Genomic DNA, 53,591 nt, shown 5'->3' with positions numbered 1-53,591 from the left:
GCCCTTCATCACCGCGGACCAGAACGGGCCGAAGCACCTGGTCAAGTCGATCACGCGCGCCGACCTCGAGCGGCTGGTGGACGACCTGATCCAGCGCACGCTCGAGCCGTGCCGCAAGGCGCTGGCCGATGCCGGCCTCAAGGCCAATGCGATCGACGAGGTCGTGCTGGTCGGCGGCATGACGCGCATGCCCAAGGTGCGCGAAGTGGTGAAGCAGTTCTTCGGCAAGGATCCGCACACCGGCGTGAACCCCGACGAAGTCGTGGCGATCGGCGCTGCGATCCAGGCGGGCGTGCTCCAGGGCGACGTCAAGGACGTGCTGCTGCTCGACGTGACTCCGCTGAGCCTCGGCATCGAGACGCTGGGCGGCGTGTTCACGCGCATGATCGATCGCAACACCACGATCCCGACCAAGAAGTCGCAGACCTATTCGACTGCCGATGACAATCAGCAGGCAGTGACGATCCGCGTCTTCCAGGGCGAGCGCGAAATGGCCGCGGACAACAAGCTGCTCGGCCAGTTCGACCTGGTCGGCATCCCGCCGGCGCCGCGCGGCGTGCCGCAGATCGAAGTCACTTTCGACATCGACGCCAACGGCATCGTCAACGTCTCGGCCAAGGACAAGGGCACCGGCAAGGAGCAGCAGATCCGCATCCAGGCCTCGGGCGGCCTCAGCGACAACGACATCGAGCAGATGGTCCGCGACGCCGAGCAGTTCGCCGAAGAGGACAAGAAGCGGCGCGCCGCGGCGGAAGCCAAGAACAACGCCGAGAGCCTGATCCACACCACCGAGCGCCAGCTCCAGGAGAATGGCGACAAGGTCGACGCTTCGCTCAAGGGCGAGATCGAGGCTGCCGTCGCCGAGGCCAAGGCCGCGGTCGAGAGCGGCGACGCCGACGCGATGACCGCCAAGTCGCAGGAGCTCGCCCAGGTGGCGATGAAGCTCGGCCAGGCGATCTACGAGAAGCAGGCCGCCGAGAACGCGTCGCCGAGCGCCGACGGCGCGGCTGCGGGGAGCGAGGCCGGCGGCGACGAAGTCGTCGACGCCGAATTCTCCGAAGTGGACGACAACAAGGCGTAAAAGGCCATGCACATCCCCCGTCATTCCCGCGCATGCGGGAATCCAGGTCCGGGCAGCGTATCGCTCGCGTTCCTGGATTCTCGCTTCGGCGGGGATGACGGCGGGGGTCGCGGGGACAGGGCATGACCACCGAAGTCGATTATTACGAACTGCTCGGATGCGAGCGCGGGGCGGACGACGCCACGATCAAGTCCGCCTATCGCAAGCTCGCGATGAAGTACCACCCCGACAAGAACGGGGGGTGCAAGGACAGCGAGGCCAAGTTCAAGGCCGTCAGCGAAGCCTATGACTGCCTGAAGGACCCGCAGAAGCGCGCGGCATACGACCGGTTCGGCCACGCCGCGTTCAAGAACGGCGGCATGGGCGGTGGCGGAGCCGGCGCGGCCGACTTCGGCGCGTTCAGCGACATCTTCGAGAGCGTCTTCGGCGAGTTCATGGGCGGCCGCGGCGGCGGGCGTCCCAATCTGCGCGGCGCCGATCTCCGCTACGACATGGAGATCAGCCTGGAAGAGGCCTTCCACGGCAAGACCACCGAGATCACCGTCGACGTCTCCGGCACCTGCGACAGCTGCGGCGGCACCGGCGCGACGCCGGGCACCCAGGCCAAGGGCTGCGGCCATTGCCACGGCCACGGCAAGGTCCGCGCGCAGCAGGGCTTCTTCATGGTCGAGCGGACCTGCCCGATGTGCCACGGCGCGGGCGAAGTCATCGCCGATCCGTGCCGCGACTGCCGCGGCGAGGGACGTACCGACAAGACCAAGACGCTCAAGATCAACGTTCCGCCGGGCGTCGACGAAGGCACCCGCATCCGCCTCCAGGGCGAAGGCGAGGCCGGGGCGCGCGGCGCACCCGCGGGCGATCTCTACATCTTCCTCCACGTCTCCAAGCACCCGATCTTCGAACGCCAGGGCACGACCTTGTTCGCGCGCGCGCCGATCAGCTTCACCACTGCGGCGCTGGGCGGCGAGATCGAGCTGCCGGGCCTCGACGGCGACATGATTCCGATCAAGATCGCGCCGGGCACCCAGCCGGGCCGCGAGCTCCGCCAGCGCGGGAGCGGCATGCCCGTGCTCCAGGGCCGCGGGCGCGGTGACCTGGTGGTGCGCCTGGAGGTCGAGATGCCGAGCAAGCTCACTGCGCGTCAGCGCGAGCTGCTCGAGGAATTCCGCGCGACCGAGACCGGCGAGGAATGCCCCGAGGCGACCGGCTTCTTCGCCAAGATCAAGGCCGCGCTGGGCTGACGCGGCCTCCGCAATAACGAGAATTGAGGAAGCCTCTCCCGATGCGGAGGGGCTTTCCTTTTGTCTCATGCGGTCGCCGGCACCCGCGCCAGGTGCCGCCACTCCAGCACCGCAAGCAGCATCACCACGGCCGCCTGCGCGCCGAGAAAGGCGATGCCGAATGCATTGCCGCTCCACGGGCTCGCGATCAGCGCGACGCTGCCCGCGATCCAGGCGATGTTGGCGGCGACCACGGCCTGCGCCGGCCAGCCGCTCCGCCCCGCTGCCCAGAGCACGAACGCCGCGAAGGGAAGGAGGAGCAACCCGGCTTCGCGCAGCAGCGGAACGGGAAGCGCCGTGATTCGCGCAATCGCATCGGCGCCGATCGCGAGCAGCAGGCCCATCGCCGCGCAGGTCGCAGCGTCGAAGCGGAGGATGGGGCGGAGCATCGGATTTGCAGTCATGGTCCAGGTCTCCCTTGCTTGAGGACCTGCCAAGCATGGCGGCCGCGCCGGCCAAGTCGATTACTCCGGAGGTAATTGGATCGATGCAGGCCGGCCGGTAATCAGGGGGCGAAGGAGACGGTGATGCAGCCTCAGGTCCGGCCACTCGGCGAACAGATCAAGCATTGGCGGCAGCAGCGGCGGCTCAGCCAGATGGACTTGGCTCTGGAAGCGGAGATTTCGACCCGGCACCTGAGCTTCATCGAGACCGGGCGCGCGCAGCCCAGCCGTGAGATGGTGCTGCTGCTCGCCGAGCATCTGGAAGTGCCGCTGCGCGAGCGCAATGCCATGCTGCTGGGCGCAGGCCATGCGCCGATCTATGCCGAACGTCCGCTCGACGATCCCGAACTCGCCGCGGCGCGGCGCGCGATCGAGCTGGTGCTGAAGGGCCATGAGCCCTTTCCGGCGCTCGCGATCGACCGGCACTGGAACATGGTGACTGCGAACGCCGCGGTCGCGCCGCTGCTCGAAGGCGTGGCGGCGCATCTCCTTCAAGGCCCGGTCAACGTGCTGCGGCTGAGCCTTCACCCCGACGGACTCGCGCCCCGCATCCGCAACCTGGGCGAGTGGCGCGCGCATCTGCTCGAGCGGCTGCGGCGGCAGGCGTGGCTGACCAGCGACCCCGCGCTCGCCGCGCTGCTGGCCGAACTCTCCGCCTATCCCTCCGCCGAAGGGACGGGCGATCGCGACACGCTCGACAGCGTCGCCGTGCCGCTCCGGCTGGATACGCCGCTGGGCGAGCTCAGCTTCCTCAGCACCACCACCATCTTCGGGACGCCGCGCGACGTCACGCTCGACGAGCTCGCGATCGAAGCCTTCTTCCCCGCCGACGAAGCGACGATGGCGCGTCTCGGCGTGCGCTGATCAATGCCCGTCGTCGCTCCAGTGCGGCGGGTCGCTCAGCAGCTTGAACACGCCGTAGCCGGCGCCGATGCCGTGCAGGGTGCGGTTGTCGGCCCCGCTCCGCGGCGTGCCGATGGCCACCTTGTGGCCCGAGCGATCCTCGACGCGGACCGTGCCGGTCCAGGCGATCGTCATGTCGACCGCGCGGCCCTCGATATGCCGTGAGGTGAGCGACGGCTCATAGGCGATGCCGAACAGGTCGACCATCTGCTGGGCGGCGCGGCGTGAGCTGGCCGTGTCGCCATGGTCCCAGCGGATCGGCGCGCCGGCAATGGCGGGGACGTCGGCCGGAGCGACCACGCCTTTGGCGACCTGCCAGCTATAGTGCATCAGCGCCGCGCGCGCCGGATTGCGGCGGGTGGCGCTGATCGTCACGCTGGCTCCGGCGGCGCGGAGCGCTTCGACGAATGCCGTGGCGCGACCCCGGAAAGGCTGGACGAGGTCGGCGAGCGATGCGCTGTTCGGGAAGCGCGCCTGATTGGCGTGCCACCAGTCGGCGCCGCTGAGCGGGGGAGTCGCGCCCTCTCCGGCGGCCAGCGCGCGCCAGCTGCGGCCGTCCGGATCGATCCGGCCATCCGGCCGCGCCGCGCCGAGCACGCGCGCCTGATAGGCTTCGATCGCCGCGACGGTTCGCGGACCCGCGCCGCCGTCTGTCGGGATCGTCGCCTGGCCGGTGGCGGCCAGCCATGCGTTGAGCAGTTCCTGGACCTGGCGCACGTCCGCGCGCACATTGACTCCGCCTCTGCCGACCGATGCGGTGATCGCCATGCTCGTCCCCCCCTGAACAGCGATGGGTAACCGGCGAAATCCTACAAAGGAAGGGCCCGCTCGGGCTCGACGGTCACGAGCCCGTCGAGCATCGGCTGGATCGCCGCGCGCACCGCTTCGACTTCGCTCGCCAGCCAGTCGCGGAAGGAGCGGATCTTGGCGCTGTGCTGGCGCGCGACCGGCCAGACCAGCCAGAAGCTGCGCCCGTCGCTCGCCACCAGATCGTCGATCGCGACGAGCCGCCCGGCCTCGATCTCGCGCGCGAACAGGATCGGGGAGCCGATGGTGACGCCGTGCCCCGCGGCGGCGGCTGCCGCGTCGAGATGCTCCTCGGCGAGATGGATGCCGAACTGGTCGGGCCGCGGCGTGCGCGATCCGCCGCGCGCAGTGAACCAGAGCCGCCACCAGTCCTGCCGCCCGAGCAGCGGCAGGTCGAGCGGGGCATCCGGATCGGCGAGCATCGCCGCGGCACGCGCGCGCAGCTCGGGCGCGCACAGCGGCGTGAAGCAGCTCGGGAACAGCGCCAGGCTGCGCAGCCCGGGCCACCGGCCGTGGCCGTTGCGGATCGCGGCGTCGAAGCCGCCGCCCGCCAGATCGCGCGGTTCGGGCGAGAGGTCGAGGTCGAGCTGGATGCCCGCATGCGCCGCGCGGAAGCTGCCCAGGCGCGGGATCAGCCAGCTCGTGCCGAGGGTAGGCAGCGTCGTGATCGCGATGCGCGTCTCGTCGATCTCCACTGCGCGCGCGAAGCTGGCGCGCAGCGCCGCGAAGGCGCGGATCGCTTCCTCGGCCACGGCTTCGCCCGCCGGAGTCAGCACGACGAAATGGGGATGGCGCACGAATAGCGCGACGCCGGTCTGCCGCTCGAGCCGGCGGACATGATAGCTCACCGATGCTGCCGAAGTGCCCAGCTCGCGCGCCGCGCCCGCAAAGCTGCCGGTGCGCGCGGCGGCTTCGAACGCGCGTATCGCCGGGAGCGACGGGAGCGGCGAATCGAGCATAAATATCGCTTACCCTCTACCCCGCTTTGCCGCGTCCTCAAAGCGGGCGCCGGCTGTCATCCTCGGCGGCGACAGGAGGGAGAGAGCGCATGTGGACGAGCCTTGCCGCCTTGCTGCTGCTGGCGCCGCTGTACGGGCAGAACACGTCCGCGGCCCCGGCGTCCCCCGCCGCCGGGCAGCGCGACGGCAGCCACGATTTCGATTTCCTGATCGGCGACTGGAAGGCGCATGTCCGGCGGCTTCCCGAGCGGCTCGTCGGCTCGAACGTCTGGGTGGAGTATGACGGCATCTCCAACCACCACAAGCTGCTCGACAGCAACGCCAATTTCGAGGAGTTCGACGTTCGGAGCAGGGACGGCGCGCGGATCAAGGCGCAGACGCTGCGCCTCTACAATCCCGAGAGTCGCCAATGGTCGATCTACCTCGTCGACCTCGACAAGGGCACGCTCGATCTGCCGCCGGTGATCGGCGGCTTCACCGGCAATCGCGGCGAGTTCTACAGCCAGGAACCCTGGAAGGGCCGCGCGATCCTGGTGCGCTACATGTGGCTCAACGAATCGCCGCGTTCGGCCCGCATGGAGCAGGCCTTTTCGGACGATGGCGGCAAGAGCTGGGAAGTGAACTGGATCTGCGAGCTCAGCCGCTGATCGGCCGAGCCCGCGCGATCGCCGCCGGGCTCAGCCGAAAACGCGATCGAAGATCGTGTCGACGTGCTTGTAGTGATAGCCGAGGTCGAACTTGTCCTCGAGCTCCTGAACCGAGAGCGCGGCGGTGACTTCGGGATCGGCCTTGAGCAGCTCGAGCAGGCTCAGCTGGCCATCCGACTCCCACACCTTCATCGCGTTGCGCTGGACGAGGCGATAGCTGTCCTCGCGGCTGACTCCGGCCTGGGTGAGCGCCAGCAGCACGCGCTGCGAATGGACGAGCCCGCCCATGCGATCGAGGTTCTTCTGCATGCGCTCGGGATAGACGAGCAGCTTGTCGATCACCCCGGTCAGGCGGGCGAGCGCGAAGTCGAGCGTGATCGTCGCGTCGGGGCCGATATAGCGCTCGACCGACGAATGCGAGATGTCGCGCTCGTGCCACAGCGCGACATTCTCCATCGCGGGGATGGCGGCGCTGCGCACCATGCGCGCAAGGCCGGTGAGGTTCTCGGTCAGCACCGGGTTGCGCTTGTGCGGCATCGCCGACGAGCCCTTCTGGCCGGGCGAGAAATATTCCTCGGCTTCCAGAACCTCGGTGCGCTGGAGATGGCGAATCTCCACCGCGAGCCGCTCGATCGAGCTGGCGATCACGCCGAGCGTCGCGAAGAACATCGCATGGCGATCGCGTGGGATCACCTGGGTCGAGACCGGCTCGACCGCCAGGCCGAGCTTCTCGGCGACATGCGCTTCGACGCGCGGATCGATATTGGCGAAGGTGCCGACCGCGCCCGAGATGGCGCAGGTGGCTACGTCCTCGCGTGCGGCGAGCAGGCGCTTCTTGGCGCGGGCGAACTCGGCATAGGCTTCGGCGAGCTTGAGCCCGAAGGTCACCGGCTCGGCGTGGATGCCGTGGCTGCGCCCGATCGTCGGAGTGAGCTTGTGCTCCTTGGCGCGACGCTCGAGCACTTCGAGCAGCTTGTCGATATCGGCGAGCAGGATGTCGCTGGCGCGGGCGAGCTGGACCGCCAGGCAGGTGTCGAGCACGTCGGAGCTGGTCATGCCCTGGTGCATGAAGCGGGCTTCCTCGCCCACCTGCTCGGCGACCCAGGTGAGGAAGGCGATGACGTCGTGCTTGGTGACGGCTTCGATCGCGTCGATCGCGGCGACGTCGATCACGGGCTTGGTCGCCCACCAGTCCCACAGCGCCTTGGCCGCGGCCTTGGGCACCACGCCCAGCTCGGCGAGCGCCTCGGTCGCATGCGCCTCGATCTCGAACCAGATGGCGAAGCGGGTTTCGGGCGACCAGATCGCGGTCATCTCCGGACGCGCGTAGCGGGGGACCATGGCTTTCCTTTCGAGAGCGGGGCTGCCCGCCTGGCAGGAGGCGGACGCGACGCCGCGGGCCCTAGCAAGGGCAGGCCGGTGCTGCAACGCCGCCGCGGGCAGGAGTCAGATCAGCCCCATCGCGCGCAGGCTCGAATGGCCCTGGGTGCCGATGACGACATGGTCGTGGAGCGCGATGCCCAGCCTTTTGCCTGCCTCGGCGATGTTGCGCGTGATGTCGATGTCGGCGCGGCTGGGGCTGGGATCGCCCGAGGGATGGTTGTGAACCAGGATGATCGCCGCCGAGCCGAGATCGATCGCGCGGCGGATCACTTCGCGGACATGGACCGCGGCCTCGTCGGTCGAGCCGGTCCACATCAGCTCGTCGCGGATCAGCATGTTCTTCGAATTGAGATGGAGCACGCGCACGCGCTCGATCGCGTGATGCGCCATGTCGGCGCGCAGATAGTCGAGCAGCGCCTGCCAGTTGGCGAGCACCGGACGCTCGGCGACTTGCCCGCGCAGCAGCCGGAGCGCGGCGGCGTGCGCGGTCTTGAGCGCCGCGGCGCTGGTCTCGCCCATGCCGTCGACGCGCGCCAGCGCCTCGGCGTCTGCAGTGAGGAGTCCGGCGATCCCGCCGAACTCGGCGAGCAGCGCCTTGGCCAGCGGCTTGGTGTCGCGCCTTGGAATCGCCAGCGCGAGCAGATACTCGATCAGCTCGTGATCGAGCAGCGCGTCGGGTCCGCCCTCGAAAAGCCGCTGGCGCAGGCGCGCGCGGTGGCCGCTGTTGTCGGGCGTGTCGGCGGACATGCGCGAGATATGCGCGGGCCAAGGAGCGGACGCAATCGTGGCGCATGTCCCAAAAAGCCACTGGTGTTGACTCGCCCCGCCACCCTTCCTAAAGCGCCCCTGCCTTGGCGGGCTCGACCTCGGCACATGGCGCCTTGCCATGCCGGAAACGGCTGATAGGAGAGGCGAAATGGCCGAAAATGAGCCCGGACCGGACCCCTTGCCCGAGGATCCCCGCATCGCTTCGCTCAACGCGCGGCTGAAGCGGGCAAAATCGGAAGAGGCGATCAGGACGCGAGAGGCGGAAGCACCGGGCGATCAGAATTATCGCATGGGCAACCGCGTTCTGGCCGAGCTGATCGGAGGGATGGTTGGAGGAGCGGTCATCGGGGGCACCCTCGATTGGCTGCTCGGTACCTCTCCGTGGCTCCTGCTTGCTCTCCTTTTCCTCGGAATCGTGAGCGCGTTCAGGAACATCATCAGGATTTCGAATCAGCGCTCGAAGTGATCCTTCGGGCGCTTTGGCTAATACGGGACCCAGGGCACAGCGTGGCGGCGGAATCAGGCAAGATCGACCCGATGCACCAGTTCGAGGTGCAGACGATTTGGGACGGCTTCAACGTGGCCGGCCATCAGATCGCCTTCACCAACTCGGCGCTCTGGATGTGCGCGGCTGCGGTCGTGCTGTGGGTGTTCATGCTCGGCGGCATGAAGCGGCAGGTCGTTCCCGGCCGCTGGCAGATGATGGTCGAGACCTTCACCGGCTTCATCGATCACCTGCTCAAGGCGAACATCGGCAAGGACGGGCGCAAGTACGTCCCCTATGTCTTCTCGCTGTTCATGTTCATCCTGTTCGCCAACGTGCTGGGGCTGATGCCCTTCGGCGTGTTCGGCGTGCATCCCTTCACGGTCACCAGCCACTTCACCGTCACCGGCGTGCTGGCGATCCTCAGCTTCTCGATCGTGCTGATCGTCGGCTTCGCCAAGCACGGGCTGCGCTTCTTCTCGCTGTTCGCGCCCAAGGGGACTCCGATCCCCGTGCTGCTGCTCGTCGCGCCGATCGAGTTCGTCTCGTTCATGGTGCGCCCGTTCAGCCTGGCGCTGCGACTGTTCGTCGCGATGACCGCGGGGCACATCCTGCTCAAGGTCCTCGCCGGCTTCATCATCAATGCCGGCAACGCCGGTGCGGTGGTGGGCGTGGGCGTCGGCGTGCCGAGCTTCCTGCTGATGGTGGGCGTGTCGGCGCTGGAGATGCTGGTGGCGGGCGTGCAGGCCTATGTCTTCGCGCTGCTTACCTCGCTGTACATCAATGATGCCGTGCACCTGCACGACCATCACTGATCCCGTTTTCCCGTTAAACTGAAATTCGACCAAGGAGTTATTCAAATGGAAGGTGAAGCGATCAAGCTGCTCGGCGCGGGCCTGGCTGCCATCGGTGCCGGTCTGGCCGCGCTCGGCGTGGGCAACGTCTTCGCGTCGTACCTGCAGGGTGCGCTGCGCAACCCGGGCGCCGCTGCGAGCCAGCAGGGCAACATGTTCATCGGCTTCGCGGCCGCCGAGCTTCTCGGCCTGCTCGCGTTCGTCGTGGCGGTGCTGCTGATCTTCGTCGCCTAACATTCCGAGTCCGGGCCGGCACCCAGGCCGGCCCGCATCCGGACAGGATCAAAATGCCTCAGATAGAACAGATCGCCGCGACCTATGCGTCCCAGATCTTCTGGACGCTGCTGACGTTCGGCTTCGTTTTCCTGGTCGTGGGCCTGGGCATGCTGCCCAAGGTGCTCTCGACCGTCGACGAGCGCGACAAGACGGTTTCGGACGACCTGGCTGCGGCGGAAGCCGCCCGGGCTGCCGCCGATGCCGCCGAGGAGCGGTGGCGCACGCAGGACAATGACGCGCGCGCCGCGGTGCAGAAGCGCATCGCCGACGCGCGTGCCAAGGGTACGGCCAAGGCCGAGAAGACCCTTGCCGCCGCGGGCGCCAAGATCGACGCGAAGATCGCCGAGGCCGAGGCACGCATCGCCGCGGCGAGCGAGGCGGCCAGCGCCGAGATCGAGGCAGTGGCAACCGATGCGGCGCGCGACATCGTCGATCGCCTGTCGGGCGCCAAGGTTACGGCCGCGGAGGCCAAGAAGGCAGTGAAGGCGGCGCTCAATGGCTGAGGCAGCACATGCGGCAACGGCACCCGCCACGGGCGGCGCGGCCGAGCAGAATCTGAGCGCGACCGTCCACGACATGGGCGTGCCCGAGACCGGCACCAAGGCCGTGACGATCGAGCACAGCGGCCCCAGCGAAGCGCATTCCGATCCCGCCATCTTCGGGCTCGACGCGACCGTCTGGGTGTCGATCGCGATGCTCGTCTTCCTCCTGACGCTGATCTGGAAGAAGGTGCCGGGCGTGATCGCGCGCGGGCTCGACGCCAAGATCGCCGAAATCCGCAACCGGCTCGAGGAAGCCAAGCAGCTTCGCGCCGAGGCCGAGGCGCTGCGCGAGGAATATGCGCGCAAGATCGCGGGCCTCGAGGCCGAGACCCAGGCGATGCTCGCGCATGCCGACGAGGAGGCCAAGGCCGTCCTCGCCCGTGCCGAGGCCGACGCCAAGGAGCTGACCAAGCGTCGCACCAAGATGGCCGAGGACAAGATCGCGGCGGCCGAGCTCGCCGCCGTCCAGGCGATCCGCGCCAAGGCCGCCGAGGCCGCCACGCGCGCCGCCGCGGCGATCATCGCCGACAAGCACGGCGCCGAAGCCGACAAGTCGCTGATCGACCAGACGATCGCGGGGCTGGGCCGGCTCAACTGAGCCGATCCGCCACGGAATTCCGATGCCGCTCCCGGGATGCCGGGGGCGGCATTTTTCTTTGCCCGCCGCGCGGCGCTGGCCTTAAGGGTGGCGCATGGCACCCGCTCCCCAATATCGCTGGCTCCAGATCGCCGGCGTCGCGACGCTGCTCCTCGCCGTGCTGATGGTCGTGCTCGCGCTGCAGCGCCACGCCGAGGACCGCCGCAAGCAAGAGGACATCGGCGCGCGTGCCGAGGAAATGATGAACCGGATCGAGGCCGAGGCGCAGCGGATGGAGCGCGAGGCCGCGAAGCCCTGAACCTCAGCCCGGCTTGCGGAAGCGATAGACGAACTGGTCGGTCTTGCCGCGGATCGCCGGGTCGAACACCTTGGCCGTGTGCGGATCGGCGGCGTTGCGGAGCAGCGGCAGCTCGCCGTCGAACCTGAACCCCGCAGCCTCGATCTCCGCCCGCGCCGCAGCCGGATCGATGCGGTGGAGGCTGTCGGGCGCAGCGAACCCCGGGTCGGCGTTGGCGACATGGTCGACCACCAGCAGCACGCCCCCGGGCTTGAGCGAATCATAGAGCTTCTTCGCCACCGTCCCGGCAAAGCCGGCGGGCGCGGCCTTCAGGTGCAGGTCGTGCCAGTTCTGCACCGTCACGATTGCGTCGAGCGGCTCGGCGAAGGAAAAGCTCCCCAGGCTGTCGCTCAGCGGCACGACATTGGCCCGGCCCGCCACTGCGGCCTTCTGCTCGTCGGCATAGGCGGCGCGGAACTTGATGAACTCGGCGGGCTGATAGGCATAGACCTTGCCCGTCGAGCCCACGAGCGGCGCGAGGATGCGCGTCCAATAGCCGCCGCCCATCACGAAATCGGCGACCTTGTCCCCCGGCTTGACGCCGGCGAAGGCAAGGATCTCGCCCGGGTGCCGCGCGGCGTCGCGCTCCTTGTCCGCCGGCGGGCGGCCGGTGTCGGCGAGCGCAGTGGCGACGGGAGCGGGGACGCTCTGGGCGGCGGCGGGAACGGCGGCGCAGGCAAGCAGCAGCGCGGCGGAAACGGCGATCGGCTTCATGGCGACGACTCCTCTCCGGAACGCCGTGACTATGCCGCAACGATGTGACTGTTCAAGTTGCCGCGAAACCGCCGCGCGCCTAAATCGGCACCGACGATGTCCGATCCCAATTCCCCCAGCCGGTTCAACGAGGAAAAGGCCACCTATGCGGTGCGCGGCACCGAGGCCCCCGACCTCGAGGCCGGCGTGGCCGCGATCCGCAACGTGCTCAAGACGCTGCCCGTGCGCCCCGGCGTCTATCGGATGCAGGATGCCCGCGGCGACGTGCTCTACGTCGGCAAGGCGCGCGCGCTCCGCAATCGGGTCAACAACTATACCCAGGTGACGCGCCTCTCGAAGCGGCTCCAGCGGATGGTGGCGCAGACGAGATCGATGACGATCGTCACCACCAACAACGAGGCCGAGGCGCTGCTGCTCGAGGCGCAGCTGATCAAGCGCTTCCGCCCGCCGTACAACGTGCTGCTGCGCGACGATAAGTCCTTCCCCTTCATCCTGCTGCGCCAGGACCACGAGTTCGCCCGCGTCCAGCTCCATCGCGGCGCGCGGCGCTACAAGGGCGATTATTTCGGGCCCTTCGCGGGCGCAGGGCAGGTCCGACAGACGCTCAACGCGCTGCAGAAGCTGTTCCTGCTCCGAAGCTGCACCGACGGCTTCTTCGCCACGCGCGACCGGCCGTGTCTCCTGTACCAAATCCGCCGCTGCTCGGCGCCGTGCGTGGGGCGGATCGACGCGCCCGCCTATGCCGAGCTGGTCACCGACGCACGCGACTTCCTCCAGGGCAAGTCGACCAAGGTGCAGGAGAAGCTCGGGCTCCAGATGCAGGCCGCGGCCGAGAATCTCGATTTCGAGCTGGCGGCGATCCTGCGCGACCGGCTGAAGGCGCTCACCTTCATCCAGGGCAGCCAGGCGATCAACGCCGAAGGGGTGGGCGACGCCGACATCTTCGCGCTGGCGTGCAAGGCCGGGGTGATCGGGATCGAGGCCTTCTTCATTCGCGGCGGGCAGAATTGGGGGCACCGCAGCTTCTTCCCCGCGCACACCCAGGACGTGCCCGAGGATGAAGTGCTCGGCGCCTTCCTGATGCAGTTCTACGAGGAAGTCCCGCCCGCGCGGAACGTCTTCGTCGACCGCGAGCTGCCCGAGGCCGAGCTGCTCGCCGAGGCGATGAGCGAGCGCGCCGGACACCGCGTCGCGCTCTCCGTGCCGCAGCGCGGCGCGCGCCGGCGGCTGCTCGACCAGGCCAAGCGCAACGCCGTCGAGGCCCTCGACCGCCGCCTCGCCGAGAGCACCACGCAGGCCAAGCTGCTCGCCGAGATCGCCGACATCTTCGAGCTGCCCGAGCCGCCCGACCGCATCGAAGTCTATGACAACAGCCATATTCAGGGCACCAATGCGCTGGGCGCGATGGTCGTCGCGGGGCCCGAGGGTTTCCGCAAGAACCAGTACCGCAAGTTCAACATCAAGCGCGCCGAGACCGTGCCGGGCGACGATTTCGCGATGATGCGCGAAGTCTTCGGCCGCCGCTTCGCCCGGGCGCAGGACGAGGACCCCGATCGCCAGGGCGGCACCTGGCCCGATCTGGTGCTCATCGACGGCGGCCGCGGCCAGCTCAACGCGGCCAAGGGCGTGCTCGAGGATCTCGGCATCGAGGACGTCTGCCTCGTCGGCGTCGCCAAGGGCCCGCACCACGGCCGCGACGGGCGCGAGGTCTTCCACCTGATGGACGGACGCGAGCTGACCCTGCCGGTCAATTCGCCTGTGCTCTTCTATCTCCAGCGGCTGCGCGACGAGGTCCACCGCTTCGCGATCGGCGCGCACCGGCAGAAGCGCGCCAAGGCGATCGGCGCGAGCCCGCTCGACGAAGTCCCCGGCATCGGCCCCGCGCGCAAGAAGGCGCTGCTGATGCACTTCGGCACCGCGCGGGCGGTGCGCAGCGCGAGCCTGGAGGATCTGGCGAAGGCGCCGGGGGTGTCGGCCGCGGTCGCGCGGCAGGTCTACGACTATTACCACAGCCGCTGAGCGCATTTCCTCGACGTTTAAGCACGTTCTGCCGCTTGTTTGGCGCTGCCGAACCGCTAATCTACCCCCGAACTGGGGGTATTATGTTTCGCAGATCGATTGTCGTGATGGCCGCGCTCGCCTCGGGCGCGGGAGTGGCGCATGCCGGGGACAAGCCGCTTTACCAGCCCGCGCCCGCCTGGGTGAAGCCGGCGCCGCCGATCGACATGTCGAAGCTGAGCGACGGCGATCCGATCATGCTGATGTTCGATCAGCAGCAGCGGCTCGCCGACGGGCAGGAGTGGGTCTATACCGACATGGCGATGCGCATCGCGTCGCCGCAGGTGCTCACCCAGGCGGGCACGATCCCGCTTCCCTGGCAGCCCGACAAGGGCGATCTGACCATCCACCGCGTCGAGATCATCCGCGGCGGCGAGCGGATCGACGTGCTCGCCGGCGACAAGCGCTTCCAGGTGATCCAGCGCGAGCAGCGGCTGGAGCGCGCTTGGCTCGACGGCATGCTCACTGCGACGCTTCCGGTCGAGGGGCTGCGCGTTGGTGACGTGCTACGCGTCGCCTTCTCGATCAGCGCCAAGGATCCCGCGCTCAATGGCCATGTCCAGGCGGCGGCGGTGCTGATTCCCGAGCCGACGCGGATGCAGTTCGGCCGCGTGCGGCTGACCTGGCCCAAGGCGATGAAGCTGCGCTGGCTCGCGCACACCAAGGTGCCCGACCTGCAGCCGACGCCGACTGCCGATGGGTTCGAGGAGCTCACGATTCCGCTCCCGATCGCCAAGGCTGCCGAGGTGCCCGGCGACGCGCCGCTGCGCTTCAAGCCGCTGCCGATCCTCGAGGCCACCGACTATGCCGACTGGGCCGATCTGTCGCGCGACATGGCCCGGCTCTACAAGACCGAGGGCGCCGTCGTGGCGGGCGGACCGATCGCGGCCGAAGTCGCCCGGATCGCCGCGGCGACCAGCGATCCGCGCCAGCGTGCGGCGATGGCGATCCAGTCGGTCCAGGACAAGATCCGCTACCTGTTCAAGGGCATGGACAACGGAAGCTACGTGCCTCAGGCGCCCGCGGAGACCTGGACCGTCCGCTACGGCGACTGCAAGGCCAAGACGCTGCTGCTGCTCTCGATGCTGCGCGCGCTGGGCATCGAGGCCGAGGCGACGCTGGTCAATTCGGAGCTGGGCGACCTGACGCCCAAGCGGCTGCCGATTCCCGGCGCCTTCGATCATGTGATCGTGCGCGCCACGGTCGGCGGCGAGACTTTGTGGCTCGACGGCACCGGCGGCGGCACCCGGCTCGAGGATCTGGGCGACGTTCCGCCGTTCCGCTGGGCGCTGCCGCTGCGCGAGGCCGGGGCGGGGCTGATCGAGATGCCGATGCGTGCCAACGCCCGTCCGGTCACCGACGCCGCGATCGACCTCGACGGGCGCGCCGGCGTGCTCTTCCCGATGCCCTACAGCGCCCGGATCACGCTGCGCGGCGCGTCGGCGGAGATGCTGCGGGTGGTCGCGGCCCAATCGGGCAAGGACGAGCTCGACAAGCGCATCGACAACATCCTCGAGGCGTTTCTCAACGAAAGCGAGACGGTCACTCGCAGCTTCAAATATGACGAGGCGACAGCGAGTGCGGTGCTGACCGCGTCGGGCGTGACCTATCCCGATTGGGAGAAGAAGGACGAGCGCTACCGCGTGACGCTCGACAACGCCGTGTCGCGCGTCAGCTTCTCGCCCGACCGCGCGCGGCCGGCGTGGCGCGACATCCCGGTGAGCAGCGGCGATTATGGCGATGTCCGCCTGCGCACGCGCATCCAGCTGCCCGGCGGGGGCGCGGGCTTCGAGCTGGAGGGCGACAAGGCCCTGCCGGCGACGCTCGCGGGCGTCGCGCTCAAGCGCAGCGTGACGCTGGAGGGCGGGGTGCTCACCGTCGAGGATCGTTCGGTGTCGGGCATCGGCGAAATCGCGCCTGCGGACATTCCCGCGACGCGCGCGCAAGTCGCCCAGGCCAAGGGTCGCCTGCTCAAGGCGGTGGCGCCCAAGGACACGCCGCCGCTCTTCCGCCAGGTCGAGGCGGCACGGCGCGCCAAGGCGCTCGACCCCATCCTGGCGGTCTATGCCAAGCAGATCGCCCAGGCTCCCACCGAAGCGTCGAGCTATGCCGATCGCGCCTGGTTCCTCGACCGGATCTACGATCGCAAGGGCGCCATCGCGGATCTCGGCAAGGCGATCGAGCTAGAGCCCACGATCGACCGCTATCTGTGGCGCTCGCGGCTCTATTCGGCGTTGAAGGACGACGTGCATGCGATGGCCGACGCCCGCGCGGCACTCGCGATCGATCCCAGCTCGGCCGCGGCGGTGAACCGCGTCGCCACGCTGCTCGCCGATACGGGCAAGCGTGACGAGGCGCTGGCGATGCTCGCCGAGCATGCCGATCAGGGTGGCGACGACAAGAACAGCTATGTCAGCGCGCAGGCGACGCTGCTCAGCGAAGGCGGGCGCGTCAACGAGGGCATCGCGCTGCTCGACACGCTGATCGCGGCGACGCCGGGCAAGGCCGATCTGCTCAACTCGCGCTGCTGGCTCAAGGGCACCGGCAACGTCGCGCTCGACACGGCGCTCAAGGACTGCACCAAGGCGATCGAACTCGCCGAATATCCGGCGAGCGTGCTCGACAGCCGCGCCATGGTCTATTTCCGGATGAACCGGATGGACGACGCGCTGGCCGACCTCAACGCCGCGCTCGAGCAAAGCCCCGAGCAGGCCGCGAGCCTCTATCTGCGCGGGGTGGTGCGCAAGCGCACCGGCGCGAAGGATGCCGACGTCGATCTGGCCGACGCCCGGCTGCTCGCGCCGCGCATCGACGAGGATTATGCGAAGTACGGGATCAAGCCCTAGGCTCGCTTGCCTCCTCCCCTCCGGGGGAGGAGGCAAGCCAATCCCGTCGCCCTTCGCGGCGCTTGCAAAATAGGATTTCGCATGATGTGCTCCGGGCTGGCGGCCATGCCGTTCCCGCTCTTTGAAGCCGTGAAGCCGCTCCCTTCTCCCCGCAATAAAATATCCTGGACGCGCAATTTAGTGCTACGATTCGCGGGAAAAGTGGGAAGCCAGGCCCCGGAATTCCTATTTTTGGGCCCGCCTCCTGCTTCGTAGTTTCTTCACTGCGCCGTGCTAGAACCCCGGCATGGCGACGCGCGTTTTCCTGACTGTCGATACCGAGCTGATGTGGCGGCACCACGCCGCCGGGCTCGACGCGGCCGAGATTGCGCAGCGCTCGTTCGAGCCCGCGGGCGTCGGCGTGGGCTGGCAGCTTGCGATGCTCGCGCGCCACGGGCTCAAGGCGTGCTTCTTCGTCGATCCGATGCCGGCGCTCGTCTACGGCCTCGATCCGATCAAGCGCGTGGTGGGCGCGATCCTGGAGGCAGGGCAGGAAGTCCAGCTCCACCTCCACGCCAACTGGACCGGCGCCAAGGCCGCCGACGGCGGCGCCGCGCACGCCGCCTTCGAGCTGATCGACTATGCTCTCGCCGAGCAGGTCGAGCTGATCGGCGGCGCGGCGGACATGCTGGTCGCCGCGGGCGCGCCCGAGCCGATCGCCTTCCGCGCCGGCTCCTATTCGGCGAGCGACGACACGCTCGCGGCGCTGGCCGAGCTCGGCTTCGTCTATGATTCGAGCCACAATGGATCGGAGCACCCTTGGCCGAGCGCGATCGGGCTCGATCCGCGCCAGATCGCCCCGGTGGCGCATCGCGGCGTGATCGAAGTGCCGGTGACGCTGATCGAGGATCGGCCCGGCCATCTGCGCCATTTCCAGATCTGCGCGCTCTCGGCCGCCGAGATGCGCGCCGCGCTCGACCATGCCGCGCGCCGGGGCCATTCGGCGGTGACGATCGTCAGCCACGGCTTCGAGCTTGCCAACCGGGCGGGCACGCGGCCAAACGCGGTGCATGTCGGAAGGTTCGAGGCGCTGTGCGCAATGCTGGATGAACGCCGGGAGGCACTGGTGACGACGCATTTCGCCGAGCACCCGCGCTTGCCGCTGGGGCAGGAGGATCGGCCGCTGGGGCCGAGCCTGATCCGCACGCGCCTGCGCCAGGCGGCGCAGCTCTGGTCGAACCTCGTCGAGGAGCGCGCGGCATGAATGCGCTCGCCGAAGTGAAGGCCGAAGCCGCGCGGCCGACCGCGCTCAAGTTCGAGGTGGGCGCGCGCACACTGGTGGCGGTGCAGCGCTCGCTCCAGCGCGTGCCGCTGAGCCTGGCCGATGCGCGCAGCGGCGCGCTTCCCGAGCTTCCGCCGCTCGCGCGCGAGGCGCACGGCTATTCGATCACGTCGCTGCCCGAGCCCCTGGTGGCCGACGCGATCAAGGCCTCGGGCGGCATGCTGCCCTTCGTTCGCCAGCGCTACACGCGGCACTACATCGATTTCACAACCGGCTTCGAGGCATGGTTCGCCGGCCTCTCGTCGAGCGCCCGGCAGGGGCTGCGGCGCAAGGCGCGCAAGATCGCAGCCGAATGCGGCGGCGAGCTCGACGTGCGTGCCTTTCGCACTCCGGCCGAGCTCGAGACCTTCCACGACGTTGCCCGGCGCATCTCGCTGCGCACCTATCAGGAACGGCTGCTGGGCTCGGGCCTGCCCGACACGCCCGAGTTCATCGCCGAAATGCTGACGCTCGCCTCCGCCGGCGGCGTGCGGGCGTGGCTGCTCTACATAGCTGGCGAGCCGGCGGCGTATCTCTATTGCCCGGCCGAGGGTGACACCCTGCTCTATGCCTATGTCGGGCACGATCCTGCCTTCGACGACTGGTCGCCCGGCGCGGTGCTCCAGCTCCAGGCGCTGCAGGAGCTGTTCGACGAGGGTCGGTTCGCGCATTTCGACTTCACCGAGGGCGAGGGGCAGCACAAGCGCCAGCTCGCGAGCGGCGGCGTGGCGTGCGTCGACCTGCTGCTGCTCCGTCCCAGCCTCGCCAACCGCGTGACCATGGCGGCGCTTGCCGGCTTCAACCGCCTGGTGGCCGAGGCCAAGCGCGCAGTGCAGGGCGCCGGGCTGGGCGGGTGGGCGAAGAAGCTGCGGCGGGGCTGATCTGCCCCATGCACCTGCGCGCCGAAGCCATCATCCTCTCGGCCCGTCCGCACGGCGAGCACGGCGCGGTGGTGCGGGCGCTGACCGAGAGCGACGGCGTGCAGCCGGGCTATGTCCGCGGCGGGCACGGGCGGCAGCTCCGGCCGGTGCTCCAGCCGTCGAACCTAGTGCTCGGCGAATGGCGCTCGCGAACCGAGGAGCAGCTGGCGGCGCTGACGGTCGAGCTGATCCACAGCCGCGCGCCCCTGTTCGGCGAGCCGCTGCCCGCCGCGGCGCTGCAATGGGCGACCGCGCTCACCGCCGCGACCTTGCCCGACGCCCAGCCCTATCCGCATCTCCACGCCGCGCTCGACGGGCTGCTCGCCGCGATCGAGGCAGCCCCCGCGGCGCGCGGCTGGGCGGTGGCGCTGGTCCGCTACGAGCTGCTGCTGCTCGCCGAGCTGGGCTTCGGGCTCGACCTCGAACGCTGCGCCGCGACCGGAAGCAGCGAGGATCTTGCCTTCGTCAGCCCCAAGAGCGGCATCGCGGTCAGCCGCGCGGGCGCCGCGGGCTATGAGGCGCGGCTGCTGCCCCTGCCGCGATTCCTCACCGAGGGTGGGCCGGCCGAATGGGACGATATCCTCGGCGGGTTGCGGCTCACTGCGCATTTCCTCGAGCGCGACTTGCTGATCGGCAAGGGGGCCGAGCTGCTCGCGGCGCGTGCCCGCCTGGTCGATCGCCTCAAGCGGGCAGTTGCGTGATTCGCGCCGGGGCGGCAAAGGCGGAGCAAACAAGGAGCTTCAATGCCGCTGATCGCAGTTCTGCCCGGTGACGGGATCGGGCCCGAAGTAACCACCCAGGCGCGGCGTGTGCTCGAAGCGCTCGGCCTCGACCTCCAGTTCGAGGAAGCCCCCGTCGGCGGCGCGGGCTATCTCGCGCATGGCCGCCCGCTTCCCGAGCCGACGCTGGCGCTGGCCAAGCGCGCCAACGCGGTGCTGTTCGGCGCGATCGGCGATCCGCGTTTCGACGCGCTCGAGCGGCGGCTGCGCCCCGAAGCGGCGCTGCTCGGTATCCGTCGCGAGCTGGGGCTGTTCGCAAACATCCGCCCCGCGACGCTTCTCCCTGGCATGGAAGGCGCCTCCTCGCTCAAGCCCGAAGTGGTGCAGGGCCTCGACATCGTCATCGTCCGCGAGCTGACCGGCGACGTCTATTTCGGCGAGAAGGGCCGGCGCACCAACGTCGAGGGGCTGCGCCAGGGCTTCGACCTGATGAGCTACAACGAGGCCGAGGTCGAGCGCATCGTCCGCGTCGGCTTCGAGATGGCGCGGCGGCGCAAGCACAAGCTCTGCTCGGTCGATAAGGCCAATGTGCTCGAGACCTCGCAGCTGTGGCGCGACGTGGTCAACGACGTCGCCACCGAATATCCCGACGTGCACCTGACGCACATGTACGTCGACAATGCCGCGATGCAGCTCGTCCGCGCGCCGAAGGAATTCGACGTGATCGTGACGGGCAATCTGTTCGGCGACATCCTCTCCGACCAGGCGAGCATGTGCGCGGGTTCGATCGGGCTGCTGCCCTCGGCGTCGCTCCGCGCCTGGAGCGGCGACAACGGCATGTACGAGCCGATCCACGGCAGCGCGCCCGACATCGCCGGCCAGGGTAAGGCCAACCCCTGCGCCGCGATCCTCTCGGCGGCGATGCTGCTGCGCCATTCGCTCGAGAACGAGGAAGCGGCGCGGCGCGTGGAGCACGCCGTCGCGACGGCCCTGGCCAACGGCGCGCGCACCGCCGACCTGGGCGGCAGCCTGTCCACCGACGAGATGGGCGACGCGGTGCTGCGGGAGCTTCGGTGAACCCCGGCCTGCTCGAGCTAGCGGTCGTCATCCCGACCTTCAACGAGCGCGGCAATGTGCCCGTGCTCGTGGCGAAGCTCGATCAGGCGCTCCGGGGCCGCAACTGGGAAGCGATCTTCGTCGACGACGACAGCCCCGACGGCACCGCGCAGGCGGCGCGCGAGCTGGCGCGGGTCGACTTCCGGGTAAGGGTGATCCAGCGGATCGGTCGGCGCGGGCTTTCCTCGGCCTGCATCGAGGGTATGTGCGCCACCGCCGCGCCGCTGGTCGCCGTGATCGACGGCGACCTGCAGCACGACGAGACGCTGCTCCCCAAGATGATGACCGCGCTCGAGGCCGATCCAAAGCTCGACCTGGTGGTCGGCTCGCGCTTCGTCGAGGGCGGCGGCACCGGGGACTGGGACCGCGACCGCGTCGCCAAATCCGCCTTCGCCACCCGGCTCGCCCGCCACGTGCTCAAGGCCGAGCTCAGCGATCCGATGAGCGGCTTCTTCATGATCCGCACCGAGATCGTGCGCAGCCTCGTGCCGCGGCTCTCGGCGATCGGCTTCAAGATCCTGCTCGACATCATGACCGCGGCACAGCGCCCGCTGGTCTTTGCCGAGCTGCCCTATGTCTTCCGGCTGCGGACCGAGGGCGAGAGCAAGCTCGATCACGTCGTCGCGATGGAATATCTGATCGCGCTCTACGATCGCATGTTCGGCAAGGTCGTGCCGGTGCGCTTCGCGATGTTCTCGGCGATCGGCGCGCTGGGCGCAGGCGTGCATTTCGCGGTGCTCGCACTGCTCTTCCGCCTGGGCAGCATGGCCTTCGTCAGCGCGACGATCGTCGCGACTCTGGTGGCGATGACCTTCAACTTCTTCCTCAACAACGCGCTCACTTATCGCGAGCGGCGGCTGAAGGGCTGGCGCCAGCTGCTCGACGGCTGGGTGAGCTTCTGCGTCGTCTGCTCGGTAGGCGCGGTGGCGAATGTCGGCGTCGCCGCCTTCCTCCACGACGCGCGCCAGGGCGACTGGCGCGTCTCGGCGATGGCGGGGATCGTCGTGGCGGCAGTGTGGAACTTCGCTTTGTCCTCGCGCTTCACCTGGGGCCGCTACAAATAGCGGACTGCTTCACCGCCAGCTGTCGAACCACATCCAATGCGTGAAGCCCTGCGGGTCCTGCAGCGGCGATGCGGCGAGGATCGGGTAGAAATAGACGAACGCCACCAGCGCTAGCGCGATGAACCATTCCTCCCACCCCTTGTTGCGCCCGCGGTCGAAGTGATCGAACGCCACCGCCAGCACCGCGCACAGGAAGATCCCCGAGAGGTGATAGTAATAATAGAAGCCCAGTGACTTGGGGATGACGATGTAGATGGCGACCGATGCCGTCCACAGCAGCGCCATCGCCAGCGGGCGGATCGCTTTGGTGCGGAACCAGGCCCAGAAGCAGGCGAGCACGCCGACCAGCCCTGCCCACATGATCACGGGATTACCGATCAGCAGCACGCCGCGCTGCGCGCCATTGTCCCATTCGTAGAAATACCAAATCGGCCGGATCATCAGCGGCCAGCTCCACCAGTCGGACTGGTAGGTGTGCCGCGCGAGTACCTGCGTCTGCGCTGCGTACATCTCGCCCTGGAGGCGGAACAGGCCGGGCAGGTCGATCGGGCCGACCGCGTAGAAGAAGGCGGGCCAGAAGGTCAGGAAATAAGTGACGATGCTCACCGCGCCCATCAGCAGCAGCGCCGGAATGGTGGCGAGGCCCGGCCAGTGCGGCTGGTCCTTGCCCGCCAGCGCAAAGGACAGCGGCTTCTTCGCCCGCCGCGCGTCGCCAATGCGGATGACGAGGAAGGCGAGCCCGGCGAGCGCGACATAGGGCACCGCCGCCCATTTGGTGCCCACCGCAAGTCCCAGCAGCACGCTCGCGCCGATCCACCGCCACAGCACCTGGCGTGGCGAGCCGTGCGCCGCCCACAGCATCAGCACCATCGCCCAGATCAGGAAGGCACCCAGGAAGATGTCGAGCATTGCCGTGCGCGCCTGGACGAAGATCGTCTGGTTGAGCATGGCGAGCGCAGCGCCGACCAGAGCCGGGCGCATCCGGCCGCCCATCAGCAGCCACAGCAAGGCGAAGACGCCGAGCACGGTCGCAGTGCCCGCCAGCGTCGGAAAGGCGCGCCAGCCGAAGGGATTGTCGCCGAAGATCGCCATGCCCGCCGCGATCAGCTGCTTGGCGACGAGCGGATGCTCGATGTTGCGCGGTGCCGAAAGGTCGAGCAGCGCCTGCGCCGCAGGGACGTAATGGACCTCGTCGAACATGATCCGGCTGGGCTGGTCCAGATGGATCGTGAAGAGCAGCTGGGCGGCGATTCCCACCAGCAGCGCGACGAGATAGGGGCGGGTGCGGAGGGCCTTGAGGCGATCGAGCATGGCTTTCCGATAAACGATCATTTCGCCCACGTCATGCCGGACTTGGTTGACGTAAGGGCGCCCACCCCTGCAAAGCAGTTTCGCTATGAAACGTCGCACCGGACAGGACCCCAACGTCACTCGCAACTGGAAGCCCGCTACCCAGGCGGTGCGCGGTGGTACCGCGCGCTCCGAATGGGGCGAGACCAGCGAAGCGATCTTCCTCAGCTCGGGCTATGCCTATGACACTGCCGGCGACGCCGCCGCGCGGTTCGCGGGCGAGCAGGTGGGGATGACCTATTCGCGCCTGCAGAACCCGACCGTGGAGATGCTCGAGCAGCGCATCGCCTTGCTCGAAGGCGCCGAGGCCTGCCGTACCATGGCGACCGGCATGGCGGCGATGACCGCGGTGATGCTGAGCACGCTGAGCCAGGGCGACCACGTCGTCGCCGGCCGCGCGGCGTTCGGATCGGTGCGCTGGCTCACCGACACGCTGCTGCCGCGCTTCGGGATCGAGGCGACCACCGTGGATGCGCGCGACCCGCAGCAGTTCCGCGACGCGGTGCGGCCGAATACCAAGCTGTTCTTCTTCGAGACGCCGGCCAATCCGACGATGGACGTGGTCGACATCGCTGCGGTCACGGCGATCGCGCGCGAGCACGGCATCCTGACCGCGGTCGACAACGCCTTCGCCACCGCCGCGCTCCAGCGCCCGATGGACTTCGGCGCCGACGTGGTCGCCTATTCCGCCACCAAGATGATGGACGGTCAGGGCCGCGTGCTCGCCGGCGCGGTGTGCGGGACCAGGGACTTCATCGACAACACGTTGCTGCCCTTCACGCGCAACACCGGGCCGACGCTGAGCGCGTTCAACGCCTGGGTGGTGCTCAAGGGGATGGAGACGCTCGACCTGCGCATCCACCGCCAGAGCGAGAATGCGCTCAAGGTCGGCGCCTTCCTCGAGAAGCGCGTGGCGCGGGTGAACTTCCCCGCGCTGCCCAGCCATCCGCAGCACGAGCTCGCGATGCGCCAGATGAAGGCGGCGGGGCCGATCTTCTCGTTCGAAGTCGAGGGCGGCCGCGCCCAGGCGCACGGGCTGCTCGACGCGCTCGAGCTGATCGACATCTCGAACAACATCGGCGACTCGCGCTCGCTGATGACGCACCCCGCGTCCACCACCCATGCGGGCGTGAGCGAGGAGACGCGGCTGGGGATGGGCGTGACCGAGGGGATGCTGCGGCTCAACGTCGGGCTCGAGGATGCCGACGACGTGATCGCCGATCTCGACCAGGCGCTGCGGAGAATCGGCCTGTGATCATGAAGGGACTGTTCACCGACGAAGCCGAAACTCGCGGCATCGTGGTGCGCGTCTCGGTTTCCTATCTGCCCGAACAGTCCGAGCCGCAGCGCGGCCGGTGGTTCTGGGCCTATCATATCCGCATCGAGAATGAATCGCCGGTGATGGTGCAGCTGCTCACGCGCCATTGGATCATCACCGACGGCCGCGGTGCGCGCCATTCGGTGGAGGGCGAGGGCGTGGTCGGCGAGCAGCCGATGATCGAGCCGGGCGCGAGCTTCGACTATGTCTCGGGCTGCCCGCTCTCGACGCCCACCGGCTCGATGCAGGGGAGCTACCATATGATCGCCGAGGACGGCGCGGCGTTCGACGTCGCCATCCCCAAGTTCGCGCTGATCGCGCCTGCGGTGACGGGGGAACAGTGAAGCGCACGCATCTACCTCTCAACGGCCTGCGCGTGCTCGACGCGGCGGCACGACACTTGTCCTTCACGCGCGCGGCCGACGAGCTGGCGGTGACGCCGGCGGCGGTCGGCCAGCAGATCCGCGCGCTCGAGGATACGCTCGGCGTCGTCCTCTTCCGCCGCACCACCAAGGGGCTGGAGCTGACGCCCGAGGCCGAGGCCGGGCTCGCGGCGCTGCGCGCTGGTTTCCTCCAGTTCGAGGAATCGGTCCGCGCGATGCAGGCCGGGCAATCGTCCAAGTCGCTGACCATCGCCGCGCCGCGCGACCTCACCGCCAAATGGCTGATGCCGCGCCTCGCCGAGATCGCGCGCGCCGACGGCGAGCTGCGCTTCATGCTGGTTCCCGCCGACGAGGCGATCGACTTCACCGAAGCCAATCTCGACCTGGCGATCCGCTGGGGCGAGGGGCCAGGCGAGCATGAGGGCGAGGCGATCGAGAGCGATGGCATGGTCACGGTCGAGCGGCCGGGCGGCGGCGCCGACACGCCGATCGCCTGGACCGGCTGCCGCGCCGAGGATGCCGCGTCGCTGGTCCGCGTCGCCGATGCCGGGCTCGCGCTCGATGCCGCTGCCGAGGGGCTGGGCCGTGCCACCGTGCCCGAGCTGCTCGCACGCGGCGACATCGCGGCGGGCCGTGTGAAGGTCGTGGGCGAGCCCAAGGGCTCGAAGCTCGGCTATTGGATGGTCGCCCCGCTGCCGCAGTGGCGGCAGAAGAAGGTCAAGGCGCTGGTCGACGCGCTCGCGGGCTGAGCCGCATGGCCAGGCCGAACCTCAAGGATCCCCAGCAGCGCGCCGCCTATGGCCGCGAGCTGGCGGGCGTGGTGCCGCGCCTGCGGCTCGTCGGCATACTCGTCGCGGCTGCGGGAGCGTTGCTGGTGCTGCTGGTGCGGCGCGGGCTGGTGTGGCTGCCGCTCTGGGCGGCGGCAGTCGTGCTCGGGATCGGCGCGATGCTGACGCTCACCGCCATCGCCACCCGCGCGCGCTATCACGCGCTGCGCATGGCGGAGGACGAGTAGCGGTCGCCTTATCGTCCCGCGGCAAGCTCCGCGGCGCGGGTGATCAGCGAGGCGAAACGGCCGTCCTCGATTGCCCGCTGGGTGTCGTTCCAGCTCGCCGCGAGCACATACCAGTCGCCGGCCTTGCTCTGGAGCAGCAGGGTCATGTTGATCACCCCCGGCTCCGATCCGCCCTTGTAGCCCACCCATTGCCACTTGCTCGCGGCCATGCCGATGCCGGGGTTGGTCGAGAGGATCGCCCTTGCCTCGCCACCCGCGGGGCCTTCGGTGTTGCGACGTAGCCAGTCCATCACGCGCACCAGATCGGCAGGGCTCAGGAACCATTCGATGTCGCCGATCATCGCGGGCTGCGGCCCGCCGGGCGGCGGGGGCGGCACGGCCACGAGCGGGATGCGCGCCAGCTCGCCCGCCAGCATCGCGCGGCGCCCGGCCTCGTCGAGCGCCAGATAGCGCCGGGCATAGCTGCCATGGTCGAGATATTTGAGCTTGAACGCCTCGAGCGTGCCGAGGAACGGACGATTGCGCGTCGGATCGTGCACGCCGAGCACCGGCAGCATCGCCTCCACCTTCTCGCGGCCCAGTGCGCGCAGCAGGATGTCGGTGGCGCTGTTGTCGCTCACCGAGATCATCTTGCCTGCCAGCTCGCGCAGGCTGATCTGCGTGCCCTTGGGACTCGCCACATAGGCGCCGCCGGGGAGCTGGGTGCCGTCGAGCGTGACCAGGTCGGTCCATTTGCGCTCGCCGGCATTGGTCGCGCGGACAAGCTCGGCCAGGATCGCCAGCTTGAACGCCGATCCGACCGCGAAGGCCTGGTCGGAATTGTGCCGGAGCAGCATCTCGGGCGCGCCGGCGCCGAGCTTCGCCAGCACGAAACCGGTCGCGCCGTGCAGCCCGCGAAGCGCGGCGGCAACTTCGTCGAGGCTCTTCTCGGATGCGATCGCGCCCTGGATCAGCAATCCCGCGATCTGATGCGGCGGGGCGGGATCGACCGCGAGCTGCACTGCGATCAGCGCATCGCGCAGGCGCAGGTCGAGCTGGCCGCGATAGGGCGAGGCCATGTGATGGCGCTCGATCCCGACCACCGGCCCGTTGGCCGCCAGCAATTGCGCGGTGATCGCGTCGAATTGCGCCTTCGGCACCTGCGCGATGAAGGTCGGCGTGAAGAGCGCGGCATAATCCCCCTTGCCGCCGAGCAGCGCGACGAGCTCGCGCGCCCGTGCCTCGAACTCGGGCGCCGGCGCGATCGTCGATGGCGCCGTAGTCGCCTGAGCGGCGGCAGGCGTTGCGCACGGCAACAGGCTGAGCACTGCCGCGGGCAGAGCTGCGGCGATCTCAATTCCGCGGCGCGTCATCGGTAATGTCGAGTGAGGTGAGGCGGCCGTTGTTCGCGCGCCCCGTAATGCGGCTGCCGGTTCTTGTCATAAGGTCATGTACATAGGAGAAGCGCTCTATTCGGGTCGTTCCTTGTGCCACCAGTGGCGCGTAGCGCCGCCGCGACACGGATTCCAAGGCCAGCTTCGGCCAGTCTCTCTCGATATTTCCGGAATCCCGCAAAACCTCGGCGTCTTGGACCCGACCGTCCGCAGCGATCTGGAACCGTACATCGACCCACTGCGGATCGTCTTGCTGTGGGGGAAGAATTTCCTCGGAGTTCGCGACGATCTTCTCGAGCCGAACGGGCGGCGCATAGATGAGGACGGGCCTTCCGGATTCTCGCGGGGGGATCGCGGCGATCGCCTTTTCGAGGGCGTCCGAGTCATTCTCATATGCGGCGAGCGAGGCGCGCAGGAGCTTGGCCGCATCGCGGAAGCCGGCCAGCTCCGGTTCGATCGTCCGCTCGATATTGGTAATCTTGCGCTTGGCAGCGCTGCGATAGTCCGGTTGCACGCTCGCAATGGCGCCGAACATGACCGCCTCGCGAAGCATCGCGTAACCGACAACATGCAGATGGCCGGCCTTGCGAGCCCGCTTTGCTACCCTGCGATAGACCTCCTCGGCTGCCCGCAGTCGTCCGACACGCGCAAACTCGTCGCCGACCATCAGCTGCTGCATGAACACGCGGGTGTCGTTATCGTCGAGCCCCGCCTTGAGCGCGTCCAATGCCTCAATTTGAAGGAGCCGGCTCTGATCGGGGCGTCCGTCCAGATTGCTCAATCGGCCATGGGCTCGGTTGAGGTCCGAGACCTCTATCGGTAGCAGCTTGGCGTATCGATTGTTGCGGCCGCGGGATTTGCCGAGGGTGCGCCGCGCGCCTCCATAGTCCCCGGCGATGAACTGGTTCTCGGCATGGGCAAGCGATGCCTCGATGTCCTCCTTGGGCGGGCACTTCCGGGCAAGACAGGCGGCAAGACGCGCTTCGCTATCGGCGAGAGACGCCCCGGTCACGACGATCGTCGCGCTCTTTTCATCCCGATCTTGTGCGCTGGCAGGGAGTGCCAAGAATAGTGCCGGTAGCAGCAACATTCCGCGCATCTTCCGTCTCCGAAGTTACGATTCGGAGTGGATCAGAATGCGGGCCCTTCCGCAAGATTAGACGATCAGGCGTCGATGACTTCTTCGTCGAGCCGCGCCGCATTTTCCTGAATGAACGCGAAGCGGTGGGCGGGATTGTTGCCCATCAGCCGGTCGACCAGGTCCTTCACATTGGCCCGCTCTTCATACTCCTGGGGGAGCGTGACTCGCAGCAGCCCGCGCGTCGCCGGGTCCATCGTCGTTTCCTTGAGCTGGTTGGGGTTCATCTCGCCCAGCCCCTTGAACCGGCTGACCTCGACCTTCTTGCCCTTGAACGCCGTCGCCTCGATCTCGAGCCGGTGCGCGTCGTCGCGGGCGTAGAGGCTCTTGCTGCCCACCGTCAGGCGATAGAGCGGCGGCTGGGCGAGGTAGAGGTGCCCGCGGCGCACCAGGTCCGGCATCTCCTGGAAGAAGAAGGTCATCAGCAGCGTCGCGATGTGCGCGCCGTCGACATCGGCGTCGGTCATGATGATCACGCGCTCGTAGCGCAGATTATCGGGAACGCAGTCCTTGCGGGTGCCGCAGCCGAGCGCCTGGATCAGGTCGGCGATTTCCTGGTTCGCCAGGATCTTGGCCGAGGTGGCGCTGGCGACGTTCAGGATCTTGCCGCGGATCGGCAGGATCGCCTGGGTCTTGCGGTCGCGCGCCTGCTTGGCCGAGCCGCCGGCCGAATCGCCCTCGACGATGAACAGCTCGGTTCCCTCGGGGCTGTCCGCCGCGCAGTCGGTGAGCTTGCCCGGCAGGCGAAGCTTGCGGCCGGAGGTCGCGGTCTTGCGCTTGACCTCGCGCTCCTGCTTGCGGCGCAGGCGATCCTCCATCCGCTCGAGCACATAGCCGAGCAGCGCCTTGCCGCGGTCCATATGGTCCGAGAGGAAATGGTCGAAATGGTCGCGCACCGCGCGCTCGACCAGCGCGGTCGCCTCGGGCGAGGTCAGCCGGTCCTTGGTCTGGCTCTGGAACTGCGGCTCGCGGATGAAGACCGAGAGCATCAGCTCGGATCCGACCATCACGTCGTCCGCGGTCAGGTCCTTGGCCTTCTTCTGCCCGACCAGTTCGCCGAACGCGCGCATGCCGCGGGTGAGCGCCTGGCGCAGGCCCTGCTCGTGCGTGCCGCCGTCGGGCGTCGGGATGGTGTTGCAGTACCAGCTGTAGCTGCCGTCGCTCCACAGCGGCCAGGCCACCGCCCATTCGACGCGGCCCTGGTCCTCGCCGGGGAAGTCCTGCGCGCCCGAGAAGAATTCGGCGGTGGCGCATTCGCGCGTGCCGAGCTGCTCCTTGAGGTGGTCGGCGAGGCCGCCGGGGAACTGGAACACCGCCTCGGCGGGAATCTCATTGTCGGCGATCAGCTCGGGATCGCACTTCCAGCGGATCTCGACTCCGGCGAACAGATAGGCCTTAGACCGCGCTAGCTTGTAGAGCCGCGCCGGCTTGAAGTGCAGTTCGGGCCCGAAGATCTCGGGGTCGGGCGTGAAGGCGACCGAAGTGCCGCGCCGGTTGGGCGTGCCGCCGAGATGTTCGAGCGGCCCGAGCGTCTGCCCCTTGCTGAAGCGCTGGCGATAGAGCTGCCGGTCGCGCGCGACTTCGACCACCGTGTCGCACGACAGCGCATTGACCACCGAGATGCCGACGCCGTGCAGGCCGCCCGAGGTCGCATAGGCCTTGCCGCTGAACTTGCCGCCCGAGTGGAGCATCGAGAGGATCACTTCGAGCGCCGACTTGTCGGGGAACTTCGGGTGCGGGTCGATCGGCATGCCGCGCCCGTTGTCGACGATCGTCAGCCGGTTGCCGACCTCGAGCTGGATCTCGATTCGATTGGCATGCCCCGCCACCGCTTCGTCCATCGCATTGTCGAGGATCTCGGCAGCGAGGTGGTGGAGCGCGCGCTCGTCGGTGCCGCCGATGTACATGCCGGGGCGCCGCCGGACCGGCTCGAGCCCTTCCAGGACTTCGATCGACGAGGCGTCATAGGTGCCGGAGGGTACGCCGGGGGCGGCAAACAGGTCTTCTGACATGGCAAGGGTATAGGAGGCAGGGAGTCGCGCGCGCAAGCGAAGGCGCTAGTTATCCACAGGGCAGCGACCGCTCCGGCAGGCGACCGGAGCGGGGCTCTGGGCAAAATGTGCGGAGCGCCCGCCCTAGCGCACTCGGGTGCCGCCGAAGGGCAGCGGGGGCGGAGGGCGACGGTCGCGGCGCGGCAGCTGCGCCTGATAGGCCTGGCCGCAATGCGCGACGCAATAGGGGAAGCCCGGGTTCACCTTGTCGCCGCAGAAATGGAAATCGGGCTCACCCGGATGGCCGAGCGGCCATTTGCAGATGCGGTCGTTGAGGTCGAGCAGGCTGGTCTTGCCCGCGATCGCCTCGCTCGGCTTGGCGGGGACGAGGCGGCGCGGCGGGGCCGGCGCGATCGGCGGGGCCTGTTCGCCGGGGTTCTGGCGCACGAAGCCGCCGGGGCCGACCGAGCGGAGCACGGGGCCGTCGGGACGCGTCGGTGCGGGCGTCGCGGCGTCGGCTGCCGGCGCTTCGGCGCGCGGTGCCGGAGCAGCGGGCGCCGGCTTGGGCGCGGCCGGCTGGGGTGCTGCGGCAGCGGGCGCCGGGGCGGGCGCAGGAGTCGGCTTGGGTGCGGGTTCGGCCTTGGCTTCGTTGGGCTTTACCGGCGACGGGCGCGACGGCAGGCCAAGGCGATGCGCCTTGCCGATCACGGCATTGCGCGACACGCCGCCCAGCTCCTCGGCGATCTGGGTGGCGGTCATGCCGCTGTCCCACATCTTCTTCAGCGTCTCGATACGCTCGTCGGTCCAGCTCACGTCACTTCCTTCAACTTGCAGGCGGCGCGGCCAGCGTCTACGCGAACCCGCGATGAGCAGCCACCCCGATAGCCCCGAAATCGGTCATAGCCTCCCCGAGCCCGGCGTTCCGGTGATTCGCAACGTGAACTGGGGAGGATTGCGTACCCTCTATATCAAGGAGGTGCGCCGTTTCTTCAAGGTGCAGCTCCAGACGATCTGGGCGCCCGCGGTCACGACGCTGCTGTTCCTGGTGATCTTCACCGTCGCGCTGGGCGGCAGCGGCCGTACCGTCGAGGTGCAGGGCCATGCGATCCACTTCGCCGATTTCATCGCGCCCGGCCTGATCGTGATGGGCATGCTGCAGAATGCCTTCGCCAATTCCAGCTTCTCGCTGCTCGTCGGCAAGATCCAGGGCACGATCGTCGACTATCTGATGCCGCCGCTCTCGACCGGCGAGCTCCTCGCCGGCATCTGCGGCGGCGCAGTGACGCGCGCCTTCTGCGTCGGCACTGCAGTGTGGGTGGCGATGCTGCTGTGGCCCGGCGTGCACGTCGCGCCGATGCACTTCTGGGCCGTGATCTGGTTCGGCTTCCTCGGTGCGCTGTTCCTGTCGTTCCTCGGCGTGCTGACCTCGATCTGGGCGGAGAAGTTCGATCACGCTGCCGCGGTCACCAATTTCGTGGTCGCGCCGCTCTCGCTGCTCTCCGGGACCTTCTATTCGGTCGACAAGCTGGCGCCGCTGTTCCAGACGATCAGCCACCTCAATCCCTTCTTCTACATCATCTCGGGCTTCCGCTACGGCTTCCTGGGCGTGGCCGACTCGCCGATCGTGACGGGCAGCGGGATCATCCTCGCGCTCAACGCGGCGCTGGGGCTGTTCTGCTATTGGCTGCTCCGCCGCGGCTGGAAGATGAAGAACTAGGCGACTTCCCCTCCCGCAAGCGGAGGAGGCGATTCACGGGCGCTATGGCCCTCGCACCGAAACGAATATTGACGCACCCGGGACGCTGCCCCTAAACACCCGCTCCGGGCGGTCCGGTTAGGCCGCCCTTTTGCGTTTCTGGAGCTTCAACCAGCTTTTTCGTTCAGGAGGTACAATCGCCATGGCCATCACCCCGCTCATGCCCGTCTATCCGCGGTGCGGTGTGCGGCCGGTGCGAGGCGAGGGCTGCTACCTCATCGGCGAACGCGGCGAGCGCTATCTGGATTTCGCCGCTGGCATCGCGGTCAACGCGCTGGGCCATGGCCATCCGCACCTCACCAAGACGCTGCAGGAGCAGGTCGCGACGCTGATGCACGTGTCGAACCTCTACGGCTCGCCGCAGGGCGAGGCGCTGGCGCAGCGGATCATCGACGTGAGCTTCGCCGACACGGTATTCTTCACCAATTCGGGCGTCGAGGCGATCGAATGCGCGATCAAGACCGCGCGCCGCTACCATTACGTCAACGGCAACCCGCAGCGCCACAAGCTGATCACCTTCAAGAACGCCTTTCACGGGCGCTCGATCGGCGCGATCTCTGCCACCGACCAGCCCAAGATGCGCGACGGCTTCGAGCCGCTGCTGCCGGGCTTCGACTATGTGAAGTTCAACGATCTCGAAGGCGCGCTCGCCGCGATCGACGACGAGACCGCCGGCTTCCTGGTCGAGACGGTGCAGGGCGAGGGCGGCATGACCGCGGGCACGCCCGAGTTCATCCAGGGGCTGCGCAAGGCGTGCGACGAGCACGGCCTGCTGCTGATCCTCGACGAGATCCAGTGCGGCTATGGCCGTACCGGCAAGATGTGGGCGTACGAGCATTACGGCATCGAGCCCGACATCATGACCGTGGCCAAGGGTATCGGCGCGGGCTTCCCGCTCGGTGCGTGCCTCGCGACCGAGGAAGCGGCCAAGGGCATGGTGATCGGCACCCACGGCTCGACCTATGGCGGCAATCCGCTGGCGATGGCCGCGGGCCAGGCGGTGCTCGACGTGATGCTCGAGCCCGGCTTCCTCGAGCATGTCACGCGCATGGGCGAGCGGCTGCGCCAGGCGTTCGAGCAGCTGATCCCCAACCATGATCACCTGTTCGAGGAGATTCGCGGCAAGGGGCTGATGCTCGGCATCAAGATGAAGGAGCCGGCGGTGAGCCGCGACTTCGTAGCGCATCTGCGCGACAATCACGGGCTGCTCACCGTCGCAGCAGGCGAGAACGTCTTCCGCGTGCTGCCGCCGCTGGTGATTGACGAGAACCATATCGCCGAATGCATCGAGCGGCTCAGCGAAGGTGCGCGGACCTTCGGGATTCCGAGCGATGACTGAGCTGCGCCATTTCCTCGACCTGTCGGACGCCGGCGGAGACGGTATCGCCGCGATGCTGACCGATGCGCTCCAGCGCAAGGCCGCACGCGCCGGCTGGCCCAAAGGCAAGGCCGACGCCGACGCGCCGCTCGCAGGCCATGTGCTCGCGATGGTGTTCGAAAAGAACTCGACTCGTACGCGCGTGTCGTTCGACATGGCGATCCGCCAGCTTGGCGGCACGTCGATCGTGCTCGACGCGGGCTCGACCCAGCTCGGCCGTGGCGAGACGATCGCCGACACCGCGCGCGTGCTCTCGGGCTATTGCGACGCGATCATGATCCGCACCGACGATCACCAGAAGGTCGTCGACATGGCGAAATACGCCAGCGTGCCGGTGATCAACGGGCTCACCGACGCCTCGCACCCCTGCCAGATCATGGCCGACCTGCTGACGCTGATCGAGCATGACAAGCCGCTGCCGGGGCTCAAGGTCGCGTGGCTGGGCGACGGCAACAACGTCCTCGCCTCGATCATGGAAGCAGGCGGGCTGATGCACTTCGACGTGGTCGCCGCCTGTCCGCAGGGCTTCCAGCCGAGCGAGGCGGACCTGGCGCGCGGCAAGGGGCGGGCGAAGGTGGTCGGCGATCCGCGCGAAGCCGTCGAAGGCGCCGACGTGATCGTCACCGACACCTGGATCTCGATGGGCCAGGCGCACGCCGAGACCAAGCTCGCCGCGATGATGCCCTTCCAGGTCACCGAGGCGCTGATGGCCGCGGCCAAGCCCGACGCCAGATTCCTCCACTGCCTGCCCGCGCACCGCGGCGAGGAAGTGGTCGACGCAGTGATCGACGGCCCGCAGTCGCTGATCTGGCCCGAGGCCGAGAACCGGCTGCACGCGCAGAAGTCCGTCCTGCGCTGGTGCTTCGGCCAGATCGGCTGAGTTGTTTCGGGGCGCGGGTGTTCCTACATCCGCCCTCGAACCCCAACAATCCGTTCGAATGGACCGCCGGCTTCCGGCTGCGCGGCGCGGACGGCGGAGACTTGCGATGAATACCACCGCCCCCACCACCGACCTCGATCGGGTGACCGGCTTCACCATTCCCGGCCGCCATGCGCGCGGCCGCGTCGCGCGGCTGGGGCCGGTGCTCGAGGAGATTCTCTCGGCCCACGCCTATCCGCCGGTGATCGAGAAGCTGCTCGCCGAGGCGCTGACGCTCACTGCGCTGCTCGGCGCGACGCTCAAGGACGACGAGGGCCAGATGACGCTCCAGGCGCAGACCCAGAATGGGATCGTGAGCCTGATGGTATGCGACTATCGGGGCGGCGAGCTGCGTGGCTACGTCAAGTTCGACGAGGCGCGCCTGGCGCAGCTTGGCAAGAACCCGTCGATCGGCAAGCTCTTCAACCAGGGCTATCTGGCGATCACCTTCGACCAGACGCTCACCAGGGAACGCTACCAGGGCATCGTGCCCTTGGAAGGCACCACGCTGGCGGGGGCGGCCGAGGCCTATTTCCTCCAGTCCGAGCAGATCCCGAGCCTCGTGCGCCTCGGCGTGCGGCGCGACGCCGATGGCCGGCTGGTCGCCGGCGGCCTGTTCCTCCAGCACCTGCCCGAGGGCGAGGTCGGCCGCGAGCGGCTGCACGCGCGCACCGACCATCCCGAATGGCACCATGTCGAGGCGCTGGGGGCGACGATGGGCGCGGACGAGCTCGCCGATGCCGGCATCCCGCTCGAGAACCTCGTCTGGCGGCTGTTCAACGAAGAGCCGGAGGTGCGCATCCTCAACGGCTCGGACCTGACGCGCGGCTGCCGCTGCGATGCCGCCTATATCCTGCAGGTGCTCGCCAAGTTCCCGGAAGCCGAGCGCGCCGAAATGGCGGACGAGGCGGGCGTGATCACCGTCGATTGCGCCTTTTGCTCGAAGAAATTCCCCGTCGGCCTCGGGGATGTCGTTTCACCGCCGTTGTAATGGCGGCGGTGCTCGACCATATCGCCGCTGCGCGCGCGTGCGTGGATTGGGGCCGCAGGCGCGCGGCGGTGGGGAGTTGTGATGATGTTCAGGCGTAGCGTGCGTGCGGCGGCGGCCGTTGCTTCGCTCCTGTTCCTCGCGAGCGGAGCCGTGGCGCAGCGCCATGCCGCGCCCAATGCGCTGGGCGGCGTGGAGCTCGGCCAGTGGCAGCTCAAGAGCGCCGACGGGCGCGTTCGCAAGATCTGCGTCTCGGCGCGCTGGATGCTGATCCAGCCGATGCACGGCACTGCCCAGTGCGAGCATTTCGTGATGCAGAATGCCGCCAGCTCGGCGACGGTCCGCTACACCTGCCCGGGCCGCGGGCACGGGCTGACCACGCTTTCGGTCGAGACGCCGCGGCTGGTGAGCATCGAGACCTCGGGCGTCGCCGACGGCTCGCCCTTCTCGGAGCAGCTCGAGGGACGCCGTATCGGCGCCTGCGGTTAGAGTTCGTTAACCATTTTGCCCTAGAGTGAACCTGCCCGACCCGTTTTTCGGGCACTTTCCTCTCTGGCATGGTTTTCCCTAGAAACCTGGGCCGCTCCAAGGGGCGGCCCATTTTGATTCGCGTGAAAAAGCGCTAGCGGCCTTTGCCATGACCAACAGCCTCGCCGTCGTCCTCGTCTCGGGAGGGCTCGATTCCATGGTGTCCGCCGCGCGTGCGCGCGAGGACGGGCACCGGCTGCTCGCGCTCTCGATCGACTATAACCAGCGCCACCAGATCGAGCTCGCCGCCGCCCGCCGCATCGCCGCCGCGCTCGGTGCCGAGCGTCATGTCGTGCTTCCGCTCGACCTGCGCGCCTTCGGCGGCTCTGCGCTGACCGACGACATCGACGTGCCGAAGGACGGCGTGGTCGCCGACGACATTCCCGTCACCTATGTGCCCGCGCGCAACACCATCTTCCTCAGCCTCGCGCTCGGCTGGGCCGAGGCGGCGGGCGCGCGCGACATCTACATCGGCGTCAACGCGATCGACTATTCGGGCTATCCCGATTGCCGCCCCGAGTTCATCCACGGCTTCGAGAAGCTCGCCGATCTCGCGACCAGGGCGGGGGTGCAGGGCGAGCCCTTCCGCATCCGCACGCCGCTCCAGGACATGACTAAGGCCGACATCGCGCGCGAGGCGGCGCGGCTCGGGCTCGACGCGGGGATGAGCTGGTCGTGCTACGATCCCGCGCCCGGCGGGCTCCACTGCGGGCTGTGCGACAGCTGCCGGCTGCGCGCCAAGGGCTTCGAGGAGGCCGGCCTCCCCGATCCCACCCGCTACGCCGTGCGGCCATGAGCTACGCCGTCAAGGAGATGTTCCTGACGCTCCAGGGCGAGGGCGTGAATGCCGGCGCGCGCGCGGTGTTCGTGCGCTTCGCCGGGTGCAACCTCTGGTCGGGCCGCGAGCAGGACCGCGCGGCGGCGGTATGCCGCTTCTGCGACACCGATTTCGTCGGCACCGATGGCTTGGGCGGCGGCAAGTTCGCCGATGCTGCGGCGCTGGTCGACGCCGTCGAGGGCCATTGGGGCGAGGGCACCGAGGCGCGCTTCGTCGTGCTCACCGGTGGCGAGCCGATGCTGCAGGTCGACGACGCGCTGGTCGATGCGCTCCACGCGCGCGGCTTCCGCATCGCGATCGAGAGCAACGGCACGCTGCCCGCCCACCCCGGCATCGACTGGGTGTGCATCAGCCCCAAGGCCGGGAGCGAAGTCGTCCAGCGCGCGGGCGACGAATTGAAGCTGGTCTGGCCGCAGGCCGGGATCGACCCCGAGGCGCTCGAAGCCTGGGACTTCGCCCATTTCCTCGTCCAGCCGATGGACAGCGCCGAGGCTCAGGCGAACACCCGTGCGGCGATCGCGCTGGCGATGGCGCGCCCCAGATGGCGCCTCACGCTGCAGACCCACAAGCTGCTGGGTCTGCGCTAGCGATCCTTCAGATCACTGCCCCGCACTTCTTGTCCTGATAGCGGTCCTTCTTCCAGCAGCGCTTGTCGCCGAACGCCGGGAGGCGGCCGAAGGGCGGGAGCGTATAGCCCGAGGTGCTGCGAAACTGCTCCCCCCAGGGCTTGAGGCTGGCGCGAAGCTCGGCCATCCGCGCCTGGGCGAGGTCGCCCAGCTGCCCACGGCGCGTGAACAGCGCATCATGGCTGATTGAGGCAGCCGTCTGGCAGAAAGAGAGCTGGGCCGAGACGGTCGAGAAACTCGAGTAGACACGCGTGCCGTACTTGTCGAGTTCTGTCTGGCCGTCCTTCTTGTTCTTGTTCGTTCGAACAAAATATTTCTCGAGCGTTCCATAGGAATCGCGCAGTTCTACTGCATGGTCCTTCAGCATCGCATTGTAGTTCGGCAGCGTGAGCAGCGTCGGCTCGAACTGGCACTGGAGCGCGGCGACGTTGAGCGCCGCGCGCAGGTTCCACACCAGCGCGGCGCGCAGCTCGGTGCCCGTCGCCCCCGGCAGTGCCGGGCCGACCATTCCCGGCTCGGCGCCGGTGACCGGCGCCCCCGCGAGGTTCACCGGCTTGAGGAAGAATTGCGCCGATGCGGGCGCTGCGGCGAACAAGCCGGCAGCGGCAGCCAGAACGACGGTCAAACGCGAAACAAGCATCCTGTCCTCTCAACCCAATGGCTCGTGGTTAAGGGTTTTCGAGTCCGTGCCCAAGCCCTTTTTGCTGCATGGCTTCGTCGCGCAGCATATTCCGGGGCGAAACCAACGAAAAAGGGCCGCCCGGTCGCCCGGACGGCCCTTTCAAACACGCTTCCGCGCGATGATTACATCGCGTTGGTGGTGGTGTTCTCGACCGTGGTGGTGGTCGTGGTGTTGGTCTCGACGGTGGTGTTGTCGAGCGGAGCAGCCGTGTCGATGTTGGTGACCATCGTGTCGGTGGCGCCGACGTTCTCGGTCGGGACGACTTCGGTGGTCGCGTTGGTGACGTTGGTCGACTCGTTGCTGGTGCACGCCGAGGCCAGGAGGGCCGCACCGGCGATCATCGAACCTGCAACGATCTTCGAAAGGACTGCACGCATGTAATTGCTCCCTAGATAGTGGATTTGGACGACGAACACGCCGTTAATACCCAAACCGGGGTAGGCATTAGACGGTTTGGGTTGGGCCCTCAAGAGTCGTTTTTTCCCTCGCCAGTGGAGAGAGCGTCCAAAAACGGCGAAAATGTGGCAGCGAGCGCCGAATCGAATGCCTCTGGGGTGACCGGCTTGCCCAGCGCGGCGGCGCTGGTGACGGGGAACTCCGCGATGCCGCACGGCACGATGCCGCCGAAATGTCCCAGATCGGGGGAGAGGTTGACTGCGAAGCCGTGCAGCGTGACCCATTGGCGGATGCGCACGCCGATCGCGCCGATCTTGGCCTCCTGCCCGCGGTCGAGCGTCCAGATGCCGATGCGCCCGGGCGCGCGGAACGCCTCGATGCCGCATTCGCCGAGCGCGGCGATCACCCAGCCTTCGACTGCATGGACATAGTTGCGCACGTCGCGGCGGCGCTCGCGCAGGTCCATCACCAGATAGCCGATGCGCTGGCCGGGGCCGTGATAGGTGTAGCGCCCGCCGCGCCCGGTGCGGTGGACGGGGAAGCGCGCGTCGAGCAGCTCGCCTTCGTCGGTGGCGCTGGTGCCCGCGGTATAGACCGGCGGGTGCTCGAGCAGCCAGACCAGCTCCTCGGCCTCGCCGCGCGTCACGGCGGCGGCGCGCGCCTCCATCGCGGCGAGCGCCTCGGCATAGTCGACGCGCCCCAACTCGACGCGCCACTCGAGACCCGGGGGCAGGTTTGCTGGCGTGGAAGTCATGGCTGCCGATTGCGCGCATGTGCCGCTTTGCGCAAGCATGGGCTGCACGTCGCCCCGCATCCCATTGGCAATACGGGCCGCGGGCGCTAATCACGCCGCATCTGAAGGGGGAAGTCGCATGGTCAAGATGGGGAACGTCTGGGACCGGACAGCCGAGTTCCTGAGCGACAATGTCGGCGCCATCCTGCCGATCGCGCTCCTCGCCTTTTTCGTTCCCGCATCGATCGAGGGCAATTTCGAAGCCGCGCGGCTCGGCGCGGGCCCCGGGCTCGGGCTGCTGCTCGCCCTGCTCCAGCTCGCCTTCGCGGTGCTCGCGGTCTGGGGATCGCTGGTGATCACGGCGATGGCGCTCGGCCTGCAAGGCAGCGCGTGGCGCACTGCGCTCCGGCGGTTGCCCGCGACGATCCTGGTGGCGATCGCGATGCTCGTGGCGGTGATATTGCTCTCGGCGCCGATCCTGGGCGTCATGGCGGCGGCGGGCTATGACTTCACTGCGGTGCAGCAGGTCGAGACGATCGACCTCGCGCCCTCGACGCTGATGGCGATCGGGATCTACGGGCTGGTGCTGCTCGGCGTGCTGATCTGGATCGGCGCGCGGATGATCGTGATGACTCCGGTGATCGTCGGCGAAAACCGCATGTTCGGCGCGATTGCGCGGTCGTGGCGGCTCACCCGCGGCGCCGGACTGCGCATTCTGGGCGTGCTGATCCTCTTCGTTGTGATTTATTTCGTGGCGGCGGTCGCAGCGAAGACGGTGTTCGGCAGCATCTTTGCGCTGGTCGCAGGGGGCGAGGGGGAGGGCGTGTCGCTCGCGGGCGTGCTCACGTCGATCGTGGAAGGCGCAGTGCAGGCCGCATTCTCGGTGCTGATGCCGGCCTTCGCGGCCAAGCTCTACCTTGCGCTGACCGGCGAGGCGGGGCTGCGCAGCGCCTCCGTTCCGGCATGAGGCCCGGTCTGCCCCGCGTCCTCGCCGACGCGGCCGCGCTCTGGCGCAGCGAGCGCGATCTGCTCCTGCCCCTGGCGGGCGTCTTCTTCTTCCTGCCGATGCTGGGCATGGTGCTGCTGATCGCGCACAGCGGTTTCGGCAAGGACATCGCGCCCGAGAAGCTCGGCGAGGCGATGATCGCCTTCCAGACCGCCAATCTGCTGCCGGTGCTGCTCGCCGGGATCGTGCTCGATTTCGGCACCTTCGCCGTGCTCAACCTGTTCCTCCAGGGGCGCGGAGCCACGCTCGGCCAGGTGCTGGGGGCCAGCGTGCGGCGGTTCCTGCCCTATCTCGCGATCAGCTTCGCGGCGCGCTTCGCCTCCAGCTTCGGCCTGTCGCTGTTCGTGCTGCCGGGGCTGTTCCTGCTCGCGCGCACCTGGCTCGCCGGCGTGGCCTATGCCGCGGCGCCTGAAAAGGGGCCGATCGCCGCCTTTGCCGAAGGCTGGCGGCGCAGCCGCGGCGTGACCTGGCTCGTCATGCTCGCCACGGCGCTGTTCGTGATGGTGCCCGCGCTGTTCGCCTCGGTGGTGCTTTCGGCGATGATCGCGGGCGTGGGGATGGCGCTCGGCGGGGGCGAGGCGGGGATGATCCTCGGCTATCTCGTCACCGCGGCGATCGGCGCGTTCGCCTGGACATGGATCGCCGTGCTCGGCGTCGCCTTCTACCGGCTGACGGGCGCCAGCAGCGGCACGTGAGGCGCGGCGTCGGCGGGCAATATCCCGGCGACGCGCGGATCGGCGAAGGTCTCCACCGTGCGCTTGTAGGGCACGAAGCCGTGGCGCCGGTAGAAGCCCAGCGCGGCGGGATGATCGAGCGTGCAGGTATGCACCCAGACGCGCTCCACGCCCTTGCGCCAGGCGAAGCCCAGCGCCTGCGCCATCAGCCAGCCGCCATTGCCCTTGCCGGTGAGCTCGGGGACGAGCCCGAAATAGGATAGCTCGCACGTCGCCTCGACGCGGAAGTCGAGCTCGATCATGCCCAGCTCCACACCGGTGCGGTCGACCGCGGCATAGACTTCGACCCGCGAGTCATCAAGCGTGCGGCGCAGCACTTCCTCGTCCATCACCAGCCGCGAGAACCACAGCCACGGCCCGCCGACGCGGCGGAACAGCGCGCGATACTTGTCGCTCGCCGGCGCCGGCCAGTGGACGAGGCGCAGCGGCGAGGGCGGCACCGGCCGCAGCGGCGGCTTCCTGCGCATCTCCAGCGCCGTGACGACGGTCGCGAGCTGGTCGTTGGCGACGGGGATCAGCGCCATGTGGTCACCTCAGGCCGTCATCCCCGCGAAGGCGGGGACCCAGGAATCGCGAGCGACGTCCCCGGAGACTCTGGGTCCCCGCCTTCGCGGGGATGACGATGTAGGGTTCACCCCCATGTCGCCACGGGCGGCAGGCTCATCAGGATCGCGTCGATGTTCCCGCCGGTCTTGAGCCCGAACAGCGTCCCACGGTCATAGATCAGGTTGAACTCGGCATAGCGCCCGCGCCATTCGAGCTGGCGCGCCTTGTCGGCCTCGCTGAACGCCATCCCCATCCGCCGGCGAACGATCCGCGGGAAGATTTCCAGGAAGGCGCGGCCCACGTCCTGGGTGAAGGCGAAGTTGGCGTCCCAGTTTTCGTCGTTGGGGCCGCCCTCGAGATGATCGTAGAAGACCCCGCCCACGCCCCGGTGCGTCTTGCGGTGGGGAATGTAGAAATAATCGTCCGCCCATTGCTTGAAGCGGGGATAGTGCGCCGGGTCGTGCCTGTCGCACGCGTCCTTGAGCACCGCATGGAATTCGGCGGTGTCCTCCGCATAGGGGATCGGCGGATTGAGGTCCGCGCCGCCGCCGAACCAGCGCTTGGTCGTCACCAGGAAGCGCGTATTCATGTGCACGGCGGGGACGTGCGGATTGGCCATGTGCGCGACCAGGCTGATGCCCGTGGCGAAAAAGCTCGGGTCCTCGCCGGCGCCGTGGATCGATTTGGCGAAATCGCCCTCCAGGCTGCCGCCGACGGTGGAGACGTTGACGCCCACCTTCTCGAACACGCGGCCCTTCATCACGCCGCGCACTCCGCCGCCGCCGGGCGTGCCCGACGGATCGATCCGGTCCCAAGGCGTATATTCGAAGCGCGCGTCCGATCCCGCCTCGGCTTCGATCGCCTCGAACTCGGCGCAGATCGCGTCGCGGAGGCTCTCGAACCAGGTGCGGGCGGCGTGCTGCTGGGCGTCGAGTTCTTGCATGGCCGGCCTAGTAGGCGCGGGCGGCGAAGCCTGTCGAGTGGACAGATTGTCCGTGCGCCTCCCTCTCGTCACCCCCACGCAGGTGGGGGCCGGGAATCGCAGGCGACGTGGCTGGTGGCTCTGGGTCTCCGCCTTCGCGGGATGACGATCGGGAGGTGTGGCTCAGCGCGGCCAGCCGCTGGTCTGGCGCAGCGCCTCGCCCAGCGCGATCCCCGTCGCGACCGAGACGTTGAGCGAGCGCAGCCCCGGCATCAGCGGGATTCGCACCTGCAGCTCGGCGCGCTCGTGCACGAAGTCGGGCGCGCCCGCGCTCTCCGATCCGAGCAGCAGCGTGTCGCTGCCCTCGAACCGCGCCTCGTCGAGCCGCGTGCCGCCGCGCGTGGTGAGCAGCACGATTCGCCCCGGCACCTGCGCCTCGAAAGCTTCCCAGTCGGCATGGCGGCGGACCTCGGCATGATCGGCATAGTCCATGCCCGAGCGCTTCAGCTTCTTGTCGCTCCACGGGAAGCCCATGGGCTCGATCAGGTCCAAAGGCGTGCCGGTGCACGCGGCAAGGCGAAGGATCGCGCCGACGTTGCCGGCGATCTCGGGCTGGAAAAGAGCGATGCGCATCGAAGGGCGACTAGCGCGGCGACGCGGGCGCGTCACCTTCCGCCGTCAGGCAGCGGCCCGCGTGGCGGCAGGGAGGAAAGGATGCACGGCGGCCATCGCCTGATCGACGTACAGCGCCTTCTCGCCCACCGGCGCGACATAGTGGATCGCCTCGCGTGCATCCTCGACGCTTGCGAGCCGCGCGATCATCCAGGCGGCGAGATATTGCGACGCCAGGCAGCCGCCTGCGGTCGCGATATTGCCGTGCGCGATGAAGGGCGCGTCGATCACGTCGACCCCTGCCTCGATCACCCAAGGCTTGGTGGTGAGATCGGTGCATGCCGGCAGATTGCCGATCAGCCCGAGCTTCGCGAGCAGCAGCGTGCCCGAGCATTGCGCACCGATCAGTTGGCGCTCTGGATCAAGCGTCAGGCGCGCGAGCAGTTCCGGATCGGCGGCCAGTTCTCGCGTCCTGATCCCGCTGCCGATCAGCACTGCGTCGGCCTCGGCGGCGAATTCAAGCGGTCGCTGGCGCTGGACCGTGACTCCGTTCATCGACGTGACCTCGGGCGTGGGACAGGTGATGTGCGCGGCGCAGCCCTTGGCCTTCAGCCGGTTGAGGATCGCCGCGGCTACGAACGAGTCAAGTTCGTTGAAGCCGTCAAAGGTGAGAACCGCGATCTGCATTGCGCCTCCATGGGGCAGGGGAGCCCGTTCGCCTAGCAGAGCCGCCACGCGGACGGAACGCCGCTGATGCATGCGGTACGGCCGGTGCGTGGCCACCCCGTTACGCCGCCGTCAAAATCCCTGTTGGCAAAGCCGCTTCGCCCCGTCTATCAGGCCGCCCAAGCCACCGGGGGCACTCGGGCGGCTCTGGGTGTGTATGCGCCCGCGTCCGTTTCTCCGCGCATTCCTCGCGGGCCAGTATCGAAGTGCAAGGGCTGAAGCATGGCAACGCTTGAAGATGGTGTTTCCCCGACCGAAACGGTCGTCCCGCCGGGCGACGTGGTCGAGAACCCCCGCCGGCGCGATTATCTGAAGATCGCCGCCGTTTCGTTCGCCGGTGTCGGCGGCGCCGTCGCCGTGCTGCCGCTGATCAATTCGATGAATCCCTCGGCCGACGTGCTCGCGCTGTCGACCACCGAGATCGACGTCTCGGCGATCGAGCCGGGCCAGGCGATCAAGTCGAGCTTCCGCAAGCAGCCGCTGTTCGTGCGCAACCTGACGCCGCAGGAAATCGCCGAGGCCGAGAAGGTCGAGGTCTCCAGCCTGCGCGATCCGCAGACGCTCGAGGAGCGCACCAAGGAAGGCCACACCAACTGGCTGATCACGCTCGGCGTGTGCACCCATCTCGGCTGCGTGCCGCTGGGCGCGGGCGAGGGCGAGAATCGCGGGCCATTCGGCGGCTATTTCTGCCCGTGCCACGGCTCGGCCTATGACACCGCCGGCCGCATCCGCCAGGGGCCGGCGCCGAAGAACCTCGAGGTTCCGAACTATGAATTCACGTCCGACACTGTCGTCGTGGTCGGTTGAGGATAGACGCGCATGAGCTTTCCCTGGGCACGCCATTACGAACCCAAGCATCCGGTGATGCAGTGGATCGACAGCCGTCTTCCGCTGCCGCGCTTCGTCTATAACGCGGTCGGCGCCGGCTATCCGGTCCCGCGCAACCTCAACTATTTCTGGAACTTCGGCGTGCTCGCCGGCGTGGCGCTGGTCGTCCAGATCGTCACCGGCATCGTGCTCGCGATGCACTTCCACTCGTCGGCGGCCGGCGCGTTCGATTCGGTCAACGCGGGCATCATGCGCGACGTGAACGCCGGCTGGTTCCTCCGCTTCGCCCACGCGAACGGCGCCAGCATGTTCCTCACCGTGGTCTACATCCACATCTTCCGCGGTCTTTACTACGGATCGTACAAGGCGCCGCGCGAGATGGTGTGGCTGATCGGCGTGGTGATCTTCCTGCTGCTGATGGCCACCGCCTTCATGGGCTATGTGCTTCCCTGGGGGCAGATGAGCTTCTGGGGCGCGCAGGTGATCACCGGCTTCTTCTCGGCGATCCCGGTGGTCGGCGACTGGATCCGCGTGTGGCTGCTCGGCGGCTATGCGCCGGACGACGCCGCGCTCAACCGCTTCTTCTCGCTCCACTACCTCCTGCCCTTCGTGATCGCGGGGGCCGTGATCCTGCACATCTGGGCGCTTCACATCCCCGGTTCGGGCAACCCGACCGGCGTTGAAGTGAAGGGCGAGCAGGACACCGTACCGTTCCACCCCTACTACACGGCCAAGGACGGCTTCGGGGTGGGCGTGTTCCTGATCGTCTTCTCGATCCTGGTCTTCTTCCTGCCGGACTATCTGGGCCACCCGGACAACTACATCCCGGCGAACCCGCTCTCGACGCCCGCGCACATCGTGCCCGAATGGTATTTCTGGCCGTTCTACGCGATCCTGCGCGCCTTCACGGCGGACTTCATCATCCCCGCCAAGCTCTGGGGCGTGGTGGCGATGTTCGGCTCGATCGTGCTGCTGTTCTTCCTGCCGTGGCTCGACAAGTCGCCGGTCCGTTCGGGCAATTATCGTCCGATGTACCGCATCGCCTTCTGGGTGCTCGTGGTGGACGTGGTGGTGCTCGGCTATTGCGGCGGCTCGGCGGCGACGCCGACGATCGTCATGCTCAGCCAGATCTGCGCCGCTTATTATTTCGCGCACTTCCTGATCATCGTTCCGATCATCTCGCGTCTCGAGACCCCCAAGCCCCTGCCGAACTCGATCACCGAGGCGGTGCTGGGCGACAAGGGCGGCTCGCGGATCAGCGAAACGGCACTGAGCGCGTAAAGGGGAATCGAAGAAATGCTTCCGCTGTTCATGCGCTCGATCAAGTTCCTGATCGGTCTCGCCTTCGTCGGCGTGCTGGCGATCGCCTTCATCGGCACGCTCGTCACTCGGATTCAGGAGCCGCCGCAGCCGACCGCCGAGGAGGAAATCCACCGGCACCCGCGGGAGCTCCGCCTCGCTTCGGACGGGCCGTTCGGCCGGTTCGACGAGCAGCAGCTCCAGCGCGGCTTCCTCGTCTACGAGAAGGTCTGCTCGACCTGCCACTCGCTGAGCCTGGTCTCGTTCCGCAACCTGGCGGACCTCGGCTACAACGAGGCCGAGATCAAGAAGATCGCCAAGGACTGGGCGATCAAGCAGCCCGTCCAGGACCCCAAGTCGGGCGTCTGGGGCGAGCGTGACAACCTGCCTTCGGACCGCTTCCCGCGCGTCTTCTATCCGGGCACCGGCACCCCGCCGGACCTCAGCCTGATCACCAAGGCGCGTCACGGCGGGGCGAGCTACGTCTACTCGCTGCTGACCGGCTACAACGAGAAGCCGACCGCCGAGCAGATCAAGCAGTTCCCCGAATTCGCCAAGACGCCGGAGGGGATGCACTTCAACCCTTATTTCGCGAACCTCAACATCGCGATGCCGCCGCCCCTGACGACCGAGAACCAGGTCACCTACACCGACGGCACCCGCGCCACGGTGGACCAGATGGCGCAGGACGTCGCGGCGTTCCTCGTCTGGACCGCCGAGCCGACGATGCAGAGCCGTCACCGTGCGGGCGTGGCAGTCATCGCCTTCCTGCTGATCGCGACCGGCCTTGCCTATGGCGCGTACCTGACCGTGTGGCGGGGCGTGAAGCACTGAGGGATGCGCCCGTCGCATCGCTGATCAACGGAACCCCGCCGAAGCATCGCTTGGGCGGGGTTCTTCTTTTCCGGAGGTCCGCATGGCGCAGGACAATGAAGACATCCGCTCGCGCATCCGTACCATCGCCGACTTCCCGAAGCCCGGCATCCAGTTCCGCGACATCACCACGCTGCTGCTCGATCCCGAGGGGCTGCGCCTCACGGTCGAGCGGATGGCGGAGGCTGTCGACGGGCAGGTCGATCTGGTCGCGGGGATCGAGGCGCGCGGCTTCCTCTTCGCCGCGGCGGTCGGCTACCGGCTCGGCACCGGCGTGCTGCTCATCCGCAAGGACGGCAAGCTGCCCGGCGCGACGATCGCTGAGGATTATGCGCTCGAATATGGCACCGATCGGATCGCGATCCATGCCGATGCCTGCGCCCCCGGCGCGCGCGTGCTGCTGGTCGACGACCTGATCGCCACCGGCGGTACGGCCCGCGCGGCGGTGCGGCTGCTGCGCAAGGCGGGCGCGGAAGTGGTCCAGGCGGCCTTCGTCGTCGATCTGCCCGAGCTCGGCGGCGCCGACGCGCTGCGCGGCGACGGGATCGCAGTCAACGCGCTGGTCGGCTTCGAGGGGCATTGAGCGGAACGGCGCGTCCGCGCTGCACGTTCCCCCTTCGATAGTCCGGGGAGTTGGTCCGATGTCCGTTCGTCGTTTTTCAGCGCTGGTGGTGATCGCAGCGCTCGGCCTGGGCACCGCCGCCTGCGCCGGCGGCCATGCCTATGCCGGCGTCGAAGGTGGACCGACGGCCCTTGCCGATCCAGGCGCGCCGCGGAATTAAGCCTCGGGAGCGGCCGCCGGCCGGCGCTGCATGAGGCCGCGCGCGACGAAGCTCAGCACCGGCTCGTCCTTCTGGTTGAACGTGGTCATCCGCGTGCGCACGCTGCCCATGTCGGGCCGCGAGCGCGACGGCGTGACTTCGAGCACCTCGGTCTCGCAGCGGAGCGTATCGCCCGGATAGACCGGCTTGAGCCAGCGCAGCTCGTCCACCCCCGCGGCGCCCAGGCTCGCCTGCGGATGCGCCTTCATATGCTCGACGAACATCGCCATCGTCATCGCGCAGGTGTGCCAGCCGCTCGCCGCGAGCCGGCCGAAGTGCGTGGCCGCCGCCGCCTCGTCGGAAAGGTGGAAGGGCTGGGGATCGTATCGCCCGGCGAACGCCAGCACTTCCTCACGAGTGACCTGATAGCTGCCGAAGCTCGCCCGCTCGCCGACGGAGACGTCATCCAGATAGCGCATGAATTCGGTTTCGTCCCGAAACTAATATTTGGCAAGCGCTAACGACGCCGGGCAGCCGCGAACACCGTGTCGCTGCCGTCGGCCGCCGGCGCCGGCGGCAGGCCGAGCAGGTCGCGCAGCAGCGGATAGACGTCGACATTGTCGAATGCCGGCAGCCGCGCCGCCCGGAAGGCGGGGCCGTGCGCGATGAACAGCGCCGCCATGTCGCTCGCAGCGGGATCATAGCCATGGGCGCCGCCCGTGGAGGGCCGGTCGGAGGCGTTCCTGGCGATGAGCCAGCCGGTCTCGGCCAGGCAGAAGATCGGCGCGATCCGGGGATTGGCGCCATAATGGAAGCGCGCCGGGATCTCGCGCCTCCGCCAGCATTCCATATGCGGGTGCCGGCCGAGCAGGCCCTTCTCCACCGCCGCTTCTTTGCCCGCGGCCGGGATGATCGTGGCGAAGGGGCCGGTCTCCAGCGACCGATAATCCCCGGCGGCTACATAGGGTTCGATCGTAACCACGCGATCGCTGCTCGTAGGCGCCATGCCATGGTCCGCGACCAGGATCAGGTTCGCCGGTTGATCCAGCTCGGCGAGCCCGGCGACGAGCTGCGCGGCCCGTCGGTCGACCTCGGCAACGGCGGCGGTCGTCCGCGCGTCGGCGGGGCCGAAATGGTGGCCGGCGGTGTCCACCGTGTCGAAATAGAGGGTGACGAGCCGCGGCCGCAGAGCGGGGGGGCGGCGCAGCCAGTCGAGCACGGCATCGACACGCTGCGCGCCGTCGATCGCCTCGTTGAACTGGTGCCAGTCGGAAGGGCGCTCGCCCCCTTGCACGTCGCTTTCATGGGGATCGGGGCGGGTGCCTCCGATCGCCACGTTCGATCCGGGCCAGAACTCGGTGGCGGTGCGGATGCCTGCGCGCTCGGCATCCACCCAGATCGGCGTCGCCGCGTTCCACCAGAAAGGATCGTCGTTCGCCTGGGTGAAGATCTCGCCGGGTCGGGCGGGATCCTCCATCTTGTTCGCGACGATTCCGTGCCGATCGGGGCGGAGGCCCGTCACCAGCGTCCAGTGGTTCGGGAAGGTCTTGCTCGGAAAGCTCGGCCGCATCCGCCCGGTGGCGCCTTCCGCTGCAAGCCGCGACAGCATGGGGGTGACGCCGCGATCGAGATAATCGGGCCGGAAGCCGTCGATCGAAACCAGGATCGTCACCGGCGCGCGCGTTTCGACCGCGGTCGAAATGGGAGCCGGGGCCTGTATCGGCGCCGTGGCGCAGGCCTGTAGCAGAGCGGCGGCGGCCGCGGCGGCGAGTTTGGAATACCAGCGCATGCCGCGGCCCATGCCCGGGGATTATTGCCCCCGGAAGTCCCTATTGGCCCAATGCCAGCTGCGCGAACAACGTGTAGCTGATCGGCGCGCTGCCATAGGCCGCGAGCGCCTGCGGCTTGGCATAGGCCGCCAGCGATCCGCCCAGCGCCAGCTCCGCTGCGCTGTCGAGCGGAATGCGATGGGCATAGCCGGCCTCGAAGCGAGTCACCCGGAACGCGCGGTCGTGGAGCGGATCGTCGTGATCGGGGAAGAGCTCGTCGGCGGCGACATTCTCGATCCGGCCGAAGACGCTGTGGTGCCGCGTCAGGTCCCAGTTCGCTTCGGCCAGCCAGGCGGTCCGCGTCGGGCCGGGCACGCGATCCTTGGCCGAAAAGCCGAGCATCGCGGAGAAGCCGTCCCGCGCATAATGCGCGCTGGCCGTGGTGCGTCGCTCGTCCTGGCCGGGATGCATCGCCTCGGGCTCCTCCAACCGGCCGTGGCTGAGCTGGAACGCCCAGTTGGGCGACGGCGTGAAGGTCGCGCGCAGGCTCCAGCTGTCGAGCCGTGGCGTCTCGATGTCCCAGCGGTTCTCGTCGGGCTCGCGGCCGCGGAAGGCCGAGCCCTCGAGCTGCAGCGTCCGCGTTGCGATGCCGGCGGTTACCACGCCGAACGTCACGTGCGTGCTGTCGAACCAATGGTGCGAGATGGGCGAGAGCGGCAGATAGCGCGCCGAGCGCCGCATCATGAAGGCAGTGGGCCCGAGCGCGGGCTCGCCCACGGGGCCGCCGTAGAGGAAGCCGGTCAGCCCCTCGCCGAGAGGCACGTCGACGCGCGCGGACAGCTCCATGAAGAAGTCGTGGGGGTGCTGGCGATCGACCAGCGGTTCGCCGTGTGCGGTCTCGCCCGTCGCGAACAGGTTTGGATAGCCGCGCTGGCCGTTGATCGGATCGAGGCTGACCATCGCATTGAACGCCAGCCGCGTGCCGCTGTCGAAGCGCCGCTCGGCCGAGAGCATCGCCATCGAACTCGAATAGAGCATGTCGTCGCCGCGAGGGCCGCCCTGGTCGGTATAGGCGAGCATCGCGGTGCCGTGCGCCATCACCATCCAGTCGCCGGCCATCAGGTGGAGGCCGTGCATCCCGCCCTCGGCGCCGGGAAGCAGCGAAGTGCCCGATCCCGAGCTGTTGGCCTGGGGCTCGGCATCCATGCGGCCGCCCATCCCCATGTCCATCCCGGCATGGCCAGCATGACCCTGGAGCGTGGGCGCTGGAGCTGGGGCCGGAGCAGGAGCAGGAGCAGGAGCAGGAGCGGGAGCGGGAGCGGGCGTCGGCGAAGGACCCGGCGTCGGCATCGGCTCCATATGGTGGTGGCGGTCCTGCGCGGCGGCAGGAGACGCGGCGAGCGCGGCCGCGGCGGCAGCCGCGAGCAATGCGAATCTGGTCATCTGGAATCTCCGAAAGGTTGAACGTTGCGCAGGCGCGCAGGGGTTCAGACTTCGGATCGCGGGGGAGGCGTTGCGGGCGGCGCAGCCACGAGCGTGGCGCCGGTCAGCGCATGCGGTTTCTGGAGGGCGCGGGCGTGGCCGAGCGGTTCGTCGAGCAACGGGCCGTGGAGTGTCGATGGTGCCACGCACCCCAGGCAAAGCTCGTCCGAGGCGGATTGCTGCGCATGCGCCGGCTTGGGCATATGCCCGTGATTCGCGGCCGACGCGGCGGCCATGGTGCTCGTATGGCACGCGGCGCCCGCTGCTGAGGCAGGCAGCGGCAGCAGCGCCACGAGCAGCGCAAGGATCAGGCGAGCCAGCATCGTCCCGCTTTCTACGCCTGCCCGCCGCGCCCGCAAGTGCGCATCGGCGGGCTCATCCATGGGCCCCGCTCAGCATCCAGACCGCCATGCCGATCATCATCAGATTCTCGGTGAGCGAGATGAAGCCGAGCGGCACGTTGCTGTCGCCGCCGACGCAGGCGCATTTGAGCTCGCGCTTGTCGACATAGACCGCTTTGAACACCGAGACCGCGCCCACACTGCCGATGAACAGCGCGAGCGGCGCCGCGAACCAGGTGAGCACGCCGGCCGCCATCAGCACGCCGGCCAGGCCCTCGGCGAACGGATAGAGCATCGCATAGGGCACCCAGCGCTGCGCGAGCAAATCATAGCCCAGGAACATCGTCGAGAAGCTCGCCACGTCGCGCAGCTTCATCAACGCGAGCAGACACATGGCGAAGGAAATGAACCATGTCAGCGCCTGGAGCGTGAAGGGCGTGCCCGTCGCCGCCTGGCTCGCCGCCAGCGCCATCGCCGCGGCCATCCCGAACAGCGCGATCACGGGCGCATAGGTCAGCGCCTTGGGATCGCGCACCTTGAGCCCCAGATAGCGACGCAGATCGTCGTACCCGCCGATCCGCTCGCCGTCGATGAAGGTCTGGGGCGTGGTCTGCACGCCATGTTCCGCCTTGAAGGCATCGGTCTCGGCGCGCGTGGTGAGATGATGGTCCTCGACTTCGAAGCCCTTGCGGCGCAGCAGGTCGAGCGCGCGCAGCCCCCAGGGGCAGAGGTGCTTGTCCATCACCATCCGATAGAGGACGGCCTTGCGCGGTGCCGATGCGGCCATGGCGGTTTCCTTGCGAAATCAGCGTTCGCGAGCCATATAGGGTCCGTACCATGGTACGGAGTCAAGCGGCATGGAAATGACGATCGCCGGGCTGGCGCGCGCGGGCGGCGTGGGGGTGGAGACGATCCGCTATTACCAGCGCCGCGGACTGATCGACACGCCGGCGCGTCCCGGGGGCCATGGCACCGGGGGCGGCGTGCGTCGCTATTCGGATGCGGACGTGCGCCGGCTCAAGTTCATCCGCTCGGCGCAGGCGGCGGGCTTCACGCTCGAACAGATCGCCGAGTTGCTCGCGCTCGACGCGCGCGACGACCGCACCCGGGCAAGGGAGCTCGCCCGCGAGCAGATCGCCGCGCTCGATGCGAGGATCGCCGAGCTCCAGGCCTCGCGCGACGCGCTGCGCAAGCTCGCGCGCGAATGCGGATCGGGCGACGGCGGGCCTTGCCCGATACTGGCGGCGTTCGAGGGCGGCCAGCGCTAGACCCGCTGGCCGCTGAAGGCTTCAGCTGTGCAGGAAGTGCATCACGTCGCCGTCCTGGACGACATAGGCTTTGCCCTCGGCGCGTAGCTTGCCCGCCTCGCGGGCGCGGGCCTCGCCGCCCAGCGCGACGTAATCGTCGTAGGCGATCGTCTCGGCGCGGATGAATCCCTTCTCGAAGTCGCTGTGGATCTCGCCCGCGGCCTCCGGTGCCGTGGCGCCGGAATGGACAGTCCAGGCCCGCGCCTCCTTGGGACCGACGGTGAAGAAGGTGAGCAGGTGGAGCAGCTTGTAGCCGGCGCGGATCACGCGGGCGAGGCCGGTCTCCTCGAGCCCCAGCTCGGAGAGGAACTCGCCGCGCTCCTCGGGCGGCATGGTCGCGATCTCGGCTTCGATCGCGGCGGAGACGACCACCGCCTCGGCGCCCTCGGCCTTGGCCTTGGCGAATACCTTGGCGGAGAGCTCGTTGCCGTTGGCGGCATCTTCTTCGTTGACGTTGCAGACGTAGAGCACGGGCTTGCCGGTGAGCAGCTGCGCCTGGGCGAAGACCCGGGCTTCCTCGGCATCCTTGGGCTGGGTCAGCCGTGCGGGCTTGCCTTCGCGCAGCAGTTCCAGCGCCTGGCCGAGCACCGAGGCGGCGATCTTGGCTTCCTTGTCGCCCTGCTGGCCCTTCTTGACGTAGTTGGGCACGCGCTTCTCGAGGCTTTCGAGATCCGCGAGCATCAGCTCGGTCTCCACCGTCTCGGCATCGGCGATCGGGTCGACCTTGTTGTCGACGTGCTGGATGTCGTCGTTCTCGAAGCAGCGCAGCACATGGACGATCGCATCCACTTCGCGGATGTTGCCCAGGAACTGGTTGCCCAGCCCCTCGCCCTTGCTCGCGCCGCGGACCAGCCCGGCGATGTCGACGAAGCCG

The 53,591-nt window shown here is 68.4% G+C and carries 60 protein-coding genes (2 of these 60 running past the window's edge); 36 read left to right on the top strand and 24 right to left on the bottom strand.

Annotation, left to right across the window (positions count from 1 at the left end; translation table 11 throughout):
- Both dnaK and dnaJ read left to right on the top strand, forming a co-directional pair.
- Positions 1–1,081, top strand: the 3' portion of a protein-coding gene (gene dnaK / locus J7500_RS01295; RefSeq protein ID WP_294059310.1) for a molecular chaperone DnaK. 833 nt of this gene lie to the left of the window's left edge; the window shows 1,081 of its 1,914 coding nt (coding positions 834–1,914); its start codon lies off the left edge, out of view; it ends in the stop codon at positions 1,079–1,081.
- A 122-nt stretch (positions 1,082–1,203) separates the two neighbouring features.
- Positions 1,204–2,322 carry a molecular chaperone DnaJ gene (gene dnaJ, locus J7500_RS01290; RefSeq protein ID WP_294059307.1) on the top strand — a complete coding sequence of 373 codons (1,119 nt, stop codon included), beginning with the start codon at positions 1,204–1,206 and terminating at the stop codon, positions 2,320–2,322.
- 65 nt (positions 2,323–2,387) lie between these two features.
- Here dnaJ and J7500_RS01285 read toward each other — a convergent pair whose 3' ends face one another.
- Positions 2,388–2,765: a hypothetical protein gene (locus tag J7500_RS01285; RefSeq protein ID WP_294059305.1), complete on the bottom strand. Its 378-nt coding sequence runs from the start codon at positions 2,763–2,765 to the stop codon at positions 2,388–2,390.
- Positions 2,766–2,888: 123 nt separating this feature from the next.
- On the opposite strand from J7500_RS01285, the gene J7500_RS01280 reads away from it, so the two are divergent.
- Positions 2,889–3,668: a helix-turn-helix transcriptional regulator gene (locus J7500_RS01280; protein ID WP_294059303.1), complete on the top strand. Its 780-nt coding sequence runs from the start codon at positions 2,889–2,891 to the stop codon at positions 3,666–3,668.
- Here J7500_RS01280 and J7500_RS01275 read toward each other — a convergent pair whose 3' ends face one another.
- Positions 3,669–4,475: a peptidoglycan-binding domain-containing protein gene (locus tag J7500_RS01275; RefSeq protein ID WP_294059301.1), complete on the bottom strand. Its 807-nt coding sequence runs from the start codon at positions 4,473–4,475 to the stop codon at positions 3,669–3,671.
- A gap of 41 nt (positions 4,476–4,516) precedes the next feature.
- Positions 4,517–5,473: a LysR substrate-binding domain-containing protein gene (locus tag J7500_RS01270; RefSeq protein ID WP_294059300.1), complete on the bottom strand. Its 957-nt coding sequence runs from the start codon at positions 5,471–5,473 to the stop codon at positions 4,517–4,519.
- 89 nt (positions 5,474–5,562) lie between these two features.
- On the opposite strand from J7500_RS01270, the gene J7500_RS01265 reads away from it, so the two are divergent.
- Positions 5,563–6,120 (top strand): hypothetical protein, encoded by a 558-nt coding sequence (locus J7500_RS01265; protein WP_294059298.1) that lies wholly within the window; start codon positions 5,563–5,565, stop codon positions 6,118–6,120.
- 30 nt (positions 6,121–6,150) lie between these two features.
- On the opposite strand, the gene purB is transcribed toward J7500_RS01265, so the two are convergent.
- Both purB and radC read right to left on the bottom strand, forming a co-directional pair.
- Positions 6,151–7,461, bottom strand: coding sequence for an adenylosuccinate lyase (gene purB, locus J7500_RS01260; RefSeq protein WP_294059296.1), 1,311 nt, complete (start codon positions 7,459–7,461; stop codon positions 6,151–6,153).
- Between the two features lie 105 nt (positions 7,462–7,566).
- Positions 7,567–8,250 carry a DNA repair protein RadC gene (gene radC / locus J7500_RS01255; RefSeq protein ID WP_294059294.1) on the bottom strand — a complete coding sequence of 228 codons (684 nt, stop codon included), beginning with the start codon at positions 8,248–8,250 and terminating at the stop codon, positions 7,567–7,569.
- A gap of 169 nt (positions 8,251–8,419) precedes the next feature.
- On the opposite strand from radC, the gene J7500_RS01250 reads away from it, so the two are divergent.
- The 6 genes from J7500_RS01250 (at position 8,420) to J7500_RS01225 (ending at position 11,323) form a co-directional block, all read left to right on the top strand.
- A complete protein-coding gene (locus J7500_RS01250; RefSeq protein ID WP_294059292.1) occupies positions 8,420–8,737 on the top strand; it encodes an AtpZ/AtpI family protein in 318 nt (105 codons plus the stop codon).
- Positions 8,738–8,808: 71 nt separating this feature from the next.
- A complete protein-coding gene (locus J7500_RS01245) occupies positions 8,809–9,570 on the top strand; it encodes a F0F1 ATP synthase subunit A (protein WP_294060653.1) in 762 nt (253 codons plus the stop codon).
- A gap of 45 nt (positions 9,571–9,615) precedes the next feature.
- On the top strand, positions 9,616–9,843 hold the full coding sequence (locus J7500_RS01240) for a F0F1 ATP synthase subunit C (protein WP_294059290.1): 228 nt from the start codon (positions 9,616–9,618) through the stop codon (positions 9,841–9,843).
- Positions 9,844–9,896: 53 nt separating this feature from the next.
- Positions 9,897–10,388 carry an ATPase gene (locus J7500_RS01235; protein ID WP_294059289.1) on the top strand — a complete coding sequence of 164 codons (492 nt, stop codon included), beginning with the start codon at positions 9,897–9,899 and terminating at the stop codon, positions 10,386–10,388.
- Entirely contained in the window at positions 10,381–11,025 is a 645-nt protein-coding gene (locus tag J7500_RS01230) for a F0F1 ATP synthase subunit B (protein WP_294059287.1), read from the top strand. The genes J7500_RS01235 and J7500_RS01230 overlap by 8 nt, the downstream gene beginning before the upstream one ends.
- A gap of 94 nt (positions 11,026–11,119) precedes the next feature.
- Complete coding sequence (locus J7500_RS01225) at positions 11,120–11,323, top strand: hypothetical protein (RefSeq protein ID WP_294059284.1); 204 nt, start codon at positions 11,120–11,122, stop codon at positions 11,321–11,323.
- A 3-nt stretch (positions 11,324–11,326) separates the two neighbouring features.
- On the opposite strand, the gene J7500_RS01220 is transcribed toward J7500_RS01225, so the two are convergent.
- On the bottom strand, positions 11,327–12,076 hold the full coding sequence (locus J7500_RS01220; protein WP_294059282.1) for a methyltransferase: 750 nt from the start codon (positions 12,074–12,076) through the stop codon (positions 11,327–11,329).
- Between the two features lie 96 nt (positions 12,077–12,172).
- On the opposite strand from J7500_RS01220, the gene uvrC reads away from it, so the two are divergent.
- The 7 genes from uvrC (at position 12,173) to J7500_RS01185 (ending at position 22,099) form a co-directional block, all read left to right on the top strand.
- Positions 12,173–14,095, top strand: a complete 1,923-nt coding sequence (gene uvrC / locus J7500_RS01215; protein WP_294059280.1) for an excinuclease ABC subunit UvrC — start codon at positions 12,173–12,175, stop codon at positions 14,093–14,095.
- Between the two features lie 83 nt (positions 14,096–14,178).
- Entirely contained in the window at positions 14,179–16,980 is a 2,802-nt protein-coding gene (locus J7500_RS01210; protein ID WP_294059278.1) for a DUF3857 domain-containing protein, read from the top strand.
- 286 nt (positions 16,981–17,266) lie between these two features.
- Positions 17,267–18,223, top strand: coding sequence for a polysaccharide deacetylase (locus J7500_RS01205; protein ID WP_294059276.1), 957 nt, complete (start codon positions 17,267–17,269; stop codon positions 18,221–18,223).
- Complete coding sequence (locus J7500_RS01200; protein ID WP_294059275.1) at positions 18,220–19,161, top strand: GNAT family N-acetyltransferase; 942 nt, start codon at positions 18,220–18,222, stop codon at positions 19,159–19,161. The genes J7500_RS01205 and J7500_RS01200 overlap by 4 nt, the downstream gene beginning before the upstream one ends.
- Before the next feature lie 8 nt (positions 19,162–19,169).
- On the top strand, positions 19,170–19,901 hold the full coding sequence (gene recO, locus J7500_RS01195; RefSeq protein ID WP_294060652.1) for a DNA repair protein RecO: 732 nt from the start codon (positions 19,170–19,172) through the stop codon (positions 19,899–19,901).
- Between the two features lie 42 nt (positions 19,902–19,943).
- Complete coding sequence (leuB, locus tag J7500_RS01190; RefSeq protein ID WP_294059273.1) at positions 19,944–20,996, top strand: 3-isopropylmalate dehydrogenase; 1,053 nt, start codon at positions 19,944–19,946, stop codon at positions 20,994–20,996.
- Positions 20,993–22,099, top strand: coding sequence for a glycosyltransferase family 2 protein (locus J7500_RS01185; RefSeq protein ID WP_294059271.1), 1,107 nt, complete (start codon positions 20,993–20,995; stop codon positions 22,097–22,099). The genes leuB and J7500_RS01185 overlap by 4 nt, the downstream gene beginning before the upstream one ends.
- Before the next feature lie 9 nt (positions 22,100–22,108).
- Here J7500_RS01185 and J7500_RS01180 read toward each other — a convergent pair whose 3' ends face one another.
- Positions 22,109–23,410: a glycosyltransferase family 39 protein gene (locus J7500_RS01180; protein ID WP_294059270.1), complete on the bottom strand. Its 1,302-nt coding sequence runs from the start codon at positions 23,408–23,410 to the stop codon at positions 22,109–22,111.
- An 85-nt stretch (positions 23,411–23,495) separates the two neighbouring features.
- Here J7500_RS01180 and J7500_RS01175 point away from each other — a divergent pair, with 85 nt between their 5' ends.
- The 4 genes from J7500_RS01175 to J7500_RS01160 are packed head-to-tail and all read left to right on the top strand — an operon-like array spanning position 23,496 to position 26,165.
- Positions 23,496–24,704 carry an aminotransferase class V-fold PLP-dependent enzyme gene (locus tag J7500_RS01175; RefSeq protein ID WP_294059267.1) on the top strand — a complete coding sequence of 403 codons (1,209 nt, stop codon included), beginning with the start codon at positions 23,496–23,498 and terminating at the stop codon, positions 24,702–24,704.
- A gap of 2 nt (positions 24,705–24,706) precedes the next feature.
- Complete coding sequence (gene apaG, locus J7500_RS01170; RefSeq protein ID WP_294059264.1) at positions 24,707–25,111, top strand: Co2+/Mg2+ efflux protein ApaG; 405 nt, start codon at positions 24,707–24,709, stop codon at positions 25,109–25,111.
- A complete protein-coding gene (locus J7500_RS01165) occupies positions 25,108–25,899 on the top strand; it encodes a LysR family transcriptional regulator (protein ID WP_294059262.1) in 792 nt (263 codons plus the stop codon). Before apaG ends, J7500_RS01165 begins: the two co-directional genes overlap by 4 nt.
- A gap of 5 nt (positions 25,900–25,904) precedes the next feature.
- Positions 25,905–26,165 (top strand): hypothetical protein, encoded by a 261-nt coding sequence (locus tag J7500_RS01160; RefSeq protein WP_294059260.1) that lies wholly within the window; start codon positions 25,905–25,907, stop codon positions 26,163–26,165.
- Between the two features lie 8 nt (positions 26,166–26,173).
- Here the strand turns inward: J7500_RS01160 and J7500_RS01155 are convergent, their stop codons facing one another.
- The 4 genes from J7500_RS01155 to J7500_RS01140 form a co-directional block, all read right to left on the bottom strand.
- Positions 26,174–27,517: a serine hydrolase gene (locus J7500_RS01155; protein WP_294059258.1), complete on the bottom strand. Its 1,344-nt coding sequence runs from the start codon at positions 27,515–27,517 to the stop codon at positions 26,174–26,176.
- On the bottom strand, positions 27,498–28,628 hold the full coding sequence (locus J7500_RS01150) for a hypothetical protein (protein ID WP_294059256.1): 1,131 nt from the start codon (positions 28,626–28,628) through the stop codon (positions 27,498–27,500). The genes J7500_RS01155 and J7500_RS01150 overlap by 20 nt, the downstream gene beginning before the upstream one ends.
- Before the next feature lie 74 nt (positions 28,629–28,702).
- Positions 28,703–30,688 carry a DNA topoisomerase IV subunit B gene (parE, locus tag J7500_RS01145; RefSeq protein WP_294059254.1) on the bottom strand — a complete coding sequence of 662 codons (1,986 nt, stop codon included), beginning with the start codon at positions 30,686–30,688 and terminating at the stop codon, positions 28,703–28,705.
- Between the two features lie 123 nt (positions 30,689–30,811).
- Positions 30,812–31,480 carry a GcrA family cell cycle regulator gene (locus J7500_RS01140; protein WP_294059252.1) on the bottom strand — a complete coding sequence of 223 codons (669 nt, stop codon included), beginning with the start codon at positions 31,478–31,480 and terminating at the stop codon, positions 30,812–30,814.
- Between the two features lie 52 nt (positions 31,481–31,532).
- On the opposite strand from J7500_RS01140, the gene J7500_RS01135 reads away from it, so the two are divergent.
- From J7500_RS01135 to queE, 7 genes are all read left to right on the top strand, one after another.
- Positions 31,533–32,384: an ABC transporter permease gene (locus J7500_RS01135; RefSeq protein ID WP_294059250.1), complete on the top strand. Its 852-nt coding sequence runs from the start codon at positions 31,533–31,535 to the stop codon at positions 32,382–32,384.
- A 181-nt stretch (positions 32,385–32,565) separates the two neighbouring features.
- Entirely contained in the window at positions 32,566–33,762 is a 1,197-nt protein-coding gene (locus tag J7500_RS01130; RefSeq protein ID WP_294059248.1) for an aspartate aminotransferase family protein, read from the top strand.
- Positions 33,755–34,681, top strand: coding sequence for an ornithine carbamoyltransferase (gene argF, locus J7500_RS01125; RefSeq protein ID WP_294059246.1), 927 nt, complete (start codon positions 33,755–33,757; stop codon positions 34,679–34,681). The genes J7500_RS01130 and argF overlap by 8 nt, the downstream gene beginning before the upstream one ends.
- Before the next feature lie 106 nt (positions 34,682–34,787).
- Positions 34,788–35,711, top strand: a complete 924-nt coding sequence (locus J7500_RS01120; protein ID WP_294059245.1) for an Hsp33 family molecular chaperone HslO — start codon at positions 34,788–34,790, stop codon at positions 35,709–35,711.
- 81 nt (positions 35,712–35,792) lie between these two features.
- On the top strand, positions 35,793–36,197 hold the full coding sequence (locus J7500_RS01115; protein WP_294059244.1) for a hypothetical protein: 405 nt from the start codon (positions 35,793–35,795) through the stop codon (positions 36,195–36,197).
- A 148-nt stretch (positions 36,198–36,345) separates the two neighbouring features.
- On the top strand, positions 36,346–37,032 hold the full coding sequence (gene queC / locus J7500_RS01110) for a 7-cyano-7-deazaguanine synthase QueC (protein WP_294059241.1): 687 nt from the start codon (positions 36,346–36,348) through the stop codon (positions 37,030–37,032).
- Positions 37,029–37,661 carry a 7-carboxy-7-deazaguanine synthase gene (gene queE / locus J7500_RS01105; RefSeq protein WP_294059239.1) on the top strand — a complete coding sequence of 211 codons (633 nt, stop codon included), beginning with the start codon at positions 37,029–37,031 and terminating at the stop codon, positions 37,659–37,661. The genes queC and queE overlap by 4 nt, the downstream gene beginning before the upstream one ends.
- Before the next feature lie 7 nt (positions 37,662–37,668).
- On the opposite strand, the gene J7500_RS01100 is transcribed toward queE, so the two are convergent.
- From J7500_RS01100 to lipB, 3 genes are all read right to left on the bottom strand, one after another.
- Positions 37,669–38,325: a hypothetical protein gene (locus J7500_RS01100; protein ID WP_294059237.1), complete on the bottom strand. Its 657-nt coding sequence runs from the start codon at positions 38,323–38,325 to the stop codon at positions 37,669–37,671.
- Positions 38,326–38,504: 179 nt separating this feature from the next.
- The gene (locus tag J7500_RS01095; protein ID WP_294059235.1) at positions 38,505–38,759 is read right to left on the bottom strand and encodes a hypothetical protein; all 255 of its coding nucleotides are present in this window, start codon (positions 38,757–38,759) and stop codon (positions 38,505–38,507) included.
- A gap of 89 nt (positions 38,760–38,848) precedes the next feature.
- Positions 38,849–39,532, bottom strand: a complete 684-nt coding sequence (gene lipB / locus J7500_RS01090; RefSeq protein WP_294059234.1) for a lipoyl(octanoyl) transferase LipB — start codon at positions 39,530–39,532, stop codon at positions 38,849–38,851.
- Positions 39,533–39,650: 118 nt separating this feature from the next.
- Between lipB and J7500_RS01085 the strand changes: the two genes are divergently transcribed.
- Entirely contained in the window at positions 39,651–40,478 is an 828-nt protein-coding gene (locus tag J7500_RS01085; protein ID WP_294059231.1) for a hypothetical protein, read from the top strand.
- Positions 40,475–41,212 carry a hypothetical protein gene (locus J7500_RS01080; protein ID WP_294059228.1) on the top strand — a complete coding sequence of 246 codons (738 nt, stop codon included), beginning with the start codon at positions 40,475–40,477 and terminating at the stop codon, positions 41,210–41,212. Before J7500_RS01085 ends, J7500_RS01080 begins: the two co-directional genes overlap by 4 nt.
- Here the strand turns inward: J7500_RS01080 and J7500_RS01075 are convergent.
- The 4 genes from J7500_RS01075 to J7500_RS01060 all read right to left on the bottom strand — a co-directional run bounded on the left by J7500_RS01075 (position 41,179) and on the right by J7500_RS01060 (position 44,018).
- A complete protein-coding gene (locus J7500_RS01075) occupies positions 41,179–41,775 on the bottom strand; it encodes a GNAT family N-acetyltransferase (protein ID WP_294059226.1) in 597 nt (198 codons plus the stop codon). The genes J7500_RS01080 and J7500_RS01075 overlap by 34 nt on opposite strands.
- 107 nt (positions 41,776–41,882) lie before the next feature.
- A complete protein-coding gene (hemF, locus tag J7500_RS01070; RefSeq protein ID WP_294059225.1) occupies positions 41,883–42,740 on the bottom strand; it encodes an oxygen-dependent coproporphyrinogen oxidase in 858 nt (285 codons plus the stop codon).
- Positions 42,741–42,902: 162 nt separating this feature from the next.
- On the bottom strand, positions 42,903–43,352 hold the full coding sequence (locus J7500_RS01065) for a tRNA (cytidine(34)-2'-O)-methyltransferase (protein WP_294059224.1): 450 nt from the start codon (positions 43,350–43,352) through the stop codon (positions 42,903–42,905).
- Between the two features lie 45 nt (positions 43,353–43,397).
- Positions 43,398–44,018: a DJ-1/PfpI family protein gene (locus tag J7500_RS01060; protein WP_294059222.1), complete on the bottom strand. Its 621-nt coding sequence runs from the start codon at positions 44,016–44,018 to the stop codon at positions 43,398–43,400.
- Positions 44,019–44,279: 261 nt separating this feature from the next.
- On the opposite strand from J7500_RS01060, the gene petA reads away from it, so the two are divergent.
- From petA to J7500_RS01035, 5 genes are all read left to right on the top strand, one after another.
- The gene (gene petA / locus J7500_RS01055; RefSeq protein ID WP_294059219.1) at positions 44,280–44,864 is read left to right on the top strand and encodes a ubiquinol-cytochrome c reductase iron-sulfur subunit; all 585 of its coding nucleotides are present in this window, start codon (positions 44,280–44,282) and stop codon (positions 44,862–44,864) included.
- Positions 44,865–44,876: 12 nt separating this feature from the next.
- Positions 44,877–46,166, top strand: coding sequence for a cytochrome b N-terminal domain-containing protein (locus tag J7500_RS01050; RefSeq protein WP_294059217.1), 1,290 nt, complete (start codon positions 44,877–44,879; stop codon positions 46,164–46,166).
- Between the two features lie 15 nt (positions 46,167–46,181).
- Positions 46,182–47,018, top strand: a complete 837-nt coding sequence (locus tag J7500_RS01045; RefSeq protein WP_294059215.1) for a cytochrome c1 — start codon at positions 46,182–46,184, stop codon at positions 47,016–47,018.
- An 82-nt stretch (positions 47,019–47,100) separates the two neighbouring features.
- Complete coding sequence (locus tag J7500_RS01040) at positions 47,101–47,640, top strand: adenine phosphoribosyltransferase (protein ID WP_294059212.1); 540 nt, start codon at positions 47,101–47,103, stop codon at positions 47,638–47,640.
- A 58-nt stretch (positions 47,641–47,698) separates the two neighbouring features.
- Entirely contained in the window at positions 47,699–47,839 is a 141-nt protein-coding gene (locus J7500_RS01035) for a hypothetical protein (RefSeq protein ID WP_294059209.1), read from the top strand.
- On the opposite strand, the gene J7500_RS01030 is transcribed toward J7500_RS01035, so the two are convergent.
- The 5 genes from J7500_RS01030 to J7500_RS01010 are packed head-to-tail and all read right to left on the bottom strand — an operon-like array spanning position 47,836 to position 52,197.
- The gene (locus J7500_RS01030; RefSeq protein ID WP_294059208.1) at positions 47,836–48,297 is read right to left on the bottom strand and encodes a MaoC family dehydratase; all 462 of its coding nucleotides are present in this window, start codon (positions 48,295–48,297) and stop codon (positions 47,836–47,838) included. The genes J7500_RS01035 and J7500_RS01030 overlap by 4 nt on opposite strands.
- 38 nt (positions 48,298–48,335) lie before the next feature.
- Positions 48,336–49,607: an ectonucleotide pyrophosphatase/phosphodiesterase gene (locus J7500_RS01025; protein WP_294059206.1), complete on the bottom strand. Its 1,272-nt coding sequence runs from the start codon at positions 49,605–49,607 to the stop codon at positions 48,336–48,338.
- A 40-nt stretch (positions 49,608–49,647) separates the two neighbouring features.
- Complete coding sequence (locus J7500_RS01020; protein WP_294059205.1) at positions 49,648–51,030, bottom strand: hypothetical protein; 1,383 nt, start codon at positions 51,028–51,030, stop codon at positions 49,648–49,650.
- 44 nt (positions 51,031–51,074) lie between these two features.
- The gene (locus tag J7500_RS01015; RefSeq protein ID WP_294059203.1) at positions 51,075–51,452 is read right to left on the bottom strand and encodes a hypothetical protein; all 378 of its coding nucleotides are present in this window, start codon (positions 51,450–51,452) and stop codon (positions 51,075–51,077) included.
- Entirely contained in the window at positions 51,445–52,197 is a 753-nt protein-coding gene (locus J7500_RS01010) for a glutaredoxin (protein ID WP_294059201.1), read from the bottom strand. The genes J7500_RS01015 and J7500_RS01010 overlap by 8 nt, the downstream gene beginning before the upstream one ends.
- Before the next feature lie 70 nt (positions 52,198–52,267).
- On the opposite strand from J7500_RS01010, the gene J7500_RS01005 reads away from it, so the two are divergent.
- Positions 52,268–52,678: a MerR family DNA-binding protein gene (locus J7500_RS01005; protein WP_294059200.1), complete on the top strand. Its 411-nt coding sequence runs from the start codon at positions 52,268–52,270 to the stop codon at positions 52,676–52,678.
- Positions 52,679–52,699: 21 nt separating this feature from the next.
- Here the strand turns inward: J7500_RS01005 and ychF are convergent, their stop codons facing one another.
- Positions 52,700–53,591, bottom strand: partial view of a redox-regulated ATPase YchF gene (gene ychF / locus J7500_RS01000; protein WP_294059198.1) — the 3' portion only. 206 nt of this gene lie beyond the right edge of the window; the window shows 892 of its 1,098 coding nt (coding positions 207–1,098); its start codon lies off the right edge, out of view; its stop codon occupies positions 52,700–52,702.

Origin of the sequence: Sphingomonas sp. (genome assembly GCF_017744835.1) — a bacterium.
In the GTDB taxonomy this organism is placed as follows: Bacteria; Pseudomonadota; Alphaproteobacteria; order Sphingomonadales; family Sphingomonadaceae; genus Sphingomonas.
This window is presented reverse-complemented; position numbering and strand designations above follow the sequence as displayed.

Excerpts from the sequence above, each read along its gene's own strand:
- J7500_RS01235 (WP_294059289.1), top strand. The coding sequence starts at position 9,897 with ATGCCTCAGATAGAACAGATCGCCGCGACCTATGCGTCCCAGATCTTC.
- J7500_RS01130 (WP_294059248.1), top strand. The coding sequence starts at position 32,566 with ATGGCCATCACCCCGCTCATGCCCGTCTATCCGCGGTGCGGTGTGCGG.
- parE (WP_294059254.1), bottom strand. The coding sequence starts at position 30,688 with ATGTCAGAAGACCTGTTTGCCGCCCCCGGCGTACCCTCCGGCACCTAT.
- J7500_RS01005 (WP_294059200.1), top strand. The coding sequence starts at position 52,268 with ATGGAAATGACGATCGCCGGGCTGGCGCGCGCGGGCGGCGTGGGGGTG.
- J7500_RS01280 (WP_294059303.1), top strand. The coding sequence starts at position 2,889 with ATGCAGCCTCAGGTCCGGCCACTCGGCGAACAGATCAAGCATTGGCGG.
- J7500_RS01210 (WP_294059278.1), top strand. The coding sequence starts at position 14,179 with ATGTTTCGCAGATCGATTGTCGTGATGGCCGCGCTCGCCTCGGGCGCG.
- J7500_RS01030 (WP_294059208.1), bottom strand. The coding sequence starts at position 48,297 with ATGCGCTATCTGGATGACGTCTCCGTCGGCGAGCGGGCGAGCTTCGGC.
- J7500_RS01275 (WP_294059301.1), bottom strand. The coding sequence starts at position 4,475 with ATGGCGATCACCGCATCGGTCGGCAGAGGCGGAGTCAATGTGCGCGCG.
- J7500_RS01095 (WP_294059235.1), bottom strand. The coding sequence starts at position 38,759 with ATGCGTGCAGTCCTTTCGAAGATCGTTGCAGGTTCGATGATCGCCGGT.
- queE (WP_294059239.1), top strand. The coding sequence starts at position 37,029 with ATGAGCTACGCCGTCAAGGAGATGTTCCTGACGCTCCAGGGCGAGGGC.
- apaG (WP_294059264.1), top strand. The coding sequence starts at position 24,707 with ATGAAGGGACTGTTCACCGACGAAGCCGAAACTCGCGGCATCGTGGTG.
- J7500_RS01150 (WP_294059256.1), bottom strand. The coding sequence starts at position 28,628 with ATGTTGCTGCTACCGGCACTATTCTTGGCACTCCCTGCCAGCGCACAA.
- J7500_RS01180 (WP_294059270.1), bottom strand. The coding sequence starts at position 23,410 with ATGCTCGATCGCCTCAAGGCCCTCCGCACCCGCCCCTATCTCGTCGCG.
- J7500_RS01205 (WP_294059276.1), top strand. The coding sequence starts at position 17,267 with ATGGCGACGCGCGTTTTCCTGACTGTCGATACCGAGCTGATGTGGCGG.
- J7500_RS01200 (WP_294059275.1), top strand. The coding sequence starts at position 18,220 with ATGAATGCGCTCGCCGAAGTGAAGGCCGAAGCCGCGCGGCCGACCGCG.
- J7500_RS01245 (WP_294060653.1), top strand. The coding sequence starts at position 8,809 with ATGCACCAGTTCGAGGTGCAGACGATTTGGGACGGCTTCAACGTGGCC.
- J7500_RS01120 (WP_294059245.1), top strand. The coding sequence starts at position 34,788 with ATGAATACCACCGCCCCCACCACCGACCTCGATCGGGTGACCGGCTTC.
- J7500_RS01040 (WP_294059212.1), top strand. The coding sequence starts at position 47,101 with ATGGCGCAGGACAATGAAGACATCCGCTCGCGCATCCGTACCATCGCC.
- J7500_RS01240 (WP_294059290.1), top strand. The coding sequence starts at position 9,616 with ATGGAAGGTGAAGCGATCAAGCTGCTCGGCGCGGGCCTGGCTGCCATC.
- J7500_RS01155 (WP_294059258.1), bottom strand. The coding sequence starts at position 27,517 with ATGACGCGCCGCGGAATTGAGATCGCCGCAGCTCTGCCCGCGGCAGTG.
- J7500_RS01035 (WP_294059209.1), top strand. The coding sequence starts at position 47,699 with ATGTCCGTTCGTCGTTTTTCAGCGCTGGTGGTGATCGCAGCGCTCGGC.
- J7500_RS01220 (WP_294059282.1), bottom strand. The coding sequence starts at position 12,076 with ATGAAGCCGATCGCCGTTTCCGCCGCGCTGCTGCTTGCCTGCGCCGCC.
- J7500_RS01265 (WP_294059298.1), top strand. The coding sequence starts at position 5,563 with ATGTGGACGAGCCTTGCCGCCTTGCTGCTGCTGGCGCCGCTGTACGGG.
- J7500_RS01060 (WP_294059222.1), bottom strand. The coding sequence starts at position 44,018 with ATGCAGATCGCGGTTCTCACCTTTGACGGCTTCAACGAACTTGACTCG.
- J7500_RS01175 (WP_294059267.1), top strand. The coding sequence starts at position 23,496 with ATGAAACGTCGCACCGGACAGGACCCCAACGTCACTCGCAACTGGAAG.
- J7500_RS01025 (WP_294059206.1), bottom strand. The coding sequence starts at position 49,607 with ATGCGCTGGTATTCCAAACTCGCCGCCGCGGCCGCCGCCGCTCTGCTA.
- J7500_RS01160 (WP_294059260.1), top strand. The coding sequence starts at position 25,905 with ATGGCCAGGCCGAACCTCAAGGATCCCCAGCAGCGCGCCGCCTATGGC.
- J7500_RS01020 (WP_294059205.1), bottom strand. The coding sequence starts at position 51,030 with ATGACCAGATTCGCATTGCTCGCGGCTGCCGCCGCGGCCGCGCTCGCC.
- J7500_RS01115 (WP_294059244.1), top strand. The coding sequence starts at position 35,793 with ATGATGTTCAGGCGTAGCGTGCGTGCGGCGGCGGCCGTTGCTTCGCTC.
- J7500_RS01015 (WP_294059203.1), bottom strand. The coding sequence starts at position 51,452 with ATGGATGAGCCCGCCGATGCGCACTTGCGGGCGCGGCGGGCAGGCGTA.
- J7500_RS01010 (WP_294059201.1), bottom strand. The coding sequence starts at position 52,197 with ATGGCCGCATCGGCACCGCGCAAGGCCGTCCTCTATCGGATGGTGATG.
- J7500_RS01270 (WP_294059300.1), bottom strand. The coding sequence starts at position 5,473 with ATGCTCGATTCGCCGCTCCCGTCGCTCCCGGCGATACGCGCGTTCGAA.
- J7500_RS01075 (WP_294059226.1), bottom strand. The coding sequence starts at position 41,775 with ATGGCGCTGATCCCCGTCGCCAACGACCAGCTCGCGACCGTCGTCACG.
- J7500_RS01050 (WP_294059217.1), top strand. The coding sequence starts at position 44,877 with ATGAGCTTTCCCTGGGCACGCCATTACGAACCCAAGCATCCGGTGATG.
- J7500_RS01045 (WP_294059215.1), top strand. The coding sequence starts at position 46,182 with ATGCTTCCGCTGTTCATGCGCTCGATCAAGTTCCTGATCGGTCTCGCC.
- J7500_RS01285 (WP_294059305.1), bottom strand. The coding sequence starts at position 2,765 with ATGACTGCAAATCCGATGCTCCGCCCCATCCTCCGCTTCGACGCTGCG.
- recO (WP_294060652.1), top strand. The coding sequence starts at position 19,170 with ATGCACCTGCGCGCCGAAGCCATCATCCTCTCGGCCCGTCCGCACGGC.
- radC (WP_294059294.1), bottom strand. The coding sequence starts at position 8,250 with ATGTCCGCCGACACGCCCGACAACAGCGGCCACCGCGCGCGCCTGCGC.
- queC (WP_294059241.1), top strand. The coding sequence starts at position 36,346 with ATGACCAACAGCCTCGCCGTCGTCCTCGTCTCGGGAGGGCTCGATTCC.
- petA (WP_294059219.1), top strand. The coding sequence starts at position 44,280 with ATGGCAACGCTTGAAGATGGTGTTTCCCCGACCGAAACGGTCGTCCCG.
- purB (WP_294059296.1), bottom strand. The coding sequence starts at position 7,461 with ATGGTCCCCCGCTACGCGCGTCCGGAGATGACCGCGATCTGGTCGCCC.
- J7500_RS01250 (WP_294059292.1), top strand. The coding sequence starts at position 8,420 with ATGGCCGAAAATGAGCCCGGACCGGACCCCTTGCCCGAGGATCCCCGC.
- lipB (WP_294059234.1), bottom strand. The coding sequence starts at position 39,532 with ATGACTTCCACGCCAGCAAACCTGCCCCCGGGTCTCGAGTGGCGCGTC.
- J7500_RS01230 (WP_294059287.1), top strand. The coding sequence starts at position 10,381 with ATGGCTGAGGCAGCACATGCGGCAACGGCACCCGCCACGGGCGGCGCG.
- hemF (WP_294059225.1), bottom strand. The coding sequence starts at position 42,740 with ATGCAAGAACTCGACGCCCAGCAGCACGCCGCCCGCACCTGGTTCGAG.
- J7500_RS01065 (WP_294059224.1), bottom strand. The coding sequence starts at position 43,352 with ATGCGCATCGCTCTTTTCCAGCCCGAGATCGCCGGCAACGTCGGCGCG.
- J7500_RS01085 (WP_294059231.1), top strand. The coding sequence starts at position 39,651 with ATGGTCAAGATGGGGAACGTCTGGGACCGGACAGCCGAGTTCCTGAGC.
- leuB (WP_294059273.1), top strand. The coding sequence starts at position 19,944 with ATGCCGCTGATCGCAGTTCTGCCCGGTGACGGGATCGGGCCCGAAGTA.
- uvrC (WP_294059280.1), top strand. The coding sequence starts at position 12,173 with ATGTCCGATCCCAATTCCCCCAGCCGGTTCAACGAGGAAAAGGCCACC.
- J7500_RS01135 (WP_294059250.1), top strand. The coding sequence starts at position 31,533 with ATGAGCAGCCACCCCGATAGCCCCGAAATCGGTCATAGCCTCCCCGAG.
- dnaJ (WP_294059307.1), top strand. The coding sequence starts at position 1,204 with ATGACCACCGAAGTCGATTATTACGAACTGCTCGGATGCGAGCGCGGG.
- argF (WP_294059246.1), top strand. The coding sequence starts at position 33,755 with ATGACTGAGCTGCGCCATTTCCTCGACCTGTCGGACGCCGGCGGAGAC.
- J7500_RS01080 (WP_294059228.1), top strand. The coding sequence starts at position 40,475 with ATGAGGCCCGGTCTGCCCCGCGTCCTCGCCGACGCGGCCGCGCTCTGG.
- J7500_RS01225 (WP_294059284.1), top strand. The coding sequence starts at position 11,120 with ATGGCACCCGCTCCCCAATATCGCTGGCTCCAGATCGCCGGCGTCGCG.